The sequence below is a fragment of the Ruegeria sp. D7 genome (assembly GCF_056534355.1).
Genome location: NZ_JBQFPG010000019.1, coordinates 1 through 57,671 on the forward strand (window position 1 = coordinate 1; position 57,671 = coordinate 57,671).

40 protein-coding genes and 1 pseudogene (1 of these 41 running past the window's edge) are annotated in these 57,671 nt (G+C 52.5%); 29 read left to right on the forward strand and 12 right to left on the reverse strand.

The genetic code is table 11. The annotated features are described in order from the left end of the window. Nucleotides 1-578: ATP-binding protein (locus tag ACRZ9U_RS19485; protein ID WP_480902738.1), on the forward strand; the 578-nt coding region annotated here is incomplete at its 5' end. A gap of 113 nt (nucleotides 579-691) precedes the next feature. Here ACRZ9U_RS19485 and ACRZ9U_RS19490 read toward each other — a convergent pair. The 5 genes from ACRZ9U_RS19490 to rfbC all read right to left on the reverse strand — a co-directional run bounded on the left by ACRZ9U_RS19490 (nucleotide 692) and on the right by rfbC (nucleotide 5,453). Beyond that, the gene (locus ACRZ9U_RS19490; RefSeq protein WP_170408870.1) at nucleotides 692-1,678 is read right to left on the reverse strand and encodes a sulfotransferase family protein; all 987 of its coding nucleotides are present in this window, start codon (nucleotides 1,676-1,678) and stop codon (nucleotides 692-694) included. 417 nt (nucleotides 1,679-2,095) lie between these two features. Then, on the reverse strand, nucleotides 2,096-2,962 hold the full coding sequence (rfbA, locus tag ACRZ9U_RS19495; RefSeq protein WP_170408871.1) for a glucose-1-phosphate thymidylyltransferase RfbA: 867 nt from the start codon (nucleotides 2,960-2,962) through the stop codon (nucleotides 2,096-2,098). A gap of 3 nt (nucleotides 2,963-2,965) precedes the next feature. Then, on the reverse strand, nucleotides 2,966-3,850 hold the full coding sequence (gene rfbD, locus ACRZ9U_RS19500) for a dTDP-4-dehydrorhamnose reductase (RefSeq protein WP_480902742.1): 885 nt from the start codon (nucleotides 3,848-3,850) through the stop codon (nucleotides 2,966-2,968). After that, nucleotides 3,847-4,887, reverse strand: coding sequence for a dTDP-glucose 4,6-dehydratase (rfbB, locus tag ACRZ9U_RS19505; RefSeq protein ID WP_170408827.1), 1,041 nt, complete (start codon nucleotides 4,885-4,887; stop codon nucleotides 3,847-3,849). Before rfbB ends, rfbD begins: the two co-directional genes overlap by 4 nt. Then, nucleotides 4,884-5,453: a dTDP-4-dehydrorhamnose 3,5-epimerase gene (gene rfbC, locus ACRZ9U_RS19510; protein WP_170408872.1), complete on the reverse strand. Its 570-nt coding sequence runs from the start codon at nucleotides 5,451-5,453 to the stop codon at nucleotides 4,884-4,886. The genes rfbB and rfbC overlap by 4 nt, the downstream gene beginning before the upstream one ends. 1,075 nt (nucleotides 5,454-6,528) lie before the next feature. Between rfbC and ACRZ9U_RS19515 the strand changes: the two genes are divergently transcribed. Further along, nucleotides 6,529-7,614: a glycosyltransferase family 61 protein gene (locus ACRZ9U_RS19515; protein WP_170408828.1), complete on the forward strand. Its 1,086-nt coding sequence runs from the start codon at nucleotides 6,529-6,531 to the stop codon at nucleotides 7,612-7,614. Nucleotides 7,615-7,918: 304 nt separating this feature from the next. Here the strand turns inward: ACRZ9U_RS19515 and ACRZ9U_RS19520 are convergent, their stop codons facing one another. Then, nucleotides 7,919-8,650, reverse strand: coding sequence for a metallophosphoesterase (locus ACRZ9U_RS19520; RefSeq protein ID WP_170408829.1), 732 nt, complete (start codon nucleotides 8,648-8,650; stop codon nucleotides 7,919-7,921). A 554-nt stretch (nucleotides 8,651-9,204) separates the two neighbouring features. Between ACRZ9U_RS19520 and ACRZ9U_RS19525 the strand changes: the two genes are divergently transcribed. Further along, nucleotides 9,205-10,269, forward strand: coding sequence for a tyrosine-type recombinase/integrase (locus tag ACRZ9U_RS19525; RefSeq protein ID WP_480902746.1), 1,065 nt, complete (start codon nucleotides 9,205-9,207; stop codon nucleotides 10,267-10,269). 87 nt (nucleotides 10,270-10,356) lie between these two features. Further along, a pseudogene (locus ACRZ9U_RS19530) lies at nucleotides 10,357-11,039 on the forward strand (IS6 family transposase). Nucleotides 11,040-11,166: 127 nt separating this feature from the next. Here ACRZ9U_RS19530 and ACRZ9U_RS19535 read toward each other — a convergent pair. Next, complete coding sequence (locus ACRZ9U_RS19535) at nucleotides 11,167-11,595, reverse strand: hypothetical protein (RefSeq protein WP_170408830.1); 429 nt, start codon at nucleotides 11,593-11,595, stop codon at nucleotides 11,167-11,169. A gap of 862 nt (nucleotides 11,596-12,457) precedes the next feature. Between ACRZ9U_RS19535 and ACRZ9U_RS19540 the strand changes: the two genes are divergently transcribed. The 4 genes from ACRZ9U_RS19540 (at nucleotide 12,458) to repC (ending at nucleotide 16,414) form a co-directional block, all read left to right on the forward strand. Continuing rightward, nucleotides 12,458-12,634 (forward strand): hypothetical protein, encoded by a 177-nt coding sequence (locus ACRZ9U_RS19540; RefSeq protein WP_170746943.1) that lies wholly within the window; start codon nucleotides 12,458-12,460, stop codon nucleotides 12,632-12,634. Nucleotides 12,635-12,868: 234 nt separating this feature from the next. After that, a complete protein-coding gene (gene repA, locus ACRZ9U_RS19545; protein ID WP_170408831.1) occupies nucleotides 12,869-14,104 on the forward strand; it encodes a plasmid partitioning protein RepA in 1,236 nt (411 codons plus the stop codon). Next, nucleotides 14,094-15,029, forward strand: a complete 936-nt coding sequence (gene repB, locus ACRZ9U_RS19550; protein WP_170408832.1) for a plasmid partitioning protein RepB — start codon at nucleotides 14,094-14,096, stop codon at nucleotides 15,027-15,029. Before repA ends, repB begins: the two co-directional genes overlap by 11 nt. Before the next feature lie 197 nt (nucleotides 15,030-15,226). Next, a complete protein-coding gene (gene repC / locus ACRZ9U_RS19555) occupies nucleotides 15,227-16,414 on the forward strand; it encodes a plasmid replication protein RepC (protein ID WP_170408833.1) in 1,188 nt (395 codons plus the stop codon). A gap of 114 nt (nucleotides 16,415-16,528) precedes the next feature. Here the strand turns inward: repC and ACRZ9U_RS19560 are convergent, their stop codons facing one another. Next, entirely contained in the window at nucleotides 16,529-17,920 is a 1,392-nt protein-coding gene (locus tag ACRZ9U_RS19560; RefSeq protein ID WP_170408834.1) for an AAA family ATPase, read from the reverse strand. 453 nt (nucleotides 17,921-18,373) lie between these two features. Here ACRZ9U_RS19560 and ACRZ9U_RS19565 point away from each other — a divergent pair, with 453 nt between their 5' ends. Continuing rightward, nucleotides 18,374-19,351: a replication initiator protein A gene (locus ACRZ9U_RS19565; RefSeq protein WP_480762329.1), complete on the forward strand. Its 978-nt coding sequence runs from the start codon at nucleotides 18,374-18,376 to the stop codon at nucleotides 19,349-19,351. A gap of 18 nt (nucleotides 19,352-19,369) precedes the next feature. Here ACRZ9U_RS19565 and ACRZ9U_RS19570 read toward each other — a convergent pair whose 3' ends face one another. After that, on the reverse strand, nucleotides 19,370-20,347 hold the full coding sequence (locus ACRZ9U_RS19570) for a UDP-glucuronic acid decarboxylase family protein (RefSeq protein ID WP_170408836.1): 978 nt from the start codon (nucleotides 20,345-20,347) through the stop codon (nucleotides 19,370-19,372). 274 nt (nucleotides 20,348-20,621) lie between these two features. On the opposite strand from ACRZ9U_RS19570, the gene ACRZ9U_RS19575 reads away from it, so the two are divergent. The 16 genes from ACRZ9U_RS19575 to ACRZ9U_RS19650 all read left to right on the forward strand — a co-directional run bounded on the left by ACRZ9U_RS19575 (nucleotide 20,622) and on the right by ACRZ9U_RS19650 (nucleotide 45,703). After that, nucleotides 20,622-21,458, forward strand: coding sequence for a hypothetical protein (locus ACRZ9U_RS19575; protein WP_170408837.1), 837 nt, complete (start codon nucleotides 20,622-20,624; stop codon nucleotides 21,456-21,458). A gap of 268 nt (nucleotides 21,459-21,726) precedes the next feature. After that, the gene (locus ACRZ9U_RS19580) at nucleotides 21,727-22,755 is read left to right on the forward strand and encodes a glycosyltransferase family 4 protein (RefSeq protein ID WP_170408838.1); all 1,029 of its coding nucleotides are present in this window, start codon (nucleotides 21,727-21,729) and stop codon (nucleotides 22,753-22,755) included. Nucleotides 22,756-22,763: 8 nt separating this feature from the next. Then, nucleotides 22,764-23,981 carry a glycosyltransferase family 4 protein gene (locus tag ACRZ9U_RS19585; RefSeq protein WP_170408839.1) on the forward strand — a complete coding sequence of 406 codons (1,218 nt, stop codon included), beginning with the start codon at nucleotides 22,764-22,766 and terminating at the stop codon, nucleotides 23,979-23,981. A 33-nt stretch (nucleotides 23,982-24,014) separates the two neighbouring features. Further along, complete coding sequence (locus ACRZ9U_RS19590; RefSeq protein WP_170408840.1) at nucleotides 24,015-24,941, forward strand: sulfotransferase family protein; 927 nt, start codon at nucleotides 24,015-24,017, stop codon at nucleotides 24,939-24,941. Between the two features lie 45 nt (nucleotides 24,942-24,986). Beyond that, nucleotides 24,987-26,042 (forward strand): glycosyltransferase family 4 protein, encoded by a 1,056-nt coding sequence (locus ACRZ9U_RS19595; RefSeq protein WP_480902754.1) that lies wholly within the window; start codon nucleotides 24,987-24,989, stop codon nucleotides 26,040-26,042. A 7-nt stretch (nucleotides 26,043-26,049) separates the two neighbouring features. Then, the gene (locus ACRZ9U_RS19600; protein ID WP_170408842.1) at nucleotides 26,050-27,417 is read left to right on the forward strand and encodes a hypothetical protein; all 1,368 of its coding nucleotides are present in this window, start codon (nucleotides 26,050-26,052) and stop codon (nucleotides 27,415-27,417) included. Continuing rightward, nucleotides 27,389-28,327 (forward strand): sulfotransferase family protein, encoded by a 939-nt coding sequence (locus ACRZ9U_RS19605; protein WP_170408843.1) that lies wholly within the window; start codon nucleotides 27,389-27,391, stop codon nucleotides 28,325-28,327. Before ACRZ9U_RS19600 ends, ACRZ9U_RS19605 begins: the two co-directional genes overlap by 29 nt. Continuing rightward, a complete protein-coding gene (locus tag ACRZ9U_RS19610) occupies nucleotides 28,324-29,202 on the forward strand; it encodes a glycosyltransferase family 2 protein (RefSeq protein ID WP_170408844.1) in 879 nt (292 codons plus the stop codon). The genes ACRZ9U_RS19605 and ACRZ9U_RS19610 overlap by 4 nt, the downstream gene beginning before the upstream one ends. Beyond that, on the forward strand, nucleotides 29,199-30,392 hold the full coding sequence (locus ACRZ9U_RS19615; protein WP_170408845.1) for a glycosyltransferase: 1,194 nt from the start codon (nucleotides 29,199-29,201) through the stop codon (nucleotides 30,390-30,392). The genes ACRZ9U_RS19610 and ACRZ9U_RS19615 overlap by 4 nt, the downstream gene beginning before the upstream one ends. Continuing rightward, complete coding sequence (locus ACRZ9U_RS19620) at nucleotides 30,386-31,516, forward strand: glycosyltransferase family 4 protein (RefSeq protein WP_170746948.1); 1,131 nt, start codon at nucleotides 30,386-30,388, stop codon at nucleotides 31,514-31,516. Before ACRZ9U_RS19615 ends, ACRZ9U_RS19620 begins: the two co-directional genes overlap by 7 nt. A gap of 130 nt (nucleotides 31,517-31,646) precedes the next feature. After that, the gene (locus ACRZ9U_RS19625; RefSeq protein ID WP_170408847.1) at nucleotides 31,647-32,858 is read left to right on the forward strand and encodes a nucleotidyltransferase family protein; all 1,212 of its coding nucleotides are present in this window, start codon (nucleotides 31,647-31,649) and stop codon (nucleotides 32,856-32,858) included. Continuing rightward, nucleotides 32,753-34,663, forward strand: a complete 1,911-nt coding sequence (locus tag ACRZ9U_RS19630) for an ABC transporter ATP-binding protein (RefSeq protein ID WP_170746947.1) — start codon at nucleotides 32,753-32,755, stop codon at nucleotides 34,661-34,663. The genes ACRZ9U_RS19625 and ACRZ9U_RS19630 overlap by 106 nt, the downstream gene beginning before the upstream one ends. A 229-nt stretch (nucleotides 34,664-34,892) precedes the next feature. Further along, nucleotides 34,893-42,836: a malectin domain-containing carbohydrate-binding protein gene (locus tag ACRZ9U_RS19635; RefSeq protein ID WP_170408849.1), complete on the forward strand. Its 7,944-nt coding sequence runs from the start codon at nucleotides 34,893-34,895 to the stop codon at nucleotides 42,834-42,836. A gap of 382 nt (nucleotides 42,837-43,218) precedes the next feature. Continuing rightward, nucleotides 43,219-43,830 (forward strand): polysaccharide biosynthesis/export family protein, encoded by a 612-nt coding sequence (locus tag ACRZ9U_RS19640; RefSeq protein ID WP_170408850.1) that lies wholly within the window; start codon nucleotides 43,219-43,221, stop codon nucleotides 43,828-43,830. 157 nt (nucleotides 43,831-43,987) lie between these two features. Further along, the gene (locus ACRZ9U_RS19645) at nucleotides 43,988-45,235 is read left to right on the forward strand and encodes a hypothetical protein (RefSeq protein ID WP_480902761.1); all 1,248 of its coding nucleotides are present in this window, start codon (nucleotides 43,988-43,990) and stop codon (nucleotides 45,233-45,235) included. Nucleotides 45,236-45,388: 153 nt separating this feature from the next. After that, nucleotides 45,389-45,703, forward strand: coding sequence for a hypothetical protein (locus tag ACRZ9U_RS19650; RefSeq protein ID WP_170408852.1), 315 nt, complete (start codon nucleotides 45,389-45,391; stop codon nucleotides 45,701-45,703). A 94-nt stretch (nucleotides 45,704-45,797) separates the two neighbouring features. On the opposite strand, the gene ACRZ9U_RS19655 is transcribed toward ACRZ9U_RS19650, so the two are convergent. Beyond that, a complete protein-coding gene (locus ACRZ9U_RS19655; RefSeq protein WP_480902764.1) occupies nucleotides 45,798-46,979 on the reverse strand; it encodes a glycosyltransferase family 4 protein in 1,182 nt (393 codons plus the stop codon). Nucleotides 46,980-47,608: 629 nt separating this feature from the next. On the opposite strand from ACRZ9U_RS19655, the gene ACRZ9U_RS19660 reads away from it, so the two are divergent. From ACRZ9U_RS19660 to ACRZ9U_RS19670, 3 genes are all read left to right on the forward strand, one after another. Continuing rightward, nucleotides 47,609-48,772, forward strand: coding sequence for a glycosyltransferase family 61 protein (locus ACRZ9U_RS19660; RefSeq protein WP_170408854.1), 1,164 nt, complete (start codon nucleotides 47,609-47,611; stop codon nucleotides 48,770-48,772). A gap of 127 nt (nucleotides 48,773-48,899) precedes the next feature. Continuing rightward, nucleotides 48,900-49,952 carry a glycosyltransferase family protein gene (locus tag ACRZ9U_RS19665; RefSeq protein WP_170408855.1) on the forward strand — a complete coding sequence of 351 codons (1,053 nt, stop codon included), beginning with the start codon at nucleotides 48,900-48,902 and terminating at the stop codon, nucleotides 49,950-49,952. Nucleotides 49,953-50,014: 62 nt separating this feature from the next. Beyond that, nucleotides 50,015-51,004 carry a glycosyltransferase family 2 protein gene (locus tag ACRZ9U_RS19670; RefSeq protein WP_170408856.1) on the forward strand — a complete coding sequence of 330 codons (990 nt, stop codon included), beginning with the start codon at nucleotides 50,015-50,017 and terminating at the stop codon, nucleotides 51,002-51,004. 165 nt (nucleotides 51,005-51,169) lie between these two features. Here the strand turns inward: ACRZ9U_RS19670 and ACRZ9U_RS19675 are convergent, their stop codons facing one another. Next, nucleotides 51,170-51,844 (reverse strand): sugar transferase, encoded by a 675-nt coding sequence (locus ACRZ9U_RS19675; RefSeq protein WP_170408857.1) that lies wholly within the window; start codon nucleotides 51,842-51,844, stop codon nucleotides 51,170-51,172. A 494-nt stretch (nucleotides 51,845-52,338) separates the two neighbouring features. After that, nucleotides 52,339-54,327, reverse strand: coding sequence for an acyltransferase family protein (locus ACRZ9U_RS19680; RefSeq protein WP_170408858.1), 1,989 nt, complete (start codon nucleotides 54,325-54,327; stop codon nucleotides 52,339-52,341). 807 nt (nucleotides 54,328-55,134) lie between these two features. Between ACRZ9U_RS19680 and ACRZ9U_RS19685 the strand changes: the two genes are divergently transcribed. Beyond that, nucleotides 55,135-57,671, forward strand: partial view of a right-handed parallel beta-helix repeat-containing protein gene (locus ACRZ9U_RS19685; protein ID WP_170408859.1) — the 5' portion only. 115 nt of this gene lie beyond the right edge of the window; 2,537 of the gene's 2,652 nt are visible here — the first part of the coding sequence; the start codon lies at nucleotides 55,135-55,137; the stop codon falls past the right edge of the window.

The window sequence follows — 57,671 nt, forward strand, 5'->3', positions numbered from 1 at the left end:
AACGAAAGCTTCCTCCGCTACATGTGAGCGCCGTTGAGACCCCAAATGGTATTTTGGCCTTTACCGGCCAAAGTGGCGCAGGAAAGTCGACAACTGCCTACGAAATCCTTAAGGAAACCGGTTGGCGCTTGTTATCTGACGATGTTGCGGTCATCGACCCGACTGAAAGCAAGACGCTGCTCCATTGTGGTATTTTCCGTCAAAAGCTGTGGAAGGATACAGTCGAACGCGCCGGATTGCAGCCTGATACCCTTACACGAGATACAACCCGCGCTGAAAAATTCCACGTTTTTTCGCCAGAGTTTTTCGTCGCGGAACCACGTCACTTGCATAAGCTTGTGATCCTGGATGTTGCAGATGAACCAAAATTGGATCTATTGGGGCCCTCCGAAGCATTTGCCCAAGTCATGAACACGATTTATCGACCCGACCTCGCGCGCCTCTTCGGAGACTTGCCGGCAACCATGCAAAACGCAGCAGATATCGCGAGCGAAATTGAGACCTTCAGGTTCAGCCGGCCTTGGGGTGTCGACGAGATGTCGGGCTCAATACACTATCTGATTGAGCATTTCGGTTAGTAAACATCTAAACATGAGGCTTGGGGCCATCTGTCAAAGGAGAGATTGTTTGCTATAACTACAAACCCGTATTCCACACATGCAATAGAATTGTATCCGCTCATTCTTCACAATCAGGTGCGCGATGCCGACGTTCGTCGCTTGTAGCGGTTCCAGATAGGCCAAGCCTTTTCGAGCAGCAACCTTTGTGTAAATCCGGAAACCGCCACCGCTCGCTGAAGCGAGGAGTATTCCGGCCTGGCACCCAGAAGATGATCCATGCGCTTCACAAGAAGTGCTTCAAGAGCCGCCTGTTCACGAGAGGTCAGTGTATCGCGGTAGGCATGAAGTCGGCTTGGATCGGGCTTTCGCAATGTCAGGGCATGAAGATGCATATCTCCATCAGGTACAAGATTTGTCTCGCGGGCATTGGTGTCATAGTCAAAGATTTCCGCGTCGAAGGGCACTTCGAGGAAATCGAGAGTTTTTCGCACCGTACCCTCAAAATTTTGGACCAGGTCGCTATAGTTAAGTGCCAGATAACGCGGGTCGCCAACGTGCGCAGAGTGCGCCTCGTGCATTCGCTTGAAGCGGGTCCGTACAGTCCAGATTGCGGAGGCTGACATTTCCTCTCCTGGTTCGGTCTGGCGAGTTTTTTCCGATGAGAGAATGCCTCTTGGGTCTCGAATAATATTAATCACACGGGCCTCAGGGAAGAGCCTCCAGATGTAGTCGAGATGGTATATTCCATGTGGGTTCTTGAATCCGAAGCGTCGCGCCTGCGGTTTGTGCAGCGCTAGGTTCTCTTGTGCGAGACGACCGATAACCCATAAGAACGGGACTGGGTCCTCCTTGCAGTCAGCCAAAATTTTCCGCACGCTCTCGCGAGGAATACGCCAATAATCAAATCGCTTAATTTCGAAAATCTCGGATACGAACTCGTCCAGCCTGTTCTGTGGAATGCCGTCCCAGTACTTCTCTCCAAGAAGCCGGTAAAAGGCACACTCATAGCTGATCCAGATTTCCGGGTGAGCACAAATTACGGTGCGGAGCAGTGTTGTTCCTGACCGCTGCACACCAGTTATGAAAATTGGTCTGTCTAGCTCAGTCTTTTTCGCCATCCGCCAAATCTGTCACTTTGAATTATTGAAATTCTATACTTTTACAACGTTAGTGCCGTGAAAGCCTGACGTCCAGAAGGTCTTTGCTGCCAATACTCAAGCTGGCAGGTCGCTCCGTACCCACCAGAACGACAAGCACAAGTATGATGGATCACGTGGCTAATTCCAGGCCGACGCCCGGTTGGCCTGACGGCGCCTGAACAACATTCAGATATACGCTCCAATGGTACGGGTATGCTTCTCGCCTATGACCCGAGTACCAAGCTTCCTCCAATTCGTAGAGAGGTATTGGGTTTGTTAACCTTAGTGGCCAGTTTGTTCATCATCGTTTTCTCTGCAGGTCCGCTCGGTGTCAGGTTGACGCGCGCCGAGTGTGGCCTTCAGATCAACGATCAATTCACCAGCCCGCTCTGGAAATCACCTCAGAAGCTGTTTCAGATACGCGCCATATGTGGACTTGGCAAACAGCTGCGCACGTTCGACAAGCGCAGCATCGTCAATCCAGTCGTTTTGCCACGCTATCTCGTCGAGGCTTCCGGTCTGCATGCCCTGTCGATCCGTTAGGGTGCGGACGAAGTTCCCGGCATCCAGCAGGGAACCATGAGTGCCGGTATCCAGCCAGGCAAACCCGCGACCCATTGTTTGAACATTCAAAAGCCCTTCTTTGAGGTACATCTCAAGCAATGTGGTGATCTCAAGCTCGCCCCGCTCGGACGGTTGGACCTGACGGGCACGGGCAGGGGCGTCGCCGTCAAGAAAATAGAGCCCAGTCACCGCGTAGTTTGAGGGCGGTACTTTCGGCTTCTCGATGATGCCGCGTACTTTCTGACCTTCGAAATCAACCACGCCGTAGCGTTCGGGGTCGGCAACGCGATAGGCGAACACAGATCCACCACGCTCTTGTAAATCTGCTTCGCGCAGCAAATCCGGCAGACCGTGGCCGAAGAAGATATTGTCACCCAGGATCATCGCGGACGGGGCACCTGCAAGAAAATCCTCTGCCAAAGTATAAGCCTGCGCCAGACCGTCAGGCGAAGGCTGAGTGATCCAGGTAAGCGACAGACCATATTGGCTGCCATCGCCCAACAGACGTTGGAATTGTTCCTGATCCTGTGGCGTCGTGATGATCGCGATCTCGCGGATCTGCGACAGCATGAGCACGCTCAGAGGATAGAAGATCATTGGCTTGTCATAGATCGGCAGTAGCTGCTTTGAGACTGCCATGGTGATCGGATACAGTCGGGTTCCCGAACCACCAGCCAAAATTATACCTTTGCGCTGCATGATCTATCCTTCCAAAGCTGGCCTAGCCCAGGTGCTGACCTTCAGCTCGGTCAGCACCTGGGCTAGGCCAGCTATCCAGTCATGCCGTCCGAGCCCGTAAATGTCATTGAGCCGCGAACACTCCAACCGCGAATTCAGCGGTCTGGGGGCCGGGGTAGGGTAATCTGCTGTCGAAATGTCAGTGATCTGAGTTATCAGACCTGCCTGCGAGACAATTTCGCGCGCGAAACCGGCCCAACTGACATCGGGCGCACCGGAATAGTGAAACAGCCCGCCTTCGACCTGCCCTCCAGTCTTGGCCATAGTCAGCAGCGTGTCGGCAATATCAGCTGCCGATGTCGGCCCCCCGATCTGATCCGCCACGATGGTCAGCGTGTCACGGGCCTCGGCCAGCCTCAGGATGGTTTTGACAAAGTTGTGCCCGTGGGCCGAAAACACCCAACTTGTCCTTAGGATTGCATACCATCCCCCCGCCTGGGAAATCTGATGCTCTCCCGCCAGCTTGGTCTGGCCGTAAGAACCCAAAGGGTCTGTCGGGTCCTGCGTGGTGCGGGGCATATCCCCCGCCCCGTCAAACACATAGTCGGTTGAGATGTGTAGGAAGGGCAAATCACGCTCTGCTGCCGCGCGCGCCATAGCCCCTGGTGTATCCCCGTTGATCACCCGGGCTAGCTGGGGCTCATCCTCGGCCCTGTCGACCGCCGTGTAAGCTGCGGCGTTGATGATCACGTCCGCATCCGTGCTTCGGATAGCGTCAACACAGCTCTGCGGATCAGATAGATCTGCTTGAGAGCGGTCCAGCGCCTCGACCGAGATGCCGTGCGTCGGCGCGCGTCGGCGCAGTTCCGTAGCGACCTGCCCGCTATGGCCGAAGACCAGTGCCTTCATTCGGCCACCCCGAGCCGCTCTCCCACGCCGCTGCGGTTCTGCAGAGCAGCCAGCCATGCGCCATTGTCCAGATACCACTGAACCGTCTGTTCCAACCCGGTTTCAGGTGTGTAAGAGGGGCGCCAGTTCAACTCGTTCCGAATACGGGCTGGGTCGATGGCATAGCGACGATCATGACCGGGGCGGTCAGTGACAAAGGTGATCAGATCGGCGTAGGGCGTTTTGCCCGGCTTCAACCGATCGAGTATCGCGCAGAGCATTTTGACCAAATCGAGATTGGTCATCTCGTTCTCACCGCCAATATTGTAGCTGCGGCCCAGCTCACCTTTTTCCAGCACCAACAGCAGTGCCTCGGCATGGTCTTCGACATGCAGCCAGTCGCGGATGTTGTCCCCTGCCCCATAGATCGGGATGGGTTTGCCAGCCAGCGCGTTCAGGATCACCACCGGGATGAGTTTTTCCGGAAACTGATAGGGGCCGTAATTGTTCGAGCAATTGGTCAGAACCACCGGCAGGCCATAGGTTTCGCGCCAGGCCCGGACAAGGTGGTCGGACCCGGCCTTCGAGGCCGAATAAGGCGAATTGGGCTGATAGGGGCTGTCTTCGGTGAAAAACCCGGTCTTGCCCAAAGATCCGAACACTTCATCGGTTGAGATATGATGAAAGCGGAAGCTCTCGGGCTTGCCGGCACCGATCCAATAGGCGCGCGCGGCTTCCAACAGGACATAGGTGCCGGTGATGTTGGTGTCGATAAAGGCCGCAGGACCATCGATCGAGCGGTCGACATGGCTTTCGGCGGCCAGATGCATGATTACATCCGGCTGGTGCCTGTTCAAGATCGCCGCCATCGCCCCCGCATCCCGGATGTCAGCCTGCTCGAATGCGTATTCAGGCACATCCGCAACGGAGGCGATATTCTCCAGACAGGCCGCATAGGTCAAAGCATCGATATTGACGACCGCATGGCCTTCAGCAATTGCGCGGCGGATGACAGCAGAGCCAATAAAACCGGCACCGCCCGTGACCATAATTTTCATTCACCATCCTCAATCACAAACGGAGTATCTATATTTCGCAAAAATGGAGCTGCTTTATCTTTATCTGACAATTGCGGTTCGGCTAGGTCCAGCGGCCAATTAATTCCAATATCGGGATCATCCCACCGAATGGCGCCTTCTGTTTCCGGAGCGTAGGTGTCGGAGCATTTATAGATGATCTCGGTCTCCGGCTCTAATGTCATGAAGCCATGAGCAAACCCGGCGGGCACCAGCAACATTCGACCGTTTTCAAAACTGAGTTCTGCGCCGACCCAATCGCCGAAGGTGGGAGAACCTTTGCGGATGTCTACGGCGACGTCAAAAAAGCGTCCGCGCCCACAGCGAACCAGCTTGGCCTGCGCTCTTGGAGGCGCTTGGAAATGCAGGCCACGTATTGTGCCAACAGCACCGGAAAGCGAGTGGTTATCCTGAACGAAGACCGTATCGATGCCCGCATCGGTAAAACTGTTCACGTTGTAGGTTTCTTCGAAAAACCCGCGATGATCACCAAATCGCCTCGGCGTGATCAGGATCACCTCCGGGATTGCAAGAGGTACCAATTCCATAGTTACAAATTCTCGTTCCACAATGCGGTGTTGCCACCTTCCGAGACCATGCCATACCTGTTCCGGCAACGCCAAAGCTTTTGTGAACTTTCTAGTAAATAGGGCTCACACTTTCAGGAGTAGAAGTTGTATCGCGCCTTATCTCGGCATGATGCATTGCTTCCGTGATCCAAAACATCAAGTATAAACGGCCATCAAACCATAAACAGTGAGTATTATAATGGCTTGCCCAGTGACTTGATGGCGCACGTTTAGGCTGCACTCACGATGTTGGATGTTGCGACTCGCATGAGGTATCTGCGCTTTTAACCCCGGCAACCTGCTGATAAAGTTGAAAGGCAATCGGACCGGAAAACCGAGACGCAAAAGATTGACATGCCAAGCATTGAAGCTCTTGCTGCAGCTCAAAATACACACTCACAAACGTTCTGGAACTCGGTAACGCCTGCTGCGTGTCCGTAAGCTTGGATGCTTTCATAGTCTTCGTTCCTCCTCGGCCATAATGCCCCTCTCATGGATTGCTGTGCAAATCACTGCCGGGCAGTGGTGTTCCGGACCGTCGCTGACCTCAATTAAGCACGCTTATGAGATGGGCACATCGGAGTTACATGGAACCAGCATCATCTTGGCAGCCGTCACGCTGACCATAAACCGAAGCATGTACACGGAGAATCTCAACCGAAGGCCGCGACAAAAGTAGGTCGGACACGAATGGACTCAGCTACGTCTCTTTGGAGGATCAATCATGCCGTGTAAAACCGCTTGGCTGGGAAGGCACCGTTTCCAAAGTCCTGAGCTCAGGCAGAAAACTCTGTTGTTGCCGGATTGTTTCGAAGTTGTGAAAGAATGAAATCGAGCGTCTTGCCGTGTTTGTCGGCAGTTCGATAGAAACAAGAAAACAGCAAATTTGGGCAACCAGGCAGAGCCGCCTCACTTGCTATGAAAACCTGTCAATGTTAACCATTTTTGTAGAGTTGAAGGTATTTCTGTGCGATCCATACTCAAGCATAAATTTCGAAGCTTACGACGAAGTGCGCTTGAGCATCTCTATGACCTGACATCAAGTAATTGGCATATGCTTGACACTGTCCCGCTGCATAGCATCTCCACATCGACCCTTGAGAAAGATGTTTCCTATTTTGGCGAAGCGCAGATTCACGACCCAAATGGAGCAGCGCGAATCTGGCCACAAAATACGCGCGCCCTCCGTCATCATCTGGAACCACAAATCATCCCGCGGCCATATACGCTGGAGCTATCAGACGTACTTGTCTCGCATTTTACGGTTGTCGAAATCGCAAACCCCGAACATGTTCCAATTGAAGTATTCCCAGAAACGATGCGTTCGCGAGAGCACATACACTTCATGGACAAAACTAAAAATCAACGAAGATCGCTTGCGCAACAGCATCTAAATAAAGAACCAGATTATAACTGCGGTTATCTATTTGGCTCCATCGGGTGGCAAAATTATTATCATACGATTGTAGACCATGCGGTCAGATATGCAGAATTCCAAGCCGCTGGGAAAATTCCCAGGGAAGCTCATATCATATTTCCAAAGACTCCAAACAGTTATCAGGCTGCCATTCTGGATCTTTTAGAAATTGCGCCGAATAAGCGCGTGTTTGCAGATCAAAATTGCATTAAGCTGAAAAGCCTCCTGCTCCCATCAATGCGCCGACACGGGCGTGCGGTGACACGCTCGGGGCTTGAAGCTTTCCGTTCACAAGTTCTACGCAATGTGTCTGTCAAATCATTCGATGGACCGCGCCGCGTTTTTTTGACTCGCAAGGATGCAGCAATGCGCCGAATCTTGAACGAACCGGAGGTTGAATCGGTTCTGCGCGGGTACGGATTTGAAACGGTTCAGACCGAACACTTGAGCGTAGTCGAGCAAGTTCAGCTATTCTCCAACGTCGAAATCATTGCAGGGCCTCACGGGGCCGGTTTGACAAATGCTGTTTTTGCAAATGCTCCGCACATTATTGAGTTCTTGCCAGCTGACCTGTGGGACTTGGGATACTATGTTGGGTTAGCAACATCTTGCGGCGGTACATATGATGGGATTGTTTGCGATGGGGTTGCCGCAGGAGACGACATGACTGTCGATCTAACCGTTTTAGAGATCGCGCTGTCAGGGTATGAACGGCTCGTATAAGGAAGGCAAATAGATCAGGTTCCGAAGGTGTAGACGCCCCCGTAACCTGCCGTTCCTCCCGGCCCAGGCCGTCTACATCCTATGCTTCCTTTGCGGGATAATATAGATTGTGCTATCGACACTCCAATGGACCCGCAGTCGGTAAATCGCTTAACTTAAAACTGAGCTTACAAACGCACGGCCTGCTAGGGTCTCGCACGGTTTTTGATCGTGGAAAGCCGCCCCGTGCCGAAAGGCGTACCTAAATCTGTAGCCACAGCCAAGCTATGCAGCTTCGACGCCTCACCTTCACAATCTTTATTGCTCAGCCGACAACATTAAAACTAACACCGCCGTGAAAAATATTAGCAACGCAAAGCTGTCCGGTCGCGTAAGCGCCGGTATCGATCGAGATAATACCTTTTTCCGCAACTGGGTTGCTAACGATGGTATGGCCGTGAACGATCCACAAACCATCCTCTCGCATGACCTTTCCGAAGTCATGGTGGCCCCAGATAAAGTTATGTTTGTCTTGTAGGTCGATTTTTTGCTTTGGGTCAGCTCCGGCATGTACGACGATGACATTGCCGTTTCGGTGCTGGTAAAGCAGATTATGCAACCAGAAGATTTGCTCTGGCCCCATCGCTTGGCGAAGGGCGTCCCGTACAGCTTCCAGCCTGTTTGGATCGCAGGTTTCCGTAACGTTCGAAACACCAAAGCTAGCCAGTGTTTGCAAACCACCATAGCGCAGCCATCTAGACCCATTCGCACGTGGATTTTCTAGAAATGCCAACAGCATCTCCTCGTGGTTTCCCATGAGAAAATGAGAGTTGGGGCGACCAATAAGTCTGCGCAAAACGCCTGCGCTATCTTCGCCGCGGTCGATATAGTCTCCAACAAAAACAATCTGGGCGGCCTCTGGCAGTTGCAACAGCGCACGCTCCAACAGATCAGAACGACCGTGGATATCACCGATTGCATAGAACGATTGTTCAGGCTCTATCGGCTGAAATACTTGATATTTCTCTCGCCGCTTGGCGGCCCAGGCTTTCAACATCTTTTGCTCCAATCCATCGCAACGGCAGTGCTCAGATTTCGCTCGCCAAATAAGGCAGCGCCTGTGCTAAAACGTTTGCTGCGACAAGATCAATCGATTGGAATCGTATCCTTTTTCATGCTCTGAACAAGCCCGATACCTACTATCGCCCCCAAACGATTTAAGTTTCTTTTACGAAGATTGAAGTCGATAGCAACCAACTCAGGACCAGTGTCGGGGTTAAGTGGAAAGTTCGGCGAGTTGCTGGAACCGAGAGGCTCCAAGCGTGGATTGACCCTTAGGCTGTGAAGGTGTGAACGCTCCCGTTGGCCTCGGTGTGCCATTGTGGGTTAGCAAACAGCCTGAATGGCGGAGATAAGCATGATCGATCAGATCTAGCAAAGAACAACTTTCAGCGGCATCGCTAATCCTCTTTTGTGGCAAACTCCCTACCCTCGTTACGCGCAAGACTACGCCCTTTTGCACGTTACTTTCGCCACACCGCTAACTTGCTATTACACCTGATAAGTAGCGCTTATCAGGTGTAATTGATTTTACCCGAAAACGGAGGCAGAATGGCGGCCATGACAGCCCCTGCGCCCTATCTCCCCGCCGCCTCCCCTGCCCTCTCGCAGGCTGATCAGGACGCATTGACGGATCTTTATGTGCGTGGCACGCCACCCAACACGTTGCGGGCCTATGAACGGGATCTGATTTATGTGACGGCCTGGAAGGCGACGCGTTGCGGATCGGCGCTGGACTGGCCGGAATCCGAGGCCACGGCGCTGGCCTTCATCCTCGATCATGCCCGCGATCTCGGAGATGCCCCGGACACAGACATCGCACTTCAAACGGCGGAGAAACTCATCGCGCAAGGGCTGCGCAAGTCCCTCGCCTGCCCGGCACCATCGACACTGGACCGGCGCATCGCCTCCTGGCTGGCCTTCCACCGGATGAAGAACCTCCCCTCCCCGTTTGACGCGCCGCAGATCAAGCAGGCCCGCGCCAAGGCAAGACGTGCCGCCGCCCGGCCCCCGACCCCGAAATCCGCCCATCCAATCACCCGCGATGTGCTTGAGCAGCTGCTGGCCACCTGCCGCGGCTCGCGCCGGGATTGTCGCGACCGGGCGATCCTGATGCTGGGCTGGGCTTCTGGTGGTAGACGGCGCTCGGAGATCACCGGGTTGATGCGCGAGGATGTCAGCCTGAACGCGTTTGAAAAGGAAGGTCTGATCTGGATCTCGCTCCTGGAGACCAAGACGACAACCAAAGGTGAAACGCCGCGGCTGGTGCTGAAGGGCCGTGCGGCACAGGCGCTGGTGCACTGGGTCGAGGTTGGACAGATTAAGAAAGGGCAACTGTTCAGACCAGTCTCAAAAGCGGATCGTGTGCTGAAACGTCGGCTTTCGCCGGAAGCTATTTATCAGATTGTTAAACATCGCCTCCGGTTGGCAGGGTTGCCGGAGGACTTCGCCTCGCCCCACGGTCTGCGTTCTGGGTTCCTGACCCAGGCGGCGCTGGACGGCGCCCCGATCCAGGCCGCCATGCGATTGACCCTGCACCGCTCCATGGCCCAGGCACAGAAATACTATGATGATGTCGATATTGCAGAGAACCCCGCGACCGATCTGTTGGGGTGAAATGTGGTTCTTTCGCAAACTCTATTCCCAACTGTCATTCCGCCTGCGTATCTGATGGCGCGCGTTCGGATATGACAGGAGCAGACTGTGACGATCTCATTCAAAGGCGCACATTTTCCAAAAGACGTGATCTTACACGCGGTCTTTTTCTACTTGTGCTACGGTATTTCACACTGGGATCTCGAAGAGATCATGGCCGAACGCGGCGCTCGCCTGGATCATGCGACGCTGAGCTGTTGGGTAAGCAAATATATCGGGCTCGTGGCTGCAGTCGCGCGATGTCGAATGCGCGACGCGGATCGTTCTTGGCGCATGGATGAGACTTATGTGAAAGTGAAGGGCGAATGGGTTTACCTCTATCAGGCCATCGACAAGTTCGATAGAACGCTTGGTTTCATGCTGTGCATGTGCCGGAACAAAGCTGCGGCAACAAAATTTTTGCCAGCGCGCTCGAAGTCAACATGCTGCCACGTAAGATCGTCATCGACAAAAACGGGGTGAACTCAGCTAGGATCAAAGCGATCAACGAGATGCCCAAAAGCTTTGGTTTCCCGATTCCGACAGAGATGGTGAGGCGGAAATATCTCAATTACATCAATGAACAAGATCATCGTTTCATCAAACGTCGGATCGGGCCCATGCTTGCTTTCAAGCCATTCGCTTCAGCTGCATCGGCCCTAGCCAGCATCGAACTGATCAACATGATACGGAAAGGTCAATTCACACCTGGACTCTCTCCGTTTCAGCAGTTTGCCCAACTGGCGGGGTAACGAATAACGCCAATTCCGCTGATGCTGCTATCGAAGGTAGTTGGGACAGAACCTTTCCCAACTACCTAGTTTTCGAACAAGCCAAACTGCCTGTCTATGCAATAAGACCTATGGGACGCGTTACGCTTTAACGACCAATATCGTCTTCTCTCAAGCGTTCGGCTTTGCGCTCTCTTGCGCTAGACCTTTGTTCATTGTCGTAGTTGTCAACCCGCTGCTGCGACTGTGTCGAATTCTCAGTGCGTTTGTTGCGTTGCAGCCCTTTTTTCTTTTCGATTTGTTCAAGTAGCTTATTGAATACTTCTTCATCGATTTCACCAACAGTGATCTGTTCAAATATGTCTCTAAGTTGGTCAGCATAGTCATCGGGTATACTACACTCACAAGCTTCATTCTCATTTTCTTTTGGATCTGGTTTGGGGTCTGGATCGTCATTCGGATCAGGTTGATCATCAGGTTCTGGATCGTTCGGCCGCTCATCTGAAGGTCCTTCACCGGAGCGTTGTTCGGAAAGCCCAATAGACGCTGTTGGTAAATCCGACAGAAGTGCAGCCAACTTGGGGCACTCTGCACCGGTCCTAGTAAGGTAGTTGCTGAAGTCAGCACGTCTTTGGATGTACTTGATCATATCCGATGTGACGGCATCGCATTCACACAGTATCTCTGGTGAACTCGAAGCTTGTCGGGCGGTTGAGACGGTACAGGCAGATGCCTCGGCTGGGCTTGCTACACTAAACTGAAACAAAACCGCAGCGGCTATTGCGGATATTCCATAGGACCGAATGCCCATAGTTATACTCCTATATACTCATTACGAACTACACCGACCATATGCACGATCAGAACCATGCGTTGTATGAACCACGCCACAGTTTGGTCATAAATACACCTTTCTCTTGGCGCATTTCCAGAGCCGTCGCGTGAGATGTGGCGTCTGAGATTCTCGCCAGCAGTGAAATCTTTCGGAAAAACAAGGATTAATTCTTCCCGGGCGGAAATCATGTTTAATTCCACTATTTTCAGAATGGATGAAAAAATGTCACAGTTTGACGATTGTTTCGCGTTGAGAAATCCAATTTGAGCAGAAACTCAGGCGGATTTGGCCAATCGCTTATTCCCAAGCCATGTTTGGGCTGACCTTGTTGCACGGATTGGCTTCCCAGATTAGTGAGCTACTCCCCAATGTTTGGACAGACTTCCGCGTAAATCAGGCTACCCTTTGTTCCTGCTGATTGGGTTGGGTCTCGTGTTTTCTCAAAAGAACAGGCACAGAATGCGACCACGGTGCCTTTGTCGGCATACTTTAACCGCTGGATTAGGCGTCCTTCCATTCCATCAAATGGATCTCACCATCAAACTTTGGGATCAAGCACCTAGTGCTTTGCGGATACTGCCCGCCGGACTGTCTAAGCAACGTAATGCCACGGCACAAATTCGTCGAGGCGCGTGATATTGTGACCTGCGTTCCAGGTGAAAACCCATGTGATCCAGACCTGCGGATAGATGTGGCACAGACCGGCAGCCTAGACGAAGATCCAGGCCGTGACGGCCGAGGCATAGCCCCCTCGCCCACCCTGTCCCTCAGGAACTGGTGATGCCGACCGGGAAATCTGGGCGTGGATTTGATGATTGTTGAGGCATACCCTCACGGGAGCACCCGATCATTCCCGCAAACAAGTTAAACCGCGCAATCTCGTACCCACTGCTCTGTTTGCTACAGGATATGGAAAAAGCGCTTGCAAGAATCGCCGTAAGCACGGCATTAATTACGGAAATAAGTGAATAAAACGGCCTAAAGCGTAACAACGCAGAGCCGAGTGAGGGCAGAGATGGAGCAAGCAACCGCAGGGGTCCCCATACCGGAGGCCCAGCAATCTAGCTATAACAGGGAACGGATTGACCAGCTGGTCGGAGATCACGCCCAGCGTTTGTCAGAACGGCTGCAGGCGCATCGCGCTCAGTTGTTCCCGCCGGATGCCAGGCGATCCCTGCGCAAGTTCACGTCGGGAGAAGCGGCAGACTTGCTCGGCGTTAAGGACGCTTACCTGCGCAAGCTGCATCTGGACGGGCGCGGCCCGTCACCCGAAACCCGTGCTGGGGGGCGGCGCTATTACTCACCCGAAGACATTCAGGCCTTGCGCGAATTGCTTGAAGTCGGAGCCAAAGCGCCTGGCAACTACCTGCCCGGACGGCGCGAAGGAGATCATCTGCAGGTAATCACTGTCATCAATTTCAAGGGTGGCTCTGGCAAGACCACTACCGCCGCCCATCTGGCGCAAAAAATGGCGCTGGATGGTTATAAGGTGCTGGCGATCGATCTGGATCCGCAGGCCAGCCTGTCGGCGCTGCACGGATTTCAGCCGGAATTTGACCTGCTTGACGGAGGCACGCTGTACGACGCGATCCGCTATGATGATCCGATACCGCTGCGCGACGTGATCCAAAAGACCTACTTCACCAATCTCGACATCGTACCGGGCAATCTGGACCTGATGGAGTTCGAGCACGACACCCCCCGTGCGCTCACGCAACGGGACGGTAACCTGTTTTTCACGAGGATCGGCGACGTGCTGTCCACCGTAGAACAGGAGTACGATATCGTTGTCGTCGATTGCCCCCCACAACTTGGATTCCTCACTATGGCCGCCCTGTCCGCGGCAACAGCCGTTCTGGTCACGGTACACCCGCAGATGCTTGACGTGATGTCGATGTGTCAGTTCCTGTTGATGACCTCGAACCTGCTGGGCGTGGTGGCCGAGGCCGGCGGCAACATGTCTTATGACTGGATGCGCTACGTGATTACGAGGTATGAGCCCGGCGACGGCCCTCAAAATCAGATGGTCAGCTTCATGCGCTCGATGTTTGGTGACCATGTACTAAACCATCCAGTGCTGAAATCCACCGCAATCTCTGACGCCGGGATAACCAAGCAGACCCTCTATGAGGTCGAAAAAAGTCAGTTCACTCGCGCAACCTATGAACGCGCGATGGAAAGCTTGGACGCCGTGAACGGCGAGATTGTATCCCTGGTCCAATCTGCATGGGGGCGTGGCGATGGCGCGTAAGAACCTGCTCAAGGGGCTGATGGAAGCCCCCCCTCCCCCCGTATCCGGTGACGCACCTTCACGGGTTGATGTGGCCAAACCGCGCTATGGCTCGGGTGCGATCGGGGCAGTCAGCCAGTCGATCTCGGACCTGAAATCACGCTCGGTTCAGGAAATCGACCCGCGGATGATTGATGACGGTGGCCTGCGCGACCGTCTGGAGGAAACCACCGGTTTGGCTGAGCTGGCCGAGTCAATCCGGGAGTACGGTCAGCAGGTGCCAGTGCTGCTGCGGCCCAATCCGAATGATGGGGAACGGTTTCAGGTCGTTTATGGTCGCCGTCGGGTGGCCGCACTGCGCGAGTTGGGGCTGCCGGTCAAAGCCTTAATCAGGGTATTGGACGACCGTGCCGTCATTTTGGCTCAGGGTCAGGAAAACAGCGCGCGGCGCGATCTGAGTTTTATCGAAAAGGTCAACTTCGCCCGCCAGATGCAGGATATGGGTTATGAGCGCAAGGTGATTTGCGACGCGCTTCATGTGGACAAAACGTTGATATCAAGAATGCTGTCCGTATCCGATCGCATCCCCGAGCCAGTGATCCAGGCCATCGGGGCCGCCCCGTCGATAGGTAGGGATCGTTGGCTGAAGCTGGCTGAGCTACTGCCACAAGATCAGATGCAAAACGTGATCGATGCTGCACAGGGCGACACATCCGATGACCGTTTCGAGGCAGTTCTGACCGCCCTCACCCCACACAAGCCCCCTGCTCCGCGCACCGATGTGCTGCTGAGATGCGCAGATGGTACGGCATTAGGTCAGATGCGCCGCAATGGTGCCAAGGCCGTGCTGACGCTTGATACCAAAGCGACCAGAGGATTCGAGAACTGGCTGGTCGAAAACATCGCAGATATTCACCACCGATGGAAAACCGACAAGGATGAATAACCCCGCAACCGCGGGATAATCGTGGAGCAGCGACAAGGAGGCACGAACAGGCAGGACGAAAAGAAAAGACCCCTCAGAACCGAAGTTCCAAGAGGCCTGAATTGGTGATTTAGCACCTCCGATTTTATGGCTTTGAGTTGACAGCTGTCAACTGGCGTCGAGCCCGGCGGGTGAAAAGTTTTGTCTCGTGACAGCAAATGGAACACATTACAATAACGCCTTTTGGGCAGCCGGTAACGGCTGGACTGATCAAACAGGTGGCGGCTATGCAGACCGCACCCGAGATATCGCATATCGACAAATGGGAACTGCTGCGCAATCTTTGCACCGCCCGCCGCGCCTTTGGCGTGACCGATCGGGATCTGGCGGTGCTAAACGCGCTGGTCTCTTTTCACCCGAATACGTCGCTGTCAGATGACGACAGCCTGATTGTCTTTCCATCAAATGCAGCCTTGTCGAACCGTGCGCATGGCATGGCCGAAAGCACGCTGCGTCGTCATTTGGTAGCACTGGTGCGTGCAGGGCTGATTGCACGCCACGACAGCCCCAACGGCAAGCGTTACGCCCGGCGTGACGTCGACGGAGAGATTACCTGCGCGTTTGGCTTTGATCTGCGGCCGTTACTCCAGCACGCTGTGCATATTAACGTTGCCGCCCAAGAAGCCCGCGCCGCTCAGGCGCAATTGGAGGCTGCTCGAGAGAAGCTGTCCTTACTTAAGCGCGACGCTCTAAAACTGGCGCTCTATGGACAGGAAATCGCCCTTCCTGGCGACTGGGACGCACTTCTGGCCGACCTGCTGGAGGTTCACAAGCAGATGCGCCGCAAGCTGGGCCTTGAAGCGCTGTCCGAGTTGGAACGCCGGACCTCGGACATCCTCGGAAACATCCGCGCCTTGCTTATCTTGGAAACAGAAAAAATGAGCGGCAATGACGACGATTCCGGGCGGCACTATCATAATTCAAAACCAGATAACCTTGAATCTGAACATTGCCCTGAAAGGGATAACGGCGAAGGCGGCCCGGTTGGTTCTTGTGAACCGGATCGGGAACTGCCAAGGGTGCCCCTGCCTCTGATCCTGAAGGCATGCCCTGATATCCTGCCTTATTGCGAACGCGAACCGCGCGAATGGCGTGATCTGGTGATAGCCGCCAGCTATGTGCGCGGAATGATGGGGATCAGTCCCTCGGCCTGGCAGGAAGCTCAAGAGGTGATGGGCCCGGAAACCGCCGCTGTAACCGTCGTCTGCATTCTGCAAAGGTTTGGCAACATCAACAGCCCCGGCGGGTATCTGCGGGCCCTGACGGGAAAGGCGGTGGTCGGAGAGTTCTCTCCCGGACCGATGGTGATGGCCCTGTTGAACGGTGTGAATCGTACCGCAACCTGAATATTTCCGTGTCAGACGATAGTTTTTTCAGAGCCTACCAGAGGCAACCGGTTCGAGTTGACAGCTGTCAACTTAAAGGTTGGTCCGGCTCAATTCGGAAAGGAAGCGAGATGCTTATACACCGTCACGGGCTCTCTCGGCGGCGGCCAACTCATCCCGGCGCCAGGCTCCAAGGAGCAGGCGTTTGAAACCAGCGTAAGTCGCATCAAAGGCCTGACGTCCCTGCGCGTAGGCCTCGCGGTTGAAATCCCGGTAGTCAGTCTCGTAGACGCTCGTGACTTGTTCGTCTGTCTGCCCAATAAGCGGGGTGAAATCCTGACGGTAAGGGGAAAGCACCGTCCCGAGATGGCCCTGCATGAGGGCGGCGGTTTCCGCTTGTCTGCTGCTGTCAAAACGAGTGATCACTGCGCGCACGGCGTCCCAGTTAAATCTCAGGCCCGTATGTCCCAGCGCCTGGGCGGCGATATTCTCGGTCTCTTCAATCGAAGCAAAAGTCGTATGCAGCATGTCAAAAAATCGACCGGTGGCTTCAAACTCAAGGAACGAGGCACCCGTGGGTACCAGCAGGATGTCGCCGGCGGCCAGCGCGCTAATCGTCAGATTCCCCAGAGAGGAGGGCGTATCCAGGACTACAAGATCGTACTCCTGCAGTATCCCATCTGCGTCCAACCGATCGGACAGCGCATCCCACAGCTTCCATGTCCGCGCCTGGGTGCGCCAGATTGGTGCCTGGAATTCAACCCAATACAAATCCAACTGTGCGCCCAAAAGATCAATGTTTGGCCAGTGGGTGCGCTGCACCACATCTTGGGCTGTCATTTCTATGGCTTGGGCAACGGTGCCATCAAGGGGAAGGGGAGGTTCACCCCGATCCAGACGCGACTGGTTGTCCCGCCGCAAGTGATCACCGTAATGGCGAGCAAACAGAGGAAAGACGGTTTCCCATTTGTCTTTGATTTGCCCGCCGAAGATCGAAGACATTGATCCCTGACTATCAAGATCAATGATCAACACCTTGTAACCATCCAGAGCAGCTGACATCGCCAAATGAGCCGCCATTGAGGTTTTGCCCACACCACCTTTGAAATTGGCTACGGTCACGATCTTGGCAGGCAAACCGGGGGGGCGATAGGGTAGGTAGTCGCGATGCTTGCTGCCTTCCGCCGCGAAGTGATTTCGCAAATGTAGCACCTCATCGAGCGTGAACCATTTGGCACCGCCTTCGGTTTCCGTCAGACCTTGTGGCAACTCGGGGTTCTGGCGCAGCACCCGGCGGAAATGGGCCGGGGCCACGGGGATGAGATATTTGGTGATCTCCCATGTCGAGAAGCGGCGCAGGGTTTTCTGATCGGTTGTATTCTGCCTGTAGGCAGTAAGAATATCCCGACCATTCCGGCATGTTTTTGCAATTCCTGCGAGATCTTCTGTGCTGATCGGCGCATCCATACTTGCCAGCGCATCATCTGATGAAATGCCTAGATAGGGGACTTGGCCGTTATTGCCCATCAATGCCTCCATGTATCATGTTTTCTGCCTGATAACACAAAATATGTAGCATGGATGATTTTTTGTACACTCCCTTATTTTTTCTATGAAAATAGGGACATCCCTTGCCAAATCGCGGTTTTGGTCAGTTTCTTGCCTGCTTATGGTGTTAAAATTTTGTTATTTGTAGTTAAGGTAAAAAACTACCTTTATAAGGTATTGAATAAAAACATTTATTTATGGTTTTTTGTATTCAGAATGACTCTAAAACCCCGATAAAACGACTCTGAACCCCCGAAGGGCTGACTCTGAACCCCCGATTTGTGCGGGTAAAAGACTATACCTGAGCTCACCCTGTGGATAACTTGGGTGTCAATGAAACGACGAATCCATTTTAGGGGAGCCGAGCAGTCCTTCCCCGACCAAAAAATGTAAGTAATGCATAGTCCGGCAAGCCGGCGGATGGAGAGGCAGATGACGACAGGCATACCGGCGGCAGGCCCGGGCGATTTCTTTGTATGTGACTTCTTTGCGGCTAGTCCAAAACATGATCTGGCTTCACTGGAGCATCCGCTCTTTTCACTGGCTACGCGCCCAGATAGGCGCATTCTGAACTATACTCACAATGATGTGGCAGTGACTGTGACACCCTCGGTGAAAGGGCGGGCCACGATCTTTGATGCCGACATTCTGATCTTTTGTATCAGCCAACTGATGGCGGCGCTGAACGCGGGTCGTGCTGTATCGCGGCAGCTCACGCTTACAGCGCATGACTTGCTGCTTGCCACCGGTCGTGAAACCAGCGGAGATGCCTACCGCCGCTTGAAAGAGGCCTTTGAGCGGCTCGCGGGAACTCGCATCACGACCAATATAGTCACAGGTGAGCGCGAGATCACGACAGGTTTTGGCCTGATTGAACGCTGGGAAATCGTACGCAAAACCCGGGCAGGGCGCATGGTTTCGGTATCTGTCACGTTAAGCGAGTGGATCTATGAGGCGGTGCTGGCGCGTTCGGTTCTGACGCTGAGCCGGGCGTATTTTACGCTCCGCCGTCCGTTGGAGAGGCGGTTGTACGCGCTAGCGCGCAAACACTGCGGTCAGCAATCAGGCTGGCGCGTCTCATTGGAGGTGCTGCTGAAGAAGTCGGGTTCCGCCAGCCCGCGGCGCGTCTTCCGCGCTATGGTGCGCGATATCATCGCCACCGACAATCTGCCGGACTACAAGCTGGAAGAAGAACCCGGCGACATCATCTCTGTCACGCGTCGCGATACGGTGGTGGATGAAGGCGGCAGGCTGTCGCTGACCCCCGAGACGCTGGATGAAGCCCGCAGGCTGGCCCCCGGTGCGGACATCTACGCGCTGGAAGCCGAATGGCAGGCCTTCGCCGCTCGCACCCCTCCGCGAAACGCCGACAAGGCGTTTCTGGGGTGGGTTGCCAGAAAAATGAACTAGGCGCTCCTTACCCCAGCCTCATGCGATGCCCGCTTTCACGAGGTGCTCAAAATAATCGATCGTGGGGACAAGGCCTTCGCGAAGGGGGACTTTAGGTTCCCAGTCGAGGTGTTTTTTGGCCAGCGTGATATCGGGTTGGCGCTGTTTGGGATCGTCTTGCGGCAGGGGTTTGTGAACGATTTTGGACTTGGTACCCGTCAGCTCAATAATCGCTTCTGCCAGTTCCAGCATTGAGAACTCGCCTGGATTGCCGGTATTGATTGGGCCCGTCACATCGTCTGGCGTGGCCATCAGGCGGATAAAGGCCTCAATCAGATCATCGCAATAGCAGAACGAGCGTGTCTGCTGACCGTCTCCGAAAATGGTAATATCTTCGTTCCTGAGCGCCTGCATGATGAAGTTCGAGACCACACGCCCGTCATGAGGGTGCATACGCGGCCCGTAGGTGTTGAAAATCCGGGCTACTTTGATGCGCAGTTGGTTTTGACGGTGGTAGTCGAAAAACAGGGTCTCGGCGCAGCGTTTGCCTTCATCATAGCACGAGCGGATGCCGATCGGGTTCACATTACCCCAGTAGCTTTCAGGCTGGGGGTGGATATCGGGATCGCCGTAAACCTCGGAGGTGGAGGCCTGCATGATCTTCGCCCCGACACGCTTGGCCAGACCCAGCATGTTGATCGCACCATGCACGGACGTCTTGGTCGTTTGCACCGGATCATGCTGATAATGGATCGGTGACGCAGGGCAGGCCAAGTTGTAAATCTCGTCCACCTCTACATAAAGCGGGAAGGTCACATCATGGCGCATCAACTCGAAATTGGGTGCGCCCATGAGATGGCTGACATTGCCGCGCCGTCCGGTAAAATAATTGTCGACGCACAGGACCTCGTGCCCGGCCTCAACCAGGCGATCACACAGATGGCTGCCCAGAAATCCAGCACCGCCGGTCACCATAATGCGTTTGGCAGTCGGATTGATAAAACTTGTGTCACTCATATGCGATCGTCCTGAAAAAGTTCTTGTTTCACAGCCTTAACATAGATTCTCGGCTGGTCACGTTGTAATTCTCTACACCTAACGGGAAACCTTGTTCGGTGAGTTCGCGAACACGGCTGTGGTGAATCATGTTGCGGTCAGGGCAGAATGTCTGCGAATAATGAGTGTTGGCCGGAAAAGATGCAGGACTGGCAAGCCTGCCCGGCGATGAATAAACTGGAGATGGTTATTATGCACGCAAGAGCGAGCAGCCGCGCCAGATTAAGGTGAGTATATGTTCCTATCCGACGAGTTTGTTTACGTTGACTTGAACAAGACGGGGAGTGTCTCCGTTTTGACTTGGCTACACGCACTCGAAGTTCCACAGAGACATGTAAAACACCACTTGAAGCCCGATGAGGCAATCATCTCAAGTGATATTTTAAAATTTGCAACGATACGAAACCCTTGGGACTTCTACCTTTCTCTTTGGTCCTATGGAGTAAAACAAAAAAGGAAATCGGGGCCCTACCTAGCTTTAACTCGGTTTCGACCGTTGAAGAGCCGCGGTTACACACAGAATCCGCGCGGCGCTATACTTGGGTTCGTCCCAGCTCTTCTTGCTGCAGCCCGCCAGGACCGTAAAGCAAATTTGCAACTTTATTCAGACCCCAACAATCCCGAAGCTTTTCGAACATGGCTTCGCAAATTGATGGATCCTAAGCTGGCTTCCGTGCTGTCTGGCGCATATTATTCATCGCGTCTTTTTAGCTACAGTGGCCTTTACAGCTATCGGTTCTGCAATCTGTATTGCGCCGACAACAAAACGTTGCATTCGGGACGTCTGCGAGATTCCGTAACTCTCGAGAAATGGGTCGAACAACATTGTTATATTGACCGTTTTCTGCACACCGAGACACTTGCGGCCGATTTCCGGTCAGTCGTACTCGACCACGGGATAGCACAGGCCGAAACTCTCGATTCCGTGATTGGCACTGGAAAGCCCAGGAATGCATCGCGCTCGGCCACCGTAAAAAGATCGGATTTCTACGATATGGAGACTCGCCAACTCGTCGCCGAACGTGAGAGTCTGATTGTCAACCGGTTTGGCTATGAGTTCAAAGACGACTGAGCTATGTTCGGATAAAAGATGCCTATGTTATCCGTTGGACGTTTGGTTTTGTTCTCAGTAACTTGGGAAAATAAGATTAGAAACCCAGAAATTTATGATGAGTTTTTTGCGAGTTGCTGGTCAAACTTTGGTTCGCTAGCGGTTGTGCAGTAACAAGGATTACGTTCATGGAAGGTCGATACGAAGCTCCTGGGTATTCGACAACACCAAGATCATCCAATAGGCAGGCTCCAAAAGACGCGGGCAGCTGGAAAGGCCTGCTCTTCGGATGACGACACCTCACACTCCGGATTCCCTCAGCCTCAGGGTTGCGTTTATTCTGCTGGGAGATCGCAACAAGGCCAGCTCGCGTGTGCGTGGCTATTGGATTGGCGAAGAACTTGAGGCGTTGGGGCATCGTGTTTCCTACCATCATGCGCCGCGCCGACGAGATTACCTGCGAATGTTGGCAGTTACTATGCAGCACGATGTCATGATTTTCCAGAAGCAGTATTCTCGCTATGATATTGCCTTGTTGCGCATGGCCAAGCTTATGGGCAAGCGGGTGTTTTTTGATATCGATGATGCGCCCTCGCGTGTGGGCCGGGAGATTTCTCAGCGCAATGCTGCGACTATGATGCGCGATGCGCACGGGGTTTTCGCGGGCAGCCGCAATCTGGAGGGGCTGGTTCGAGAGGCAGGTGGTAGGGCACATTTCGTCCCTTCGGGCATTCGCCTGGATCAGTACAGGGCACGCACTGCAGGTGACGCGGGACAAGTGTGTCTGGGCTGGATCGGCAACGGCGCCCATTATGTCGAAGATCTGACCTCGATTCTTGAGGCACCGCTGCGCAGTCTTGCCGCGAAACACGACATCCGTCTTAAAATTGTAGGGGCCTGCGGTGAGCCAAAACTGGCCGAGGTCTTCGGCGATATCGACGGGTTGACGCTCGATCTCGTGGATGAAGTGAACTGGTCTGATCCCGAGGCGGTAGCAGCTGCAGTGGCCGATTTCGACATTGGCCTCTATCCGCTTATTGATAACCCGTTCAACATCTATAAATGCGCGTTCAAGGCGCTGGAATATATGGCCACGTCCATTCCGGTTGTGGCAAGCGGGGTGGGGGCCAATGGTGATGTGATCACCGATCGGTCGGATGGGTTTTTGGTTTCCTCAGACAAGGAATGGACCGCCAGTTTGTCCCACTTGATCGCGGATGAGGGAGAGAGACGCAACTTTGGTGCGAATGGTCGCGCCAAGGTAGAAGAGCGCTATAATACAAAAGCTCTGGCCGCCCAGATTTCGGCGCTGTTGTGATGGTTGCAATGTCAGAACAACCGCATAAATCGTTCAAGGTCGCGTTTGGTTCCGTGCCCAAAGACAGTGGTACCTTCACGTTTTATCGCAATATCCGTCCCGCTCTCGCAGCGCGGGGCGTATCGCTTTACTGCGTGACCGTCGGAAAGCCGCAGGCGCAGCTCTGGGAGGAGGCCTATGTGGATGACGGCTGTGTTCGATTGGCCTCGGCCTCCCTGAATATGAAACGACAGGCGCAGGTTTTCACGAAATGGTGCACAGACAACGATATAGACTGTGTCATGGCTATAAACTCCGAAGGTATATTGTCTTCAATCCCGCATTTACCCGCGCATATGCGGGTTTTATCGCGCTGCGCCAATGCGTTTGATCATGGCTATCGCATTACCATGTCAGGCCGGGAGCGATTGGCGCGGATCATAGCCCTGACTCCCCGGTTGCGCGATGACTTGGTCTCCGATTACGGGGCTGATCCTGCGAAACTTGTGCTGATTCCCAACGGTCTTGACGCCGCCAAGTTCGAAACAGCGGCTCAAACTGAGCGTGGCACCGGCGCACAGCTGGAGCTGGGTTTCCTGGGCCGTCTGGAGCACAACCAGAAGGGCGTGATGTATCTACCCGCTATTGCCAATGCACTCAGGGCACGGGGGGTACCTTTCCGGTTGCGGATTGCGGGCAAAGGTGTGGATAGGGCGCGTTTGGAAGAGGTGATGGCCTCGCATCTGGCCGAGGGCCGCGTTGAATTTATGGGAGCACTCACCCCTGCGGAAATCCCGCAATTTTTGGGCGAGACGGATGTCTATCTCTTCACGTCTCATTTTGAGGGTTGTCCTAATGCGCTTTTGGAAGCGATGATGGCTGGATGCGTACCTGTTTGCGGCCTGATCGCTGGAATCACCGACTTTCTGGTTGAGACCGGACGCACTGGATTTATCGAGGAATTGGGTGACGCTGAAGGTTTCGCCAGCACCATCGCAGCTCTGCACGAGGATCGTACGAAGCTTGCGGTACTCAGCCGGGCTACGGCGTCTGAGGCGCGGGCACGTTATACAGATGAGGTCGCAGCCGATGCCTATGCCGCCCTGATCCGAGATGTAATGTCTGAACCTGCACCGAATTGGACACCACGCCCATGGAGCGCATTCAAACCTGACCCCAACTTCCCCGGTTATTGGCGGCACCGCATTCCGGTCGGAATGAAGGCCTTTTTGCGGAGGTTCAGATGATGATATGTACCTGCTTTGTTCAGAGGTTTTTTGATGTTCACACAGCCAAACTTTTTCGTCATCGGCGGCATGCGATGCGGGTCAACAAGCCTGAACCTGATGCTCGAACAGCATCCGGATATCTACATGTCTCCGGTCAAGGAACCCGATTATTATCTGGCCGAAGTGTTTCGGAATATTAAAGACCCGTCACCCGAAGACAGGGATTTCCTGAAGACATTCTTAAAAAAGGGAAAATACCGGACAGGTGAGACCTATCAAAGCCTGTTTCAGAATGTGGGGGGGGCAAAAATTGTGGGCGAAGCCTCACATTATATCTACCATCCTGATACCGCGGCTGAAATTTTCAAAGATTGTCCTGAGGCGCGCATTCTGATCTGCCTGCGCAACCCAGTGGATCGCCTTTTCTCTGAGTATCTTCTGTTCTTGCGTAATGGCACCGAGACAGGTCATTTCTCTGATTATGTAGCGCGCTATGCATCAGGCTATTTAAACGGGAGTAGTCTCAATAAGATCAACGTGCCGAAACTGAACAAGGGGCTTCAAGCCAAGTTTCTGGCTCCCTGGATCGCTCAGTTTGGACGGGATCGGATCAAGCTGGTGTTATTTGATGATCTAAACCGTGCTCCTACGGAAACAATGATGGATATTTTCAGTTGGCTGAAGATTGATGACAGTTTTGTCGTCAAGGAAATTCATGCACAAAAAGGCGGGGCTGCAAAGGCCAAATGGGTGATCCGTGCGATGGATTCAAAACACGCGCAATTGAAGAAAGTAAAGAATCTGATACCCAAGTCCACCAAGGTGAAATTACGGTCTTTGATATTCTCAAAAACTCTGGAGCGTCCGAAAATGGAGGCGCAAACAAAGGCATTCCTCGTGCAATTCTATCGAGATGATATCGAGGAGCTCTCCAATATTGTCGGTAAGGACCTGTCTGGATGGTGCAAAACAAAATAGAATTGCGGAAAATACAAGAAAGATAGCAGAGATATCGTGAGGGTTGTGCAGATCATAAATAGCTTCGGCTATAATAGTGGTGGGGCTGAGCGGTTGGTGCAGGATCTTCATATGGATCTACTTGCCGCTGGTGTAGATGCGCATCTGGTTGCGTTGGAGCGTTGCGAGACGGTTGGGCTGCGCAATGCCGTATCTTTGGGATTTTCGAGTCCCTACAAGCCGGGTATTGTTCTGGCTTTGCGCAAATACCTTAGCACGTTGATCCCAAAGCCGGATGTTGTACACGCGCACCTATTTCCAACCAGCGCCTGCGTTGCTGCGCTCAAGAATATCGGTGCAATCCACTGTCCGGTGGTTTTTACCGAGCACAATACATTCAATAAACGCCGCGGGTCTGCCGTTGGAAAGATTGTCGATCCTCTGATCTACAAACAGTTCAAAAAGATCTATTGTATCAGTGATGGTACGCTCAAAAGTCTGGTGGCCGCTTATCCAACCCTGTCGGACAAAGCAGAGGTAATTTTGAATGGCGCTAGTTTGAGGTTTGACAGTTTCACCAAACGGAGCACAACGGGTCGAGTCAAAATCGTTTCTGTGGGTAGCTTGCGCAGGTCCAAAAATTATTCAGCGGCCTTTGAGGCGCTCGAAGCGCTACCAGAAAACAAGTGTGAATACCGTATTTTGGGTGATGGTGACCTACGAACAGATCTGGAAACTAAGGCGGCGGCAATGAAAACGCCAGTTCGATTTGAAGGGCATGTCAAGGATGTAGGTCCATTTTTGCAGGAGGCCGACATTTTTTTGATGGCTTCACTTTGGGAAGGATTTGGCCTTGCTGCAGTTGAGGGAATGAATGCCGGACTGCCTGTGGTTGCGTCCGACGCCGCTGGATTGCGCGAGGTAGTGGGAACTGACGGGAAATGCGCTCTGCTTGTGCCGCCAACGGAACCGCTGGCGATTGCAGAGGCCCTTGGGATATTGATTGAAGATGCACAGAAACGGCAGAACATGGGAGAGGCTAGTTTCCGGCGTGCGGCATCTTTTGACAAGCGTCTGATGTCCGAAAAGTATATTGCGGCTTATCATGCCGCAGCACGGTAGATCGGCGATGCTTAAGCAGTATTCCCATGGCACGATAGCGTTGGCGGCTTTTGTTTTTATGCTGACCGCTGTTCCCAAGTTGAATATTCGTGTGGGCCCGGTGCCCCTTTATCTTATTGATATTATGATTGTTCTGATTGTCTATTATGCCAGTCGGCGCCCAGGTTTTGGATCCAATGGAAGACCGTTCCAGTGGATTATTATGGCACTGTTTTTATTCACGATGATCGGAGAGTTTGTAGGCTTCATTTATACCGGCTCTATTTTCGAGCATGTTTATCAGGCTGCGCGTATAACATTCGCCTTTTTGGTCTTTTATGCAACCGCACAGCTTATCAGAACGCCCGAAGATCTTGAGCTTGTGATCAAGGCAGCCGCGCTTGGGGTGATTGTCACGGCCTCACTGATGATTTTGACTTCCCTCCCACAAACTCGAAATTTCGTAGTACGGTTTGTCCTCGAAAATACCTTTCTTGATCCTGCAGGGCGGCAGGTGGCTGCATCCTATCTGGATTCAGGTGACACCGGGGTACGGGGGCGAACTTTGGTGGGGGTCTCCATTCTGGGAGCCAGCTTCATCAATCTGTCGTGGCCGCTGGCCGCCTTGCTTTACAGTTGGCCCAAACCGATCGGGCGCTGGCGAACCGTGGCGATGGTGGCGTGTTTTCTGGCCCCTATGGGCGTATTGATGAGCTATTCCCGCGGGCCGATCCTGGGAACCATACTAATTGTTCTTTTCACAGTGTTTCTCGGTCTCAAGAGAATTAGGAAGGGCATCCTTCGACCCGTTGGGTTTGGAATTCTTTTGGTCATGATGGTTGGCGTTAACTCTGAGGTTTTCTTTTTTGATCGCCTGACCAACCGGTCGACAGCGATCTTTGAAAACCCTCTTGAAGACGAGCGGGAATCCGAACGTCTGCTTTCCTACGTAGAGCCATTCGAGCACCTATTTGGCAATCCCGCCTTTCTTTTTGCAGGCCAAGGCGTTGCCATCCTGAAATCTAACACCGTCGTGCCGGAGGTTGCAGGCAAAGCTAATCATGCGCTGTTCGCCATATCTTATTATGCACACGGTATGGGTGCGGCTCTGCTCCATATGTTCTTGCTGGCGAGCGCGTTCTTTTACGCGCTCAGACATGTGAAGGGCAGGCGCTCAGGCATTGGTCAGTATTTCAGTCAGGCTTTATTGGCCTCTGTGGTTGGGATGGCACCTTGGGCAATATTTGGTCACGCGATGGTGACGCAGCCACGCGGGGCCATGATGTTCTATTTTATTTTTGGCTTGCTAGCCGCGCTCAGGCATTTTCCGGTTTATTCGAATACCTCAACAGACAAGGAGACAGGACATGCCTACGGTCGTCATATTACTGTCTGACAAACGCTCTGGCTCAACCATGCTGCAGGATGAGCTGTGCAAACACTCGGGCATCCGTCATGTCGACTATTCGCCCCATACGTATTTTGAGACCCATCATTGGCTGAAGGCGTCCGTGGTTCTGAACCGGCCTGACATGCTCTATTCGGGTTTCAAGCCATATGCTGGTTATGGCTCGCGCGAGAATGCGCGCACTTATTTGATCGATACGCTCAAGGGCAATATGCCCGATTATGAGCCTCCGGAGAATGACACGGAACTGATTTTTGAAGGCTGGGACGCGTTGTGCAAGACCTTTGCCCAGCCGGTTTTCTTTGAGAAATCACCACAAATCCTTGCAGAATGGTGCGCTCTCAGCCTGCTATTGGAATGGGTAGACCGCACGGAGATGGATGTGAAGATCATCGGTCTCGTGCGCAATCCACTGGCGGTCCAATATTCTGCTCATGAATTGTTTTCGACCAATGCAGAGAGGCGCCAGTTCGGTTGGCTTAATATCCAGCGCAACCTTTTGAGCATCCAGTCCATGTTACCACCGGAGACCTTCAAGTTGGTGCGCTACGAGGACATTATCGCGGATCCGAAACAGGGTTTGGCGGATCTGTGTGAGTTTGTTGGCGTCGAATACGAGGACGAGATCGGCTCTGCGGTTCATACCTCCTCGAAGGAGAAATGGATGGCCAACGAGAATTACACGCTGCAGCTTGACCACTCGGTCAGTCAGATTGCCAAGGCCTTCGGCTATCAGGATCTGGAACTGATCAATCCGCACAAACCGACGGCAGCCACTATTGCCGCCATGCAGCCCGATCTGAAGACCCGTATCAAAAAACGCATGGTCCGCATGCGCGACCGGGTGGTCCGACCTGTTTATCTGAAACTCAAAGCGTCGCGGGCTACAAAAAAATGAATAATACCAAATGTCCAAGTCTTGGAGTTGTCTCGATCTCTTATAACGAAGAACGGGACATCGGTGGCTTTCTGGAAAATCTCGCCCATTGGGTCGATGAGATCGTTATCGTGGATGACGGCTCAACTGACCGAACCGAAGAGATTGCGAACGCCTATGGTAACAAGGTCAAATTCCTCAAAAGTCCGCGCGAGGAAGGCGAATACTTCAGTCATCAGCGCAACAAGGGGATTGATGCAGCCACCAGCGATTGGTTGCTGCATATGGATATTGATGAGCGCGTCAGCCCAGAACTTGCCAAAGAAATCCATGAAGGCATTACCGATATGGGAAAGGATGGCTACCGCTATAGGCGGCTGAACTATTTCATGCACCGCCCCATGAAGGGTGGTGGTTGGCGGGACTGGAATTTGGTCCATCTGGCGCGGCGGGATAAATTCCGCTTCGGTGGCATGTTCCACGAAAGTTGCCTGATAGATGCGCCCGCCGAGCGAATTGGTCAGTTGAAAGGGCTGATGATCCATTTCAACGAAGACAATTTTGAAAAGCGCATCCGCAAAAGTGCAACCTATCTGGAAGAGGTTACCAAAGGCGTCGAAAGTCGTGGCCGCCCGGTCAAATGGATTGACGTAGTGGGGCGCCCGTTCGCGGAATTTGTCCGCAAATATCTGGTAAAGCGCGGGTTTCTGGATGGTACGCCGGGCTTTATCTCAGCCGCACATTCAGCCACAGCAATTTTCAGGGCGAATGCGGTTGTCTGGGATCGGCAGAACGCGATCGCACGGGAGCAACTTGATAAAGACCTTAATGAGATGTGGGCGGGTACGTCTGTTTTGACAGCGGCATCGGACCCGCAAAAACCTGCCGCCGAATGACTTTGGCCCCGCATATCCTGTTCCACCGACCGACATTATGGAGTTCGGACATCCAGTGCTCGACCAAGGTTCTGGCCCGGTTGTTTGGGCAGCGCGGGTTTGATGTGAGCTATCTGGAAAACCCGCTTGATCCAGTGCACCTCTTGCGCGGAAAGGGCTATGTGCAGGAGTGGAAGAAGGCTCCGTACACAGACAGAAGGGTGCGGGTCCTGAATTTGGCCACGCCCGTGCCGGTTCGTGATGTCTGGCCCCTGAACACCTCCAACGCGTCTTATTTGAAATATAGACTTATGATGCCGTCGCTCCGGACTTGCGTAACCGGGCAGGGGAGGTCTGAACCCGACCTCATATGGACTACCGTGCCGGGCAGCGTTGCGGCGCTGAAAAGGATTTTTCCCCAAGCGCAGGTCATCTTTCATGTCGTGGATTACTATCCGGCTTTTCGGGGGGCAGCGGTTGTACCGCTGGAGCGTCGGGATTATGCGCAGGCGGACGCAGTCTACGTTATTGGCACAAGCCTGCAAACTTATCTGGTAGAAGATCTGGGCATTCCTGCCGCCAAGGTGACGGTCTTGGGGCAGGGGGCCGAGCTGGAAATCTATCGCACGGAAATTGCCGCCCCGGATGAGGTCGCGCATCTGCCCCACCCCCGAGCTGTCTGGTGCGGTGTGCTGGCAAAGGGCGACCCGGGCCTTTTTGGGGCGCTTGCCAAAGAGATGGGGGCACGAGGTGGATCATTGATACTGATCGGTCCACAGGCGCAATGGGCGCACGATCTGGCGAACCAGATGCCCGGCACGGTCTTGCTTTTGGGTCCGAAAGCTCCGCCCGATTTACCCGCATACCTCAAGGCTGCAGATATCGGCGTGATGCTCTATGACCGCGGGCGGCAAGAGGTTTATCGCGGACAAAACCCGCTCAAACTTTATGAGTATACCGCTGCCGGTCTTCCCGTGCTCTCAACCGCCCATGATGAATTCGATGCGCTACACCCGCCTGTAACGCAGATCGGAACAGAAGCAGACATTGCGCCTGCGATTGAGGTTATCATGGCTGACACGGACGATCAGAAAGCCGCAGTATCTGCATTTTCCGCCCGACACAGCTGGCAGGCGAAGGTGGACACGATCATAAAGCGATTTTTTCCGGATATTTCAAATCAGCAGCAGAGGCATAGCGTGCAGTGTTAAATGTTGCCTATTTTTCAAACCAGTTTGCGACATCTCAAGGGCATGGCATCACCCGTTACGCGCATGAAATGTATAAGGGGTTGTGCAAGCTCGATGATCTTGCCATCCGGCCTGTGGCGGCTTGGTCCTCGTTGTCGCCCGAAAAACTGTCTGCCCTGCAGGCGGATACAGGGCTTGAATTGATTAAATTGGGGCGCAGACTGACACCGTTGGCCTGGCATTATCTCGATATGCCTACATTGGAGCGGTTGATTGGCGGGCCCGTGGATGTGGTCCATGCGGTCTCGTTGGGATATGCGATTGCCACGCGGAAACCTTACGTGGTGACGGTTCATGATCTGGGGCCACTTACACATCCAGAGTATTTCACCAATACCAAGCCCTGGATCATGGAGAAAAGCCTGCGGCAGGCCGAAGCCCGTGCCGACGCGATCGTCTGCGTTTCGCAGTCTACAGCAGACGAGGTTGAGGGCTATCTTGGTGCTCATGTCGCCGATCGCATCCGCGTGATCAAAGAGGGGGTTTCTCCGGAATTCTTCGTGCCAAGCGATATGGCCTGCCTGGCGGGTTTGAATCTTCCACCGGATGATGTGCCCGTCATTCTGACGGCGGGCAAGATCAGCCCGCGCAAGAATGTACAGGGTGTTCTACGCGCGCTCAAGCAGGTGCAAGATACGATTGACCATCATCTGGTTCTGGTTGGTGGTGCGGGGTGGGAAACCGAAACCGTGCTCAGAGAACTGGATGACGGTAGCCTGATGAACCGCGTTCACCTGCTGGATTATGTGACCGACGAACAGCTCCGGGCATTATATCGGCGGGCGTCGCTCTATATCCACCCTTCGCTCTATGAGGGTTTTGGGCTGACAGTGCTCGAGGCAATGGCCTCGGGCGTGCCGGTGATCACATCGAACACGTCATCCCTGCCGGAAGTGGCTGGAGATGCGGGTCTGCTTGTTGACCCAGAAAACGTTGCCGAGATTGCACAGGCCATATATTCCATCTGCACGGATACGGCCCAGCGAGAGGCAAAAATTGCGGAAGGCCTGGAACGTGCGGGCCTGTTCTCATGGGATGAGTGTGCCAGAGAGCTACAGGATTTGTTTATTGATGTGGGGCGCTGAGGGCAGGAATTTGATTATACAATATAGAACTTCAGGAAGATCAGGGACGACAATATTTTTCCGCTCGTTTGTGAAAAAATACCTCGCTCAGGCGCAGGGCGATTTGGCCACGCCGGAACTCGAGGTCTGAATGGAACAGATGCAGTCCATTCCGGCACCGATTTGCGATGCGCTTCTGTTTCTATCCCGGGCTGTTATTCCACCTCAAGACATGGACCGCGCGCGCGTGCTTTGCGCGCGCGTCCAGGACTGGCCGAAGCTCACGGATATCGCTCTGCGCAAGTTCAGCCTACCACTTGTCTACCGAAATTTGCAGAGCTTAAAGCTGGACGAGACCTATGGCCCCATGCTTGATGACATGCGCGCGCAGGTTTTGCCCCTTACTTTTGGCGCGCTGCGTGTTCTGGCCGCGCAGCGGAAGTTTCATAATGATTGCGTGGCTCCGCTCGATCTGGCCCATGTCTATCTCAAGGGGCCCAGCCTTGCTGCGCGCTATTATGATGATCCGGGTCTGCGCTTTGCGCGCGATATAGACATTCTTATGTCGCGCGATGATCAGAGAAAACTTGTGCACCAGGCGCTGTCCAAGGGTTATCAGATCGCCGATGGGAACGACCTGAAGGGATGCCAGATCAGCAATCGTGATCTCGAGGCCATTCTGAACTATAAGACTGTGGCGACGCTTGTGACGCCGAATAATATAACGATCGAGGTACATTGGAATATCGACAAAAGGCTCGGACTCTTTGAAGTTGGGGAGACATTGCAGCGTCGTGAAATGATCTCTGACGAAGCACTGCGTTACGGCGTCATGCCGACCGCCGATCTCTTTTGCTATGTCTGCTATCACAATACTCGCCACATCTGGTCGCGCCTACACTGGATTGCAGATCTTGATGCGATCATTTCAGATCCCTCTTTCGACCGGAACAAAGTACTGGCACGAGCTGCAGAGTTGGGTCTGCGCTCGAATGCCGAGGCTTGCCTGGAACTGCATGAGATAGCGGTTTCTGGCGATGCCAGTAATTTGGCCAAAGGCGGCAGCCGGGGTGCCGAGCTGGCCGCCGTTTGCCTGAGAAACCTGCCTGGGGATTTGCAGCTGGAATATGACTTGCGTGAGGGTGAGGAGCTTCTAGGGCTGCCGTTCAAGTGGATGGTGTCGCCGGAAGTACGCAAGCGGGCGCGCATCCTGACGCGCCTGTCCCGTGTCTTGCCAGGCTATGACGAATATGAGGCATGGCCCCTGCCGCGCGGGCTTCAGTGGATTTACTATGTTTCCAAACCGCTCGGCATTTTGAAGCGGCATCTGTTATTTTCCCACAAGCGAGATGCTGGTCTGTGAAGTCGAAAGTCAAAGCTGGCCTGACAGTCTGGCCCAAAGTGTTCCGCTTGCTGCGCTACAGCAGCATGAAAATGAGTTTGATCGTCTCTGTCCTGACCGCCATCGAGGTGGTTGTAGGCATCGGTGTGCTCTATGTTATCAAGCTGCTCATAGATGTGATTTCAACCCAGTTCGCCGCTGAAGGAGAGGTCGAGACGGGGCCGGTCTTTCTTTATCTTGTGCTCACGGGCGTAGGTCTTTTGGGCGCGGTGGCCATCCAGACACTGGCGAACCTTGCGCGGACAGCACAGGGCATGTTGGTGTCCGACTATGTCGATCGTGAAATTCACAACCGTGCCATCGGTGTCGATCTGGGGTTCTACGAAAGTCCGGCCTATTTTGATCTGCTCGCACGGGCGCGGGCGGCAGGCTCGCAGCGACCGGCACAGGTGATCTCGACTGTTCTGCTGATTTTCAAAAGTGTACTCTATCTGGTTGCTATTCTTGTGATGCTTGTAGGCATCGAATGGCGGTTGCTGCCGGCCATTCTGGTAGCCATGTTGGCGGTATTGTTCATCCGCTTGAAGTTCACCAAAGCCCTTTTCCAATGGCAGAAGGATCGCGCCCAGTTAGAAAGGCGAGCGAGCTATCTGGACTGGCTGATCACCTCAGATATCCACGCTAAGGAACTGCGGCTTGGCGATTTAGGTACCCATCTCAAAGAGCTTTATTCCAGCCTGAAAAAACGTATGCGGGAGGAGCAATACGCCATTGAGAAACGCAAGGCGATTGCCGAGCTTGTGGTTTCGGGGTTGGGCGCGCTCATCTTTGCGGGCGCTGTATCGTTTCTGGTAATGCGGACGCTGGTGGGGGATTTGAGCGTCGGCGATCTGGTGCTCTTTGTTCTACTATTTCGTCGAGCAGAAAGCAGTGGGCAGGAATTCGTTCGCCATGTTTCCAAACTTTATGATGATCAGCTTTTTCTGGGGCAGTTGTTCGGTTTTCTGTCGGTCGAGCCTGAAATCAAAGCGCCAACAGCACCCAAATCTTTGCCCGCTCCGATCACATCAGGTCTGCACTTTGAGAATGTGACGTTCCAGTATCCCAGCAACAGTGTCCCTGCGCTTGAGGGCATCAACCTGACTGTCAAACCCGGCCAGGTGGTCGCCCTTGTGGGGGAAAACGGATCAGGCAAAACCTCCCTGATTAAGCTGATGGCAAGGCTGTATGATCCAAATCGTGGTCGTATAACACTCGACGGCAAGGATATCCGCGAGTTTGATCCAGTTGCCTACCGCCGGCTATTCAGTGTGATATTTCAGGACTATTCGCGTTATGCCACAACTGTAGCTGAGAACATTCGTTTTGGAGATGTCCGTTTACCAGAAGACAGCCCCAGAATTTTTGAGGCGGCTCGTCGCGCAGATGCGGACAGGTTCATAAGCGCACTGGATCAGGGATATGACACCCCGCTCACCCGGATGTTTGATAACGGGCGCGAGCTGAGTCTGGGGCAATGGCAGCGCATAGCGCTGGCTCGCGCGTTTTTTCCGGCATCGAATTTTATCATTATGGATGAGCCAACAAGTGCTATGGATCCCAATGCAGAATTCGAACTGTTCGAAAATTTTCGCGATAAGATTGGCAACCGTGCTGCTTTAATTATTAGCCACAGGCTATCTACCGTGCGAATGGCGGACTACACCTATGTGCTGGACAACGGTAGAATCATTGAGCAAGGCACCCACGATGAGCTTATCGCCGCCAAGGGTCACTATGCCGGTTTATTTGAGCGACAGGGGCGAAGCTATCGAGAAACGGTTTGAGAATGTTGTCGTGCTCGGGGTATTTTCTTCAAGATAGAATTAATTACAGGTTTTGTTCACAATTGTTTAATGTGGCCGGGAGAATGGCTGAAAGACCTTAACTTTTGGACTCTTTTAGACCATAATTTAGACGTATTTGGCTCGAAGGGTAGCGAGTGCCACCTCAAACGCAGGTCTATTTTTCGACCTGCGCCCCTTCGTTCTGCGGTGTTTGTGAGTGGAGTGTTAGATGGCGTTTTTTAACCCAGATATTTCTTTTGGTGTTACTGGTTTACAAGGCGAAACGGTCAATAATCCGACGGCGCTGGATTTCAGTAAAACTGGAAATCCCACTCTGTTTGTTGCCCAGCAGGACGGCAACATATGGCGTTTGGAAATCGAACGTCAGGCCGATGGCGCCGATGCTGATTCTCTGCCGGATTTTGTCGTCACTGACTCAACCCTTATCAGTGATGTGAAGACCGATACGCAAAACTACAATGATGACGGGTCGATCAACACCACGACCAATCGTCAGATGACCGGGCTGATCACAAGCACTGACGCCGACGGTAACGATGTTCTTTATGTTAATTCATCCGACTGGCGAATTGCGGTTGGGAATGACGCCAATCTTGGCACCAACTCCAGCCAGATTCACAAGATCACCCTGGACCCTGATACGGGTGAGGTCCTGTCAAATGTTGCTATCGTGCGTGGCTTGCCGAGGTCGGAGGAAAACCACTCGGTCAACGGGTTCGATATCGCGATTGATCCGGTAACCGGGCACGAGATGCTCTGGGTGGCTGTCGGTGGGAATACCAACAATGGCGCCCCAGGGAATAACTTTGCCGGAACGGTCGACTATCCCTATTCCGGAACGATCCTGAAGATCGATCTGACTGTTCTTGAAGGCTACGATGTCCAGGTGGATGGCAATGGCGACCAGTATATCCTGGACCTGCCCACGCTGGATGACCCCACGCGACCAAATGTCGACCTGTCGACCCTGAATATTTTGAATCCCGAGGATGCTCCTAATTTTACCCTGGATGACAACGGGACAGGTACAAACGGTGAGCTGAACCCGGATTGGGCTGGTGGCAACAATGGCCTGAACGCAGCCAAGGTTGTTGATAAAATTCTGGTCAGCATCGGCGGTCAGCTTCAGTTTGTGGACAATCCCCTGCAGATACATTCGCCGGGATATCGCAACCCGTATGATGTGGAAATTACCGAAGCCGGTGAGGTCTTTACCTGGGATAACGGGCCCAACACGGGTTGGGGCGGTCAGCCGATTCCATTCGTGGATGATACGCCGGGTGACGCCATCAATTATGTCCAGGACTGGACTAAAGAGCTTGCGACAAACCTGTTCAATGAATCCGGATCACAAGGTTTCGGAGACCAGTTGCACTATGCCGGGGACACTTCGGATGAATTTGGTCCCTACGGTGGATTTGCTTCTCCGATACGGGCCGCTGCGGCTATTCTGGCGGCTACATTTGATGCGGATGGCAATTACATCCCCGGCGCAGGTAATCCCCTGCTGAACATAAATGGCGATGTGATCTTTGCCAATGAAACAGAAGCGCAGGCCTATCTTGCATCGCTCCTGATTGTGTATGAAGAGCAAGGCGATGGGAATTGGGTCGATGTTAGTGGCACGACCGGGCTTCCGGCAGACCTTTACGATATAGTCTCGGGCTATAACTGGATTCATCCGGGAAGTTCGCTCAGCGATCCGACAGCTTATTATGACGGCACAAGCGTTCAGGACGGCACAATCTATTCCCCTGAATCTCAACTTTTTGATGACAGCGCTGATGGTTCGTTAAAAACGGTCAATGCCTCTACAAACGGTTTGGCGGAATACACCGCCTCGAATTTTGACGGTGCCTTGAACGGAGTCATTGTTGCAGCGTCCTTCAATGGCAATCTCTACTTTGAAAAGCCCGTTGATACAGATGGTGACGGACGTACGGATGCGGTCCAAAGCCTTGGGACAATCAACGGGTTTGGATCAACACCGCTGACAGTCGCCACTCTGGGGGACAACGGGTTAGGTACGTTCATTGATAACGACGGTGACGGGATCGATGATTTTGCGGGTCTGATTGTCGCGGGGACTTACGGCGCCGACAATGTGACATTCTTTGTTCCCGGCGGACAGGCCGTTGATCCAAGTACGGACCTTGACCTTGATGGTCAGGACAACATCAATGACAGTCATGTTGGCGATCCGCTGGACGGTCGTGGTGTCGTTGTGGGGGCAAATGAGACCCTGACCTGGCAGTTCGAACTGAGTACACCAACCACACCTCCTGGTGCGATCCCCAGCGGTGACAGCATTGCTGGTGACATCGGAATTAACGCGGTCTGGCGTAATGGGGTTGATTCTCAGGTAACCTCCGATGGCACGTCGGCCCTTTACAATCCTGGCATCTGGAATCTGGGTGGGGCGTCCACCTTTGTCAGCATTGATGTCGCGGATACCGGTAATGCGGTTGGTACTGCAAACGACCAGGCGGATGTTCTGGGGATCGGATTTGAAATTCAGGATAATCTGAGCGGTCTCACGATTATGAGCGAAATGCTGAACGTGTTCAGCTATACGCCAAATACGGATGCCTCCAAGACCTGGGACGGTGGCGAGAAATTCGGCCTGATGGTCGGGCCCGGAGACCAGACCACTTTTGTGGAAGCCACCATTGCAGTGGACGCAAGCAGTGGAACACCAAAGTTTGGCCTGCAGCTTGTTGTTGAAGAAAACGATGTTCCGAACACGGTATTTGTTGAAATTCCCGGCATCGATAATCCTGTACGAGGTATCGCAGACCCCAATCTGCAAATCGCGCTTGATGTTGATCTGACACTTGGCGCGCCGTCGATCTCGGCGCGTGCACGATACGTCGACGATGGAGCGTTCACCGATTGGGTGAGCACGAGTGCGCTGTCACTGCCTGATGATGTAAGAGAGGCAATCCTCGGGCAATATAACAATAACGGAAGCACCACTGGCGCCGTTGTGGGTCTTGTCTCATCCGCGCCAGCTGGAGATGACAGTTTCGCCGCGTCCTGGGATTGGGTCGAAGTCACTGGTCAGGATGCTGTCGAAACCGCAGGCACGGTACTTTATCGCTGGAACGCCGGCGATTCAGATGTGGCTGCAGTTGATGGTGGTCTGGACTGGGTTGCGGACGCTTCTGTTGTCGTTGGCGGCCCCACGAAGGTCTACTCAGGCAACATCGCCATACTGGACCCCAGCGCATCGCAATATACGATTCCAACCGGTATCTTCACGCAGGAACGCTGGGATCCTTCAAATGGCGCGGAGATGGGTCTTGAGTTCGGCGATGGTACTCTGGAGTCCGGCACGTATGCGGTCCGGCTTCTTATGGGTGATGCGTTCTTCAATCAGACCGGTTCGCGGGTGTTTGACGTATCGATTGAAGACCAGTTGTTCCTGGACGATCTTGATCTTGTTGCAAACTTCGGTCCGGATGCTGGCGGCGTGTTTGAATGGGTCGGTCAAGTCACTGACGGGACCATCGATATCGACTTCCAGCGTGTCATTGAGAACCCGCTGATTAATGGTGTCGAAATTGTTCAGCTCAACACGACACCTGTTGATCCGGTTGTTTCGGCAAATGCCGGGAATTTCTCGGAGACAGATGGCACGGTCTCTCTGAGTATAACCTCTGCAACAGCGGTTCCTTCCGGGCAAACAATCGATGTGAACTTTGAGTTGCGCCCCATTACAGGCGGCGCGACTCCAGAACTGGACTATACATCTGCCGGCCTGACCTATGACGCCGTAACCGGCTTCTATTCCGGAAGTGGCCAGATCGCAGAGGGCCAGACAACGCTCGATATTATTGTCGATCTGCTGCCCGATGCCGAGATTGAGGGCCCGGAGGCATTTGAGCTTCACGTGACAAGTGTCAGCGGTGCAAGCGCTTCGATCGGAACGGCTGTTGCGACCATCACAATCGACGACCTCGAAGACAGCGTAAACGGAACAAACGTCGGAGATTTCTCAGATGATGGCCTGAATCCGACCGCCGTTAATCTGACGCAAGGCGACACGGTTCTGGTCTCTACTCAGGATGGCGATCCCACCCGGGATTATGACTACGTGACAATCATCGTTCCAACGGGCCATGAGCTCACCTCTTTGACCCTGAGCGACTATGCCGACTACGATGCGAGCATTACCAATGCCAGCTTCCTTGGCCTTCAAGCGGGTGCGCAGTTTACCGAAACCCCGGCAAATCCTGACGCATCGAATCTCCTGGGCGGGGTGATTTACGACGAATTTGCCATCGGCAGTGATCTTCTGGTCAATATGGCTGATGGCGTTATCGAAAATGCAGGTGGCGTAGGCACAATTGGCTTTACAACGCCACTTGGTGCCGGAAGCTATACTCTTTGGTGGAGCCAGGGCGGTTCTCCGACAACCTCAACGATTACGGCAACAGTTGATGCCGTGGATATCCCCGGCAACAGCGCGCCGGTTATATCTTCGGTTTCTGATGTTGTGGTTGACGAGCTGAGTTCGGCGACAGTGCAGGTTCTGGCGACGGATGCGGATGCGGGTGATGTGATCACGCTTTCCGTGGCGCTGGAGGATTCCAGTGGCACACCGGTCGTCGGCTACAGCTTTACCGACAATGGTGACGGGACGGGCGATTTCAGCTGGTCCACACCGGATGTCTCGCCTACCAGTGCTTATACCGCCACGATCACCGCCTCTGACGGCGTCAATCCGGATGTGACATCGAGTTTCGACATCACCGTCAACGACCTGGATGCGCCGGTTGGCGGCACGGTTCTGTATCGTTGGAACGGCGGCAATTCAGATGTGGCCGCGGTGGATGGCGGCCCGGACTGGGTTGCGGACACCTCGGTTGTCGTGGGCGGGCCCACGAAGGTCTATTCTGGCAATGTTGGAAATCTGGATGCCAGTGTGGATCCGGCGTCTGTCCCGGCTGGCTTGTTCACTCAGGAACGCTGGGATCCTTCGAGTGGCGCAGAGATGGGCCTTGAGTTCGGCGATGGCGCTCTGGCGTCGGGCACATATGCGGTGCGGCTTCTTATGGGTGAGGGCTTCTTTACCCAGGCCGGTTCCCGTGTGTTTGACGTATCGATTGAGGACCAGCTGTTCCTGGACGATCTTGATCTTGTCGACAGCCTTGGTCCGGATGCCGGCGGCATGTTCGAGTGGGTCGGAGAGGTGACCGATGGCACAATCGATATCGACTTCGACCATGTCGTCCAAAACCCGCTCATCAATGGCGTCGAGATCATTCAACTTGGTACCTCCACCTCCCCTGTTTCCAGCCTTTCTGTGACCCCATCGAGCGGGTCCGAGGATGCAGGTACGCAGGTGACGATCACCGTGACCACTTCGGTTGCTGTAACCGGCGATCAGACCGTAGACCTTGGCCTGAGTGGCAGCGGGATTTCGGCCTCGGATTTCACGGCAGCAATTCCTGCCTCAATCACTATTCCGGATGGCACCGATACCGCCAGCATCACACTCAACATAGCGGACGATGCGGATATCGAAGGTCTTGAGACGGCAACCTTCACACTCTCCAACCCCTCGGCGGGGATTGTGCTGGGAACCACCGTTTCGGATACGCTGGATATCATCGACAATGATGCGCCCGCCAACCAGGCACCCAGCTTCACATCTTCTTCGGACTTTGGCGTCACCGAGAACACGACGACCGTTGGTACAGTTAGCGCGACTGACCCGGAAGATGATGCTATCCAGTTTGCCATTGCGGGCGGTGCGGATGCCGGTCTCTTCACAATCGATCAGACATCCGGGGTGCTGAGCTTTCTGACGGCCCCGGATTTTGAAACCCCCGCTGATACCGGCGGAGACAATATCTATAACGTGACCGTCAGCGCGTTCGACGGCACAAACACAGTCACCCAGGACATTGCGGTGACCGTTGCGGATGATCCAAATGAAACGAGTACCGGTGCCGCAACATTGTCAGTCAATGCAGGAAGCAACGACGTCCAAATTTCCAACTTTGGGAACAACTCGTTTGTCGTTACCAATGTTGGGTCGAAAGCAATCTCGTCTATCGAGATCGATGTAACGAATGCGCTTTATCCCGATAGCGTGTTTGATCCGTTTGGCCTTGCCGGTGATACAGCCTCCAAGCCGCTTCAGATCAATAGCAATGGAAACACTGGCGTACAGACACCCACGAATGCATCTTATATCGGAGCCGGAGGAACGGACGGATATTCCGGCATTGTGCTCACCTTTGATCCGCTGGTAAACGGCGGGTTCGAAAGCGGCGAGACACTGGGTTTTTCCGTTGATATGGACCCGAACTCTGTTGCCGGGGCCGGAAAAACACTACTCGATAGCGGTTCCTCTCCATCATGGGATGTGGGTGGCGTATCCGGTGCGGAACTGATCGGGTCGTCGTTTACAATCACCTTCGCCGATGGCTCCACCGCGACCGGTCAACTCCAGAGTGACGGTTCCCAGGGGGGCTCGGTTGGTCTGGCGGATCAGGCCTCTCCAAACACGGCCGTCCAGCTTAACGTAAATGGCCTTTCCGAAGGCGCGATCGGTACATATGACGCCACCGGTCCAACAGTGGTCGTCAGCGGACCAGCCGGCGCGACCGCGCGGATTGTTCTGACCAAAGGTTTCATTCAACCCGTCACCAACAACTTCACCGATCCTTACAAGTCGCAACTTGATGCGCAGCTTGCGGCCCTCGCGCTTGCCAATTTCCCGGCAAATAACGCCGTCGAGTTTCAGACTGTGGATGTCCTGCTTGATGGTACAAATCAGGATATTACCAACCTGTTCGATTTTGCTGATATCGCCCTTTACGACTTTGTCGGAGAAGATCAGCTTCCGCTGGGATTTGTGGCCAGTGTCATTGATACAAGCAACAACGACCTTCCGCTGGGTGCAGTTACGGCTCCGATCTATCTGGAATACAGCACCGATACCTCTCCTGTTGCCAGCCTTTCCGTGACCCCATCAACCGGATCCGAGGATGCTGGTACTCAGGTTACGATCACCTTGACCACCTCGGTTGCTGTAACCGGCGATCAGACCGTCGATTTGGCCTTGAGCGGTAGTGGGGTTTCGGCTACCGACTTCACGACGGCAATCCCTACCTCAATGACCATTCTGGACGGTACCAATTCTGCCAGTATTACACTCAACGTGGCAGACGATGCGGATATCGAAAACCTCGAGACGGCGACGTTCACAATCTCCAACCCGTCCGCGGGAGTTGAGCTTGGGACAGCGGTGTCGGGTACGCTTGATATCACCGACAACGATGCACCTGCCGGCAACAGCGCGCCTGTGATAACCCCGGTGTCCGACTTGGTCGTTGATGAGTTTCAGTTTGCAAATGCCCAGGTTGTGGCAACGGATGCGGATGCGGGTGATGTGATCACGCTGTCCGTGGCGCTGGAGGATTCCAGTGGCACGCCGGTCACCGGATATAGCTTTACTGACAATGGCGACGGTACCGGCGATTTCAGCTGGTCCACACCGGATGTCTCGCCAACCGGCGTTTATACGGCCACGATCACCGCCTCTGACGGGGTCAATCCGGATGTCACGTCCACCTTCGACATCACCGTCAACGATCTGGATGCGCCGGTCGGCGGCACGGTTCTTTATCGTTGGAACGCTGGCAATTCCGATGTGGCCGCGGTGGATGGCGGCCCAGACTGGGTTGCGGACACTTCGGCTGTCATTGGCGGGCCTACCAAGGTCTACTCTGGCAATGTTGCAAATCTGGACGCCGGCGTGGACCCAGCGGTTGTTCCGGCAGCCCTTTTCACGCAAGAGCGCTGGGATCCATCAGGTGGTTCGGAGATGGGTCTCGAGTTTGGCGATGGCAGTCTTGAATCTGGCACCTATGCGGTGCGTCTCTACATGGGTGATGGATTCTTCACCCAAGCCGGTTCACGGGTGTTTGACGTGTCAATAGAAGACCAGTTGTTCCTGGACGACATAGACCTTGTTGCAAGCCTTGGTCCAGATGCTGGCGGAGTATTCGAATGGGTCGGCCAGGTCACCGATGGGACCGTCGACATCGATTTCCAGCACGTTGTTCAAAACCCGCTGGTCAACGGGGTCGAGATTGTACTACTCGATACCGGTGCTGATGAATTTGCCTTTATTTGAGCTGAGCTTTGATCACCATCCCTGACTTAGTGTCCGGGATGAAGGGCCATTTGTCTCTAAGGGTTAGCGGGATTCGGCGCTCCGCAGGTTCAGTTGGGGGGTGCCGACTCTGCGCCCCCCTGAGGCTCCATCATTCATAGCGAAAGTCCGCGAGGTGGATTTTCATAGTCTTCGGTGTCAGATCGCGCGCGCGCCGGGCGCGAAGCCCGCGTTTAGCTCAGCTATCTTAGACAGCCTAATGACGGGCAAACAGATCCAAACGCCAAAACCGTGATGTAATCAATACATTGGCCCAATGATTTTAAGACTACATTGCCTTGCGGATTGTTTTGCCAAGGCAGTTTTGCGACAACCACTAATAAAGGCGATGGAGGCGTCTACTATGAAATTTTTTAATCTGATCTCCTTTGTTGTGGTTTTGTTGATCAGTGCAGTGACGGCCAATGCGCAGGGTGACTACCGCATCAGACCGGGCGATGTGCTACAAATCGAAGTGCTGGAAGATCCTAGCCTTAACCGGGCGGTTACTGTTTTACCCAATGGGCAGATCACCTTCCCATTTGTAGGTACCGTCCGAGCGGGCAGACAGACGGTAAGTCAGGTGCAGACCTCATTGCGCCAGGGGCTCAGCTCCAATTTCACTTCCCCTCCAACAGTTTTTGTCGGTGTGCAACCGTTTCTGGACCTCAACGCAACGACACAAACTACAACCGGCCCGACAATTGATGTCTATTTTGTTGGAGAAGTGAACAACCCTGGAGTGATCCAGGTTGAAAGGGGCACGACCCTACTGCAGGCAGTGGCTGTCAGCGGTGGTGTTTCGCGTTTTGCAGCAATCAAGCGTATCCAGTTGCGCCGAACCGATCCGCGCACGCGTGTCCAGCGAGTAACAATTCTTAACTATAAGGCTCTGGCAAACGGAGCTGTAACAACAGATATCGAGCTTAAGGATGGTGATGTTATTCTGGTCCCGGAACGGCGTTTGTTCGAATAACCGACCCGCGCAAAAGAAAAAAAGTTTTACCGTGCAGCGAGGGGCGGTGGCTGTCACCCTCATTTGCTGTGCCGGAGTTGTAGTTCACGCACAGGGTGTGCCTTCTGCAGAGGAATCCCCTTCAGGACTCCTTGCGACCTTCGATGTTTCGCAGCGCTTGGAGTACAGCGACAATCCAGATCTGGATGTCGATGGCACTTCTGATTTTTATGGGCGCACCGTTCTGGACTTTGGTTTGGAAAGTGTCACGAACATCCAGCGCTTTTCGCTAAATCTTGGAACTGATATTGAAGAATTTCGCGAGGATAATCCGAACAGCTTCGACTTCACGAACACATTTGCGACGCTTTCCTACGACAGGACAACTCGCAATGCCTTTTTCGGAGCGGATGCACGGTATCGCGAATCTGATACCGACTCGACGTTCTCTGACGAGGATTTCGATCAGGACAGTAGTATCATCAATCAGGATAGCGGTACACGGGTCAGCTATGGTTTCGCTTTGGGCGGGGCCGTCGGCGAGGAGGGGCCGCTGGGGGCCAGTTTCGACTGGGATTATAACGAGATAAGATTTAGGGATACCGACGACCCCGGCCTCAGTGACAGCACACAGAATGATATCTCTGGTCAGGTCGATTTCCGGATCAACCCGCGTATCACATTGGGTTTGACAGCCGGCTACAATAACTTCACCACTGAAGCCGTAGACGGTACAAACCGCAAAACCAGACGCCTTGGGTTGGCGACCGAACTTGAGTTGAGTTCCGTCCTGACAGTGGATGCCGAGCTGAGCCACGACCGAATTGAACGGACCGGCGGGACAGAGCGGGACGACGATGGCATTAGTGGCGAGATCGAGTTCACGCGAGCGCTACCCAACGGCACCATTGGATTGCGCTATGCATCAGAGGTCTTTGCGAACGTCGACGGTCGGCGGTCTTTCCTGAGCGTAAGTCGGGACATGGACCTGCCCCGCGGTGCTCTAGCCGTGTCACTAGGGGTGACAGGCACCGATGCGGTTGGATCAGATCCGTTAGTAGAGATTGACTACATATATGAGTTACCGGCCGCCCAACTGAGCTTTGGTTTAAGTCAACGAGTTGTGGTCGACGAAGATGACAACGAAGATATCAATACCTCTCTGCGTGCCGCATACGATCAGGAGATCAACAGCCTGTCCGGCTTCGGGATCAACGTAGATTTTTTCGACCGTAACGATCTGGGTGAAAGCAGCAACGATGGCCAGAGACTGGATGTTGGGCTAACCTACCGCCATGACCTGACCCGGGATTGGGCGCTTGAGGGCGGGATCACGCATACTTTGCTGACCGAGGAAGTGCAGGAGGACCGGTCGCGTACGACCCTCTTTGTCGGGTTGGAAAGATCCTTCAACTTTTCACCCTGACCGACTGAGCCTCCCCAAATTCGGACCGGTGCCGGTTCTACCGGTCGTGGCCGTCCTTTTGGAATTTAAGTACGACGCTTCAGGGGCGCCGTTCAAATGGACTTTCAACGGCGCACCCACTATTGTTTAGGCTGTACTTAGTGAGGATTGTTTATGCCAACCTTTAAGACCATTGCTTTAGCCGGCATTTTTGTATTGCCTGCGTTATTCATTTCAACAGCTCATGCAGACACAGTCGGGTGCTACCACTACAAGGGTGAAGTGTACGATTCCTATAAACCCTCCGACTGGGAAAAAGTTACCTCTGACCTGAAAACATGGCTGTCGAAACACAAGAGACATCATCCGTATTACTATACGATGCAAAACAAACTCGTGGATGCCGAGTACAACTTGGAACAGTCAAAGAAATCCAAAAATCACAAGAAAAAACACCGTAAATGTAAAGACGATGTAAGCCCCAGCTAAATCCAGCGGAGGCTTGGTCATTATCGACCACCAAACCACACAGCTTTCCGGAGTTACTGCCCAATCAGGATGAGATGTCCTGACGCTGCCTACATCAACGGCAGACACCAGAGGATAGGATCGAGCGACCGCGATCTATTTCCTGTTCGTCAGAAACTTCCGAAATTGCATCCAAATATTCTTTAAGAACAATAAGTTCGTCAAATTCCTTTTCTACTTTTGCTCTTGCCACAATGGACATCTTCATAATTTCGTCACTATCCAAATCGCAGAAGTTTTCCAGGGCTGTAAGCAGGGAGTTTACATCACAGGGTTTTACCTTGAATCCATTGGCACCATCATCGATAACATCACGACAACCTACATTGTCGGTTGTGATGATTGGGCGCCCCATCGCGCAGGCTTCCAACAGAACCCGAGGTACACCTTCGCCATAGTATGATGGTAAAACCAAACAGTGTGCACTCGCCAACAGTTGATCTATTTCTTCAGGATCGACTGCTCCGTGGTACACCACTAAATTTTTCCTAGCCATTTGATCTAAAATAGAGAAATCAATGTAGGACCCGTGATTGAAGTGCTCTCCGACAATATGAAACTCCGCTATTTTAGATTGATCGGACTTCCCCAAAAAGCGTTGAGCTGCCTCTAGAAACTCTCGCACACCTTTTTCCTTCAGCATGCGTCCGACAAAAATGAATCTGATCGCTCCGCTTGGGAAAGGTTTGACTGAAAACCGTTCCAAATCGACGCCACTGCCAGGGATTCTCTTTGCAACCTCCTTTTCAACGACCTTTTTGTTAACGAACATCTTCATGTCATCAAAGTTTTGAAAGAAAACTCGATAAGAGTACCGAAGTGCTCTTCGGTACAGCCAAACAACGAGCGGCCTCAACACTATACTTTTACCGGAAAATACCTGTCCTGCGCCCGCTATATTGTTTATGACCGGAACCCCTGCTCGCCTAGCAGCAAAGTTCCCGAAAATGTTTGGCTTTACCGTATAATGCAGAGAGGCGACTGGCTTGATTTGTTTCAATAATTTTTCAATTTGCAACGCACATCGTATCTCTGAAATTGGGTTCATTCCATACTGGCTCATTTCTATTGGGTAGTGTTTCACCCCATGATCTAATAAGGATTTGGTACCCTCATCTTCGGGGGACAGGACACAAACATCGTAACCTGCAGCCTGAATTTCTGCGATAAGGCGCATACGAGATTGAGCAACATGTCTTGAGCTGTTGTATACAATAGAAATTACAGGGTTATTCATATAACTCTTTTCCACTTGATGATATTGAGCGTCTCTCCAATAATTGGATGGGGTTCAGCGAATTGTGGCTAATCTTGACTTATTCCCTTTGTTCGGACCACCCGGTTGAAGATTTACCAAGGGTTTGCGTTCAAGGCGGTTCGTCAACCCCTGAACCATTGATCGGCGAGCACTGAGAATCTCTCCCGGCCGCGCTAGGGGTCGAGCTTCGTAGTCACCTCAACGCCAGTCCTCCATTTTATCCGTACATCGTCAAGGCTCATGAACTGCGGCGTATTCTGGCATTCTATCCGATACTTTCGGTTGCAATTTTTGATGAATGCTTTTTCATCGATTTTATGGGTTCGGAGAGGCACAGGACGCCACCCTTCAGACAGGTCCGAGATCGAGATCTCAAGAGGTAAACTCGGGCTCTAGGTCTATCCGGATCATCTTAGGGTAGTCGTTCAAGCAGATTGGCGCGTCAGCCAAGCCTGTAAGATGCAGGATAAAGTCATTGATTTTGAACAGTATTACATTAAACATGTCAACAGTGGGAACCGTCGTGGTATTGGAGGTTAGCCTGCTCGGCCACAATCATCTATTGGGTGTGAAATTACTGCGGCGGTCTAGAATATAATGACAGTTTAATGCTGATAACTTTGAAAAGTGCTCTGCGGAAAATTTACAAACGCGCTGGCAGAAAATGGAGTGCAGGAGCACATGACCGTTGGTTGTATGGTCAATTCATCCCACTTCAGAGTCTGAATAGGACGTTGCTAGAATATGATGTTACATTTTATGACGAAGACGAAATTTATCAACCCAATTCAGCGGACACGCCTTATCCGAATCGGTATCGCGAATTAGACTTGCACTATCACCCTGTTGCAATTCCACGACCGTATTATTTCTCAATACCCAATGCTGTGACGTCAAGATACGACGTTATCGATATAGATAATCCCACACGAGTGTTCCTCGAAACCTATCCAGAAGTTACGCAATTTGTTGAGGGCTCAAACCATACATTCAATATTCTGAATCGAAAGAAAGCGCTCTCCTACGCTGCACGAAACAAACCTACATTTGAAAACGCCTACTGGTTTGGAACTCGTGCTTGGAAAAATTATTATCATTTCATTTTCGATTGCTGTCTGCGTTATGTGGACTTACAAAAGACCGGGGCAATTGACGATAATACAGACATTCTTGTATTTTCAGAGCCAACAACATTTCAACGGTCTTACATGAATCTCCTGGGTATACCTGATGAGCGAATAAAAACTTGCAATTCTGGGCCAGTAAGAATCACCAATCTTATTATTTCCGCGTCGCGTCGTCAGCGGTTTGCGTGCTCGAAAAAGGCGATTCATTCCTTTTCGAATGAAATTTTGTCTTCGATTGATTATTCAAAGTCCCGCTCTCCCAAACGTAAAATTTATATTTCCCGTGCGCTTGCAAAACTGCGGAATGTAAAAAACGAGGCTGATGTCGTTGCACTATTGGCCGAATGTGGTTTTGAGACAGTCACGTTGGAGACTATGCCAATCGCAGAACAGGTTGCACTAATCCGGGAAGCCGAAGTCATCGTAGCGCCGCATGGTGCCGGACTCGCTAACCTTGTCTTTGCGCAAAATCCCAAAGTTGTGGAACTGATACCCTATGACAGTTGGGGATGGGGATATTATGTCCCAGTCACCCACGCCGTAGGCGGCACACATATTCCAATTGTTGGTACGCGTGGTCTGGACGAAGATGATTTCACGGTCGATCTTGATGAACTTCGCAGGGCAGTTTTATCTGATTTTTGATCTAAACTAGGCCAGTTAATAAAGGCTATACAGCATGTCATGTGATATCCAGATTGTAAGCAAGCATCGTATTACACCGCATGGAACCACGCAGTTGCGGTGCAACCAGCCCGCAGAGTATCTGCGAATGCTTGGATATACCGTAGAGGTCGGATGTATTTACACAAGCGTACCAACGGCAACTAAGATCTTGATCCTCCACCGTGTAAAATATGATCATCATACGCGCAACTTTATCGATCTTTCACGGGATCGGGGATGCCATATTATCTATGATACAGATGATCTTCTCTTCGACCCCGCCACTGATGAGTATTTGAAGCGCAACAACAAAACGGCTATGTATGAAGACGGAAGCAAACCGTTTTCCGAAGCGATGTTAAGTTGTGATACTGTGACAGTGGCGACCGGCTATCTGGCTGAGCGCGCCCGAATGTTTCATCCAGATGTAAGACTTTCCCGAAATGCGTTGAGCGCAAACTATCTGGCGCTAGCCCAAGAAGTTGTTCAGGAGCATGTATCCAGCAGCTTGGTAACGATTGCCTATCTCTCCGGCTCTAAAACTCATGACGCAGATTTCAAAGTCATAGAGCCTGCATTGTTACGACTTCTCGCAGAGAACACTAAGGCCAAATTGGTGATTGTCGGGAATCTTTCATATTCCGACAAATTCTATGCATTCGGATCTCGCTTTGAAGTCAGGGGATTTACGCCCTATTCAACATACGCGGATCTATTTCGGGATATCGACGTAAACCTAATTCCATTGGAGGTCACAGAGCCCTTTTGCAATGGTAAAAGTGAATTAAAGTACCTAGAGGCAGGCGCATGTGCGGTTGTAAGTATTGCCTCGCCAACTGAGCCGCTAAAGGCGGCGATCAAAGACGGAGTAAATGGCCTGCTCGCCAACGACAGCGAATGGTTTAGCAAGCTTAGCAAACTTGTTGGCTCAAGGAAGATACGTCAAAAGCTGGGGGCTGCTGCTCGTGATGACGTTCTGGCACATTATAGTCCAAATGCCCGTGCTGCGGACTGGAAGTTGCTAATTGAGACGTTGAGAAGTGCAAATATTCCGGTTCGAGATCTTAAAATTTGGGAAAAAGCACGCATAGTCTCCACCCTTCATATTTATAGAACCACAAGAGTTTTGAAGAAGCTGAAGTCAAAGATGCTGGATTGAAGGTAGTGTTTATCCTAGCATGAACTCTCTATTTTATGAAGCGTTGTTGGGAAGGCATAACTATGAAAATCGCAATTGTTTCAATGATAAAAAACGAATGTGACATCATTGAACTGTTCATAAAACATAGCTTTAAATTCGCCGACAAAATTTTTTTGATGGATCATCAAAGTACAGATGGCACCAACCTTATCGTCAAAAAAATGGAAGAGAACGGTTACAATGTATCTCTGAGTACAATCTCTGAGGTGGCGTTTAATCAACCCAAACATATGACGATAGGGACAAACGAAGCTGCTAGAAGCGGTGAATTCGATTACATCATCCCTCTGGACGCCGACGAATTCCTCAGTGGACCTGGTGGCAACGAGTTCAAAGACATTCTATCTGCATCTTTGTCGCCAAAACAGTGGGGGTATATGGATTGGGTAACCTTTTGCCCTATTTCCGGAGCATATTTTGACTACACCAACCCTTTGACAATGTGCTTTCGCGCCCGGTCACATGAGCCGGGTAGCTTTCGGAAAGTTATTATTGGTGGAAAATTTGCTGAGGATTGCAAGGTCGCTTCAGGTAATCACTTTGTCACACACCCAGAGTTTTCCATTGACCCGGTTCAACTTGACTACGCCTTCCAGCACGTTCCTGTCCGAAGTTCTGACCAAATCGTACGGAAAATCCTTCTGAGTACATATGCTTTTTCCCTAAAATCCAGACGCAAACCAGGAGAAAACTTTCACTGGTACAATATGGTTCGCGACATTCGAAACAATAACTACAGCTTATCTGATCACGCTTTGCTAGACTTGTCCCTGACCTACGGAGATGACATCCCAGACGCTCAGATTCCGACAGTAGATCAAAATAGAATGATGGATATCTCTGAAGATTGCACAATCGAATTCTCGAGTTTGGCGCGTATCAATCTTATTAAATCCATAGACGACTTTACAATGTCTCTCACAGAAAGTCGCATCCAAGAAGAATTCCCTAAAACACGCACAAACATTTTGAGGAGAGCTGCAAAACGGTTCAAATCCGCTCTAAGTTGATTGTAAGTTTCCATCTTACCCCCCGGAAACCGGACCATTAGTTTGACCGAGAAATGGGGGTTATTCTACTCTGCAGCGGCGCAGTTACATATTTACCGACACATGTTCAGAGCCCGACTTGCGATGCTGAACGCTAGGTTCACGTTTTGTCAGGCAACAGCCTCGTTATCGTGCCCCATGAGAGGTAAGGATGACACGTGTCGTCAGAACAAGTATTTTGAGGTCGAGCCACCAATTCATATTGCGCACATAGAACACATCATGTTTTGTCTTCTCGCGCACCATTTCCTCAGAATCTGTATAGCCCTGTGTCACCTGCGCATAACCCGTGATGCCTGGCCGCACGGTTCCACGCACGTGATATTCAGGCATCGCCTTGTAATAGGTCTGGGCAAATTCTAACACTTCGGGACGCGGCCCGATCAGACTCATTTGCCCCATGATAACGTTCAGAAGCTGTGGAACTTCGTCCAAACGCGTCATTCGCATAAAACGACCGAATGGTGTTATCCGCCACTCCTCCAACCCATCAAACGGACCGCGCTTGATTGAGCTTTCCTCGGGCAGCATCGTGCGAAACTTGACCATCTTGAACTTGCACTGATCCTTACCCATACGCGTTTGACAATAGAACAGAGGCCCTGGGTTCCAGAAGATATTCAACACGGAAACAACAATACAAAGGGCCGCAAAGATCGGCATTGCGGCAATGCTTACGATGATGTCGGCAACGCGCTTAGACGCAAAGTAAACGGCTTTGCCTCTATTTGTGGTGTTATTAATTGTTGATTTAAAATGCCAGCTTCCACTGGAAGCAGTGTCATCAGTCAAACCGGTCATACTCAAAACCTCGTACTAACTTAACCCAAGATACGCTGAAAATCAGCGAAGCAACTCACTATTCTACGGCTGAAAGCCCCCAATATCCTTATAGCTCAAATACCACCAACAATGTATCCATTTTTACTCATAATCTGCAAACGCTACTCACATGAGAATCTACATATCACACTCTCGCTGCGCTGTCGTTAAGTAAAGCATCGCTAGAATTGTGAGCAACACATTTTTGACAAAATTCTACCTGACCGCCCATGAAACTGAACAATCTGGCAAAAACCGCTGAATTGATTTGCATTAGAAATCTTTAGCATCGTGTTTGCGCAACCTGATCAGGCGTTCACCCACGACCCGAGAAAAAGAGGTCAAGACGGGCGATCTGGGCATTGGCCATGCTAGACACGATCAGGCATGTCGCTTCTCATTCTTCAAACAACGGATCATGCCATTATTTGAAATCGGTGAGGCTTGAGCCTATAGCCCGCTCGGTTTGCAATCTATTTGTTCTCACTTTCAAGAATAAGAAGTGCGTTCCTCAGGATCTGCATTCTTTGGCCGAATCGTCTTTCACCAGCATTAGAAAGGTGATCACCATCAGACCAGAGCAGCACCTCACAATTGAGAAAATCCTCTGGGAACGAAAGATCGAGAAGTTCGTTTTGCGACATGAACATTACGGTCGAAGTATCAAGCGCTTCGGAAATTGCAGTTTCGAGTCCCTTGAAGACGTCTTCCAGGCCGGGTCGCAGAACGTAATCGTGCTCACAGCCTGCGCGAAGCATATACTTTTGCGAAATGTGGGGTTCGATCCGGGGAGACAGCCATACAACCGGGACACTTTCCGATATCTGTTCCAAATAGCTCCTCACGGCCAGTACCTGACCAATATTCGGCACATAAGGTGGTGTAACCTGGTCAGGCAGTAGTTTAGCGAACATCGACCGCGAGCCGACTTCGTAGTCCTTGCCTTGCAACAGATAGAAGCCCGCCTGTTCATAAATCGCAACTTTGAAAACGTCTGCGTTACTGGCAACAAACCTTGCAATCGCATCATAGGAACAGTGCGATGCCGGCGCATGCGGCCGACACCCGCCGGAGACGATACCGACAATGAATGGGTGGGTGTCTTTTGATGTTTCCGTTACCGCACCGTACAAATCAATCGCGTGACTATCGCCAAAGATCAGAACACCGGGGCCATGGCGCTCGGCGCAATCGGTAATTCGATCCTTTGCTTGTGGATCCATCGCTCTAACGTCAAAAACACATGCGCCATTGTCAAAACGAGAAAGGGCGTTCTGGCGATGTGTTTGGGTAACTTCTTCGACGAGCAAAAACATACGCCGTTCAGGTTCGCTCAGACGGGCCACGTAGGCCGTGCGCCACCCATCTGCCATATGACCCCAAAGACCAAAAACGGCAAAAACCATCGAAACCGACCCTGCCGATAGAAAGATCGCCTTCTGCGAGAGAACGGCTTTTCCCTTGGATTGCCGAAAAGGCGTTTCCACAAAACGCCAACTGAGGTAAGCGAGCGCGAAAGATAGGGCAATCAGGCAATAGATCAACAGTAGCGACGGCTCACCATATACCCTAATGCGGGCAAATGCGAACAGTGGCTGATGCCAAAGATAGGTGCTGTAACTAATAAGTCCGATGCCCACGAGTACAGGCGATCCAAGCATCCGCCCTGTTGTTGTGCGCGGCCCAGCGAACAAAATCACTAAAGCAGTACCAACAACGGGTAGTAATGTATAAAGCGAAGGGAACGGCGTTTCTTTGTCAAACAAAAAGACAGAAGCGGTGATCATCGCAAGACCCAGCACGGACAGCCAGTCCCGCTCTACGACCCCACGACGCGTGGCGATAGCGCAGATAGAGCCGATGAGCAATTCCCAAACTCGTGCAGGTGCTAGGAAGAACGTGGCGCTGGGAGCATTGCGCCAACCCCACTCTGACAACGCCAAACTGGCAAGTACCAAGACCATCAAGATCGGCACAAGCAGCTGACGCCTGTTTGACACAACGAACCAGAGCAATAGTGGAAAAAAAATATAGAATTGCTCCTCGACAGCAAGGCTCCAGGTATGCAGGAGCGGTTTTTCTTCCGACGCTGCCTGGAAATAGCCACTCTCATGCCAAAACAGAAAATTGGATGCAAAAAACCCGACAGCCAGGACGCTCTGCGCAAAGTCCTTCAATTGCTGCGGGTTCATAAGAACGACGGCCAAAGGAATGCATACTAGTACAACCAGTGTGAGGGCCGGCAGGATGCGCCGCGCACGCCTCTCGTAAAACGTCAGGAGCGAAAAATTACCATCTTCCAGGTTCTTTAGAAGGATAGATGTGATGAGGTAGCCAGAAATCACGAAGAAAACGTCGACTCCGACGAAGCCTCCGGAAAAAAGATCAAAACCTGCATGAAAAAACACGACTGGCAGAACTGCAATAGCGCGCAACCCGTCGACTTCTGAACGATACTTCATGGAATTACTGAAACTACCAAAATACTAGTCATAGTCGCTGTTATCCGGATCGTACAGAGTTAGTCAACTTCCCCGGATCCAGAACCGTTTGGTTGTGGTGAGCCTCCTTATCTGGGTTGTCCATTGTCTGCCTGGAAAACGGGGAACCTTTCTGAAGGAGAAACCCCCGTCCCATTGGGACAGCGCTCTTCGGACGGGATGTCAGACCATCAGCCGCAACAAGATAGTCGAGGTCTTCGCCGGAATCGACGCAGAGCCGATAGGCCTCGCTCCCGACATTTAAAGCACCAAAGCTGCCGGTTTGCGGCTTCGCCCCCGCGGCTAATTTATGCCGTTTTGACGAGCGCGGCCGAAAAATGGGCGGGCTCGCGCTGACCTCGCCCCTACAATAGGCAAAATTTCTCCGGTTTGCTGCCGCCTTTCCTAGGGTCACGTTGTGCTGACCCTGCCTCATATTTAAGACTTCTTTTCGCCACCGAAAAACCGGAGTTTCGCCCACCAAGGGCCAATAACAACCGGCATACATTTGAATATGAGTAAGAGAGCAGGGAGCAGACGTAAGAAACATTGCAGAGCCGAGGCCCCGCGCTTCCGGGCGGGTGCATACTCGCGCGCACTCGAAGCGAGTCCTTCTGTTCAAACGCGATGTCGATCAAATCCCTGGCGGTACATAGTTCGTCAAGACAGCGCGGTTGGCGCTAATCCACAAATGCCACTCACATGAACACTAAGGGGCCCTGACTAAGATCATTCGAAACTCTTTTGCATCGCATGATCGCTGCCCTCAAATGTAGACAGGTTACCAGAATGACGATAATCCACTCATCCGACCTAGGCTGGACTGAAGGCCAGGACATCTCCGAAGAATTTGCTGCACTGGCGCAAACGTTCAAGCCAGGCGACACATTTGTCTTCGACCACATGTATGACATCTCCGGATCGAAAATACAGCTGCCCGACAACTTCACACTTGCAGGGGGAACGCCTGGGGCGGGCATCAATGTAATTGACTCCGCTACAAACTCAACTCAACTGTTCAATCTGGGTAATGCCAATACTCTTGTTGACCTGACCGTTACGCACAGCAACAGCCCGCAAACAACTCCAACTTCGCTGAAGGTAAAGTCGGGTGTTGATTATCATAACAAGATTACTTTTGTCGCTGGGGATAAAGACGACATAAAAATTCTGAATAGCTACTTTGAGGGCAATGTCTCGATCCCGGTCGATATTCGAGGTGGCAACAACCTTCTGATCGAAGATTCAGAATTTAACGGCGGTTACTATCAGGTAAGGCTTTTGGGGGATGTCAGCAATCCCACCATCCAGAACTCGTTGTTTCAAAATTCCATGGGGGATGGCATCAAAACTGCCGCAGGGAATAACGGAGAAGGCGTCACTGGCGCGACGGTTATTGATTCCGTTTTTCTCAACAACCTCAGAGACGGAATAGATACCACCGGAGGGTTCAAAGACTCCTTTGTTACCGGATCATACTTCGTCGACAACTTTTCCGGGCTGGACATCAAGGAAATCTATGACTCCAATGATGACCTTTCAGGAATCCGCAATAGCAACATTCTGATCACGGATTCCGAATTTATCGATAACGGGAATGCCGTTGTCGTTACCACTTTGGATAGGGGTTCGTATCTGAATACGAACAATGCCAAACAATACGCCGCGCAAAACATTAACATAGAAGACTCCATTATTGAAAATACGTCAGATACGTATTCGCGCATAGTTCTGGTGAAAGACAGTTACGATGTGCATTGGGATAACGTAACTCTTCTCGGAAAGGTTCATGAATCCAAATTAGTCTCCGACTATAACTTCGGATTACCTGACGACGTTTCCGGTACGGGTGTGACAACAGGCAATCACCGTGGAGAACCCAACGACGCCTATTATCAGGGTTTGGCTGGGCCAGATTGGTCGACTATCTCCTATCCGGTTGACGGCACGCCAACACCGCCGGACACTACCCAGCCTGATCCCGGTGAAGACGGTTCGGGGGCGGTTGACCCGGTTGTAGACCAACCAGTTGTAGACGAACCGGTCGTAGAAGAACCGATTAAGTCTGATCCTGTTGAGGATGTTCCGGAGCCCGTCGAGGCGAGCAATTATCTCGATATATTCCTTGCTTACACGGACACTGATAAAACAGTATCTCAGCTTGGGGATGGGACCAGCATCGATAGCAGCCTCACGGACGGCCGCCCTTTGACAATAGTTGCCACCTCGCGAGACGGTGCGCCTAAGATCGGCAGTGTGAAGCTCACTGTAGACGGGGTCGGTTCTCAAATGGAAAATGTGGAACCTTATGCCCTCTTCGGGGACAATGGCAAAGGCGATTTCTTTGGTGGGCAAAAACTTCCCGAAGGAACGTATAGCGCGGAACTGATCGTGTATGATGGCAAAAAGGGCTCGGGTAATATACTCGAAACCGTGTCATTCGAATTCACTGTTGGTGACACAGGATCGGCACCAGTTGTACTGCCAGAAGAACCAGTCTTAGAGGAAACACCGGTTGTCGAGGAAACACCGGTTGTCGAAGAGCCGCCAGTCATAGAGGAACCAATTGAGGTCGGTGCCCCAGAAGAAAACCTGGCACCAGACTCGACCTCACAGGAACCCGGCAGCCAACTTCTGGATCTCCAGTTGATTGACACCAGCACAGACACGTTTCTGACAGACCTCTACCAGGGTGCCAAGCTCTCCAGCAGCGACCTCTCTGGTAAAACAGTTACGCTGTCGGCCGAGGCACTCAACCCAAACGTCAACATTGGCAGCGTAAGGCTTGAATTGGACGGACAGTATAGTCGGGTAGAGAACGTTGAGCCCTATGCCTTGTTCGGGGACAACGGCAAAGGTAATTTCTTTGGTGGAAAGCAGCTCTCTGACGGGGCCCATTCCATTACTCTTACCGTGTACTCAGACAAAAACGGCAAGGGGTCGGTCCTTGAGAAGGTAACGGTGGAATTCGAAGTCGGAGATTATGACAGCGTTCTCATTGACGGAAGCGCACATATTGTTTCGAGCTACTCCGAGGCGCAGGATGAAGGAGTCGCGACGGTTTCCACAGATCAAAGCGCAATCGAGCTTGAAGGTAGCGCTTGGAAATCATTGGCTATCAATGAGGATATCACGGAGGCGACAGTTCTTGAGTTTGATTTCAAGAGCGATGCTGAAGGTGAAATTCAAGGTATTGGATTCGTCAACGAGGATGGCGAACTGGAAACCACGTTTTTCCAACTCGACGGGTCGCAGACCCTTGGCATTCAGGACTTCAATGATGGCTATGAGACAGGATCGGGCTATACTTCCTATTCAATTCCCGT

What these genes read in the sequence shown, in the direction of transcription:
- ACRZ9U_RS19490 (WP_170408870.1), bottom strand. Translation starts at nt 1,678, where the DNA reads ATGGCGAAAAAGACTGAGCTAGACAGACCAATTTTCATAACTGGTGTG.
- rfbA (WP_170408871.1), bottom strand. Translation starts at nt 2,962, where the DNA reads ATGCAGCGCAAAGGTATAATTTTGGCTGGTGGTTCGGGAACCCGACTG.
- rfbD (WP_480902742.1), bottom strand. Translation starts at nt 3,850, where the DNA reads ATGAAGGCACTGGTCTTCGGCCATAGCGGGCAGGTCGCTACGGAACTG.
- rfbB (WP_170408827.1), bottom strand. Translation starts at nt 4,887, where the DNA reads ATGAAAATTATGGTCACGGGCGGTGCCGGTTTTATTGGCTCTGCTGTC.
- rfbC (WP_170408872.1), bottom strand. Translation starts at nt 5,453, where the DNA reads ATGGAATTGGTACCTCTTGCAATCCCGGAGGTGATCCTGATCACGCCG.
- ACRZ9U_RS19515 (WP_170408828.1), top strand. Translation starts at nt 6,529, where the DNA reads ATGCTTGACACTGTCCCGCTGCATAGCATCTCCACATCGACCCTTGAG.
- ACRZ9U_RS19520 (WP_170408829.1), bottom strand. Translation starts at nt 8,650, where the DNA reads ATGTTGAAAGCCTGGGCCGCCAAGCGGCGAGAGAAATATCAAGTATTT.
- ACRZ9U_RS19525 (WP_480902746.1), top strand. Translation starts at nt 9,205, where the DNA reads ATGGCGGCCATGACAGCCCCTGCGCCCTATCTCCCCGCCGCCTCCCCT.
- ACRZ9U_RS19540 (WP_170746943.1), top strand. Translation starts at nt 12,458, where the DNA reads ATGCCACGGCACAAATTCGTCGAGGCGCGTGATATTGTGACCTGCGTT.
- repA (WP_170408831.1), top strand. Translation starts at nt 12,869, where the DNA reads ATGGAGCAAGCAACCGCAGGGGTCCCCATACCGGAGGCCCAGCAATCT.
- repB (WP_170408832.1), top strand. Translation starts at nt 14,094, where the DNA reads ATGGCGCGTAAGAACCTGCTCAAGGGGCTGATGGAAGCCCCCCCTCCC.
- repC (WP_170408833.1), top strand. Translation starts at nt 15,227, where the DNA reads ATGGAACACATTACAATAACGCCTTTTGGGCAGCCGGTAACGGCTGGA.
- ACRZ9U_RS19560 (WP_170408834.1), bottom strand. Translation starts at nt 17,920, where the DNA reads ATGGGCAATAACGGCCAAGTCCCCTATCTAGGCATTTCATCAGATGAT.
- ACRZ9U_RS19565 (WP_480762329.1), top strand. Translation starts at nt 18,374, where the DNA reads ATGACGACAGGCATACCGGCGGCAGGCCCGGGCGATTTCTTTGTATGT.
- ACRZ9U_RS19570 (WP_170408836.1), bottom strand. Translation starts at nt 20,347, where the DNA reads ATGAGTGACACAAGTTTTATCAATCCGACTGCCAAACGCATTATGGTG.
- ACRZ9U_RS19575 (WP_170408837.1), top strand. Translation starts at nt 20,622, where the DNA reads ATGTTCCTATCCGACGAGTTTGTTTACGTTGACTTGAACAAGACGGGG.
- ACRZ9U_RS19580 (WP_170408838.1), top strand. Translation starts at nt 21,727, where the DNA reads ATGACGACACCTCACACTCCGGATTCCCTCAGCCTCAGGGTTGCGTTT.
- ACRZ9U_RS19585 (WP_170408839.1), top strand. Translation starts at nt 22,764, where the DNA reads ATGTCAGAACAACCGCATAAATCGTTCAAGGTCGCGTTTGGTTCCGTG.
- ACRZ9U_RS19590 (WP_170408840.1), top strand. Translation starts at nt 24,015, where the DNA reads ATGTTCACACAGCCAAACTTTTTCGTCATCGGCGGCATGCGATGCGGG.
- ACRZ9U_RS19600 (WP_170408842.1), top strand. Translation starts at nt 26,050, where the DNA reads ATGCTTAAGCAGTATTCCCATGGCACGATAGCGTTGGCGGCTTTTGTT.
- ACRZ9U_RS19605 (WP_170408843.1), top strand. Translation starts at nt 27,389, where the DNA reads ATGCCTACGGTCGTCATATTACTGTCTGACAAACGCTCTGGCTCAACC.
- ACRZ9U_RS19610 (WP_170408844.1), top strand. Translation starts at nt 28,324, where the DNA reads ATGAATAATACCAAATGTCCAAGTCTTGGAGTTGTCTCGATCTCTTAT.
- ACRZ9U_RS19615 (WP_170408845.1), top strand. Translation starts at nt 29,199, where the DNA reads ATGACTTTGGCCCCGCATATCCTGTTCCACCGACCGACATTATGGAGT.
- ACRZ9U_RS19625 (WP_170408847.1), top strand. Translation starts at nt 31,647, where the DNA reads ATGGAACAGATGCAGTCCATTCCGGCACCGATTTGCGATGCGCTTCTG.
- ACRZ9U_RS19630 (WP_170746947.1), top strand. Translation starts at nt 32,753, where the DNA reads ATGGCCCCTGCCGCGCGGGCTTCAGTGGATTTACTATGTTTCCAAACC.
- ACRZ9U_RS19635 (WP_170408849.1), top strand. Translation starts at nt 34,893, where the DNA reads ATGGCGTTTTTTAACCCAGATATTTCTTTTGGTGTTACTGGTTTACAA.
- ACRZ9U_RS19640 (WP_170408850.1), top strand. Translation starts at nt 43,219, where the DNA reads ATGAAATTTTTTAATCTGATCTCCTTTGTTGTGGTTTTGTTGATCAGT.
- ACRZ9U_RS19650 (WP_170408852.1), top strand. Translation starts at nt 45,389, where the DNA reads ATGCCAACCTTTAAGACCATTGCTTTAGCCGGCATTTTTGTATTGCCT.
- ACRZ9U_RS19655 (WP_480902764.1), bottom strand. Translation starts at nt 46,979, where the DNA reads ATGAATAACCCTGTAATTTCTATTGTATACAACAGCTCAAGACATGTT.
- ACRZ9U_RS19660 (WP_170408854.1), top strand. Translation starts at nt 47,609, where the DNA reads ATGCTGATAACTTTGAAAAGTGCTCTGCGGAAAATTTACAAACGCGCT.
- ACRZ9U_RS19665 (WP_170408855.1), top strand. Translation starts at nt 48,900, where the DNA reads ATGCTTGGATATACCGTAGAGGTCGGATGTATTTACACAAGCGTACCA.
- ACRZ9U_RS19670 (WP_170408856.1), top strand. Translation starts at nt 50,015, where the DNA reads ATGAAAATCGCAATTGTTTCAATGATAAAAAACGAATGTGACATCATT.
- ACRZ9U_RS19675 (WP_170408857.1), bottom strand. Translation starts at nt 51,844, where the DNA reads ATGACCGGTTTGACTGATGACACTGCTTCCAGTGGAAGCTGGCATTTT.
- ACRZ9U_RS19680 (WP_170408858.1), bottom strand. Translation starts at nt 54,327, where the DNA reads ATGAAGTATCGTTCAGAAGTCGACGGGTTGCGCGCTATTGCAGTTCTG.